This window comes from Nonomuraea turcica (assembly GCF_030718205.1).
Classification (GTDB): domain Bacteria; phylum Actinomycetota; class Actinomycetes; order Streptosporangiales; family Streptosporangiaceae; genus Nonomuraea.
In genome coordinates this window covers 168,785-224,047 of the sequence record NZ_JAUZQF010000020.1, presented here as the reverse complement: position 1 = coordinate 224,047, position 55,263 = coordinate 168,785, and the positions used below count along the sequence as shown (strand labels likewise).

The following is a 55,263-nucleotide window of genomic DNA, read 5'->3' as shown; positions in this document are numbered from 1 at the left end:
GGCCGCCACCCGCTCGGCGTTCACCGCCATCCCCGGCTCCTGCGGATCGAGCCCGAATCCGGCGCAGAACCGCTGCCACAGGCTCTCGCTCCCCACTGCGATCTGCACCGCGCCGTCCCGGCAGCGGAACAGCCCGTACGGCGCGATCGACGGATGATGGTTGCCCTGCGCGCGACCGACCTCGCCGGCGACGGTCCACCGGGTGCCCTGGAAGGCGTGCACGCCGACGACGCTCGCGAGCAAGGACGTTCGCACGACTTTGCCCCGTCCTGTCCGTTCCCGCTCCAGCAGCGCGGACACGACGCCGAACGCGCCATACATACCGGCCAGCAGGTCGCCGATCGGCACCCCCACCCGCTGCGGATCATCAGGCCCGGACCCGGTCAGCGACATCAGGCCCGCTTCGCCCTGCGCGATCTGGTCGTAACCGGCCCTGTCCGCCTCCGGCCCGTCGTGCCCGAACCCAGTGATCGAGAGCATCACCAGCCGCGGGTTCAGCTCGAGCAGCCGGGCGGTGGTCAACCCGAGCCGGTCGAGGACGCCGGTGCGGAAGTTCTCCAGCAGCACGTCCGCCTTGCGGACCAGCGCCTCCAGAGTCGCCCGGCCGTCCTCGCCCTTCAGGTCCAGCGCGATCGACTGCTTGTTGCGATTGCAGGACAGGAAGTACGTCGATTCGCCCGCCACGAACGGCGGTCCCCAGCCGCGCGTGTCGTCGCCGGTGCCGGGCGACTCCACCTTGATCACCCGAGCCCCGAGATCGCCCAGCATCATCCCCGCATGCGGCCCGGCGAGCGCCCTGGTGAGATCGACGACGACGTATCCCGCCAGCGGCCCTGCGCTCATGCCAGCCACCCGGGCAGGACCAGAGCGGCCCAGGACAGCACGGGCGCAACCACGACGATGGTCATGCCCCAGGCCATCAGGCGTTTGAACACCTCGTCGCGGACCGTTATGTCGGAGTTGGCGACGACGAGCGCGCCGTTGGTGGAGAACGGGCTGCAGTCGACCACCGAGGACGAGATCGCCAGGGCCGCGATCAGTCCGATCGCGCTGACCTGCCCCGTCTGAAGGAACGGCACGGCGAGAGGGATAAGCGCGCCGAGGATCCCCGTCGTGGAGGCGAACGCGGACACCACCGCGCCGATCAGGCAGATCAGGAACGCGGCCAGCAGCGGCGTGCCGACGTGCGCGACGCCGTCGCCCAGCCATTTCACCGTGCCCTGATCCTCCAGCAGCGAGACGTAGGTGACGATGCCGCCGATGAGAAGCACGGTGCCCCAACTGATCTTGTCGACCGCGCCCCGAGCGGCGGAGGGGAAGATCAGGGTGAGCGTGACCGCCACGGCCAGCGCGAGGAAGCCGACGTCCAGCCCGAAAGCCAGGGCTCCCACCCCGAGGGCGAGCAGGCCGGCCAGCGTGAGCGCACGGGGCGCGTCGAGCCTGGAAAGGTCGTCATCGCCCGTTCCCCCGTGACCAGAGCCGCGGCGCGGCTCACGCCCCGCGCCGGCCGACCCCGCGCCGGCCTCCGCGAGCACCATGGCCTCGGTCTCGGCCGCTTCGCGCCCGCGCCGGAGCAGCTCCCGGCCGCCGAGGAAAGCGAAGGCGATCAGGCTGATCAGCGCGCACGCGCCCATCGCGCTGAGGAACAGGATGGCCGGGCTGCTCGCAAGCCCGCTCTTGCTGACCACGCCTGTGGTGATCGCGCCGAAGATGCCGATCGGTGAGAAGCTTCCGCCTGTAGCGCCCTGGACCACCAGCACGCCCATCAGCACGGGATTGATCCGGTACCGGGTCGCGAAACCCATCGCCACCGGTGCCACGAGGGCCACGGCCGCCGGGCTGGCTGCGCCGATCGCGGTGATCGCTGCGCACACCAAGAACATCACCCACGGCACCAGGGCGACGCGGCCGCGGACCGCGACGATCGACTTGTGCACGATCCAGTCGACGGTGCCGTTGTTCTTGGCGAGCGCGAACAGGTACGTGACCCCGACCAGGATGACGAACAGGTTCGCCGGGAAGCCGCCGAGCACGTCGGCCACTTCCACGCCGAACACGGTGGTGCCCACGACGAACGCGGCCACCAGGGCCAGCGCACCCATGTTGATGGATCTGACACCGGCTACCACGAACACCAGCACCAGCACGACCAGTGCGACGACTTCGGATGACACCGGGACCTCCTCTGTTGGGTGACTGCCCGGTTACGATCCCATTTCCGGATTGGCCTAGCCTCTGCTCCACCAGGCCTCATTGTCAATACACTGTTTCCGTGACCAAGAAGCGTCAGCAGACCACCGCCACACCTGGTCGCCTTCAGCGTCCGCGGTTGTACGAGCAACTCGCCGACCACATCGCGAGCTTCATCGAAGCCCAGGGGCTCTCCCCAGGGGACCGGCTGCCTCCAGAACGCCTGCTGGCCGCCGAGCTCGGCGTCAGCCGTGCGACCCTGAGCCGTGCCCTGGTGGCGCTCGAGGTCCAGGGCCGGGTGGAGGTGCAGCACGGCAACGGCGCCGTGGTGCTCCCACCCACTTCACAGGATGCGGATCCGGAGCTGCCGCCAGTGCTGGAGGGCCGCGACGCGGTCGAGATCGCCCAGGCGCGCGCGGCCGTGATGGCGGGGCTCGCCCGCGGCGCGGCCGCCCACCCCGACCGAAGCCTGCGCCTGGCCCTGCTGGGTCCGGACGGCCGGCCCGTCGAGTTCGCCGACGTCTGGCAGCACGTACGCCGGCTCGCCGGTCCTGGCCTGCTGGCCGACCTCGACGATCTCCTGTCGAGCGCCATGCCGCGTGAAGACGGAACCGTCGTCTCGACCAGCCGGCTGCATTCGCTCGCCCACGCCGTGGTCGCCGGCGACGGCGATGCCGCCGCAACCGCCTGCGCACACCTTTTCGAAGCCGACGATGACCACCAGCAGGCCGGCCGGCCGCCGACACCCGTGGCGCCCGGCTAGGGCACCTTTGGCGCCCTAGCCGCACGCCACCGCGTGGGTGCATTTCCCCGACGACGGCTGCGTCGTGCCAGGGCACATCTATCGACGCGGATGTTCAGCCGTAGGCGCGGTCCGGGGCGACCTCGGCGAACGACGGCCACGGCACGGACCTTCCGGCGCCGGGCGCGCCGGCAGGGTCCGGATCGATGGCTGACATAGGTCTCTCCTCCACGACGTCGACTGCCCGCCGCACCGACGGACAGCGCCGCGAGTATCCGACGTCACACCCGCCCGGACAACGCTGATGTCCGTTCAACGGGCATCGACGTGCGAGTGAGCCTCGCGCCTATTCCCCGGAGGAGCGCGTCCTGATGGGCGGAGGTCCGTTCGGCGGCGTCGAGATCGACGCATGAGCCACCTCCGGAGTGACCGCGAAGGAGCGCCGTGAAGGCATCTGCATGTGGTTCAAGTCCCTCAGTGGTCCAATGGCTCGGGCAACGAGCCGTCGGCGACGTGGGCGAGGGTGATCTCGGTGAGCAGGGCTTGCTCGTGGTCGCGTAAGGCGCTCCACACGTCCGCCAGCGGCCTGGCCACGCCCGGGTATCCGCCGTGGTCGCTCCCCTCGGGTACGCCTTCGACCACGGTGATGATGTCAGCCAGCGTGATCTCGGCGGCGGGACGGGCCAGCCAGTAACCACCCTCGGGGCCGCGCTGGCTGTGCAGGAGACCGGCGCGGCGGAGCTGGAGCAGGATGTTGTCGAGGAACTTGCGGGGAATCCCCTGAGCTGCTGCGATCTTGTCGGCCGGCACAGGCCCTGGCGGCGCCGCGGCGAGTTCGGCGGCGGCGCGCAGGGCGTATTGAGTTCGGGCGGAGATCCGCATGCCGCTCAGTTGGTGACCTGGTGCAGGCCCCAGCGGCGCCGCAACGCGCCGTCGGCTGCGCCGAAGAGGCGGTCGATGAGGATGCCGATGGCCAGGATGACGATCATGGTGGCGAGCAGGCCGGCCGAGTCGGCCAGTTCGCGGGCGAAGTGCAACTGTTCCCCCAGGGAGGGCCGGTTGGCGATGATGACGAGCAGTTCGCCGGCCATCAGGGAGCGCCAGGCGAACGCCCAGCCCTGCTTGAGCCCCGCTAGGAACGACGGCAGCGAGGCGGGCAGGATGACGTGCCGGTACAGGGCGAGGCGGCGGAAGCCCAGCATGTGCCCGGCCCGCAGCAGGATCGGCGGGGTGTAGTCGACGCCGGCGATCAGGCCGTTGGCGACGGAAGGAGCGGCGCCGAGCACGACGACGAACAGGATCGCACTCTCGCTCAGCCCGAACAACAAGATGGCGAGCGGGAACCAGGCGATGGACGGCATGGTCTGCAACCCGGTGATCAGCGACCCGACGGCCCGGCGCAGCGGCCGGATACGCGAGACGAGGGCGCCGACGACAAGTCCGACGGCGATGGCCGCCGCGAAGCCGGTCACAGCACGGCGCATGGTGACCGCGACGGCCTGGTAGAACTCGGCCTCCCCGAGGCGGTGGCCCAGCTCGGTCAGGGTGGTCACCGGGCCGGCGAAGACGTACTCCGGCCACCAACCGGCCAGGACCACCGCCTGCCAGGCGAGGATGGTGATGGCGATCGCCGAGGCCACCGGCCACAGCCCCGACCAGGCGCGCGTGGCCAGGCCTGCGCGTCGGCGGCCGGCGAGTTCGAGGGCGTCGAGCCCGGCGATCTGCCGGGCGTGGGTGTCAACGGCCATGACGCAGGACCTCCTGGCGCAACCGGTCGGTGATCTCAGCGGCCTGCTCCGCCACCTCGGCCGAGTCGGTGCGGCGGGGCCGGGACAGCGTCACCGGGAAGTCCTCGACCACCCGCCCCGGTCGGCTGGACAGCAGCACGACCCGGTCGCCGAGCCGGACGGCCTCGCGGACGTTGTGGGTGACGAACAGGACGGCGAGGGCGCGTTCGCGCCAGATGCGCTCCAGCTCGTCGTGGAGCAGGTCGCGCGTCATCGCATCCAGCGCGCCGAAGGGCTCGTCCATCAGCAGCACGTCGGCGTCCTGGGCGAGCGCGCGGGCCAGGGCGACGCGCTGGCGCATGCCGCCGGACAGCTCGTGCGGGCGCTTGCCGCCGAACCCGCCCAGGTGCACGATCTCCAGGAACTCGGCCGCGCGGGCCCGGCGCTCCTTGCGGGCCACGCTCTTGGCGCGCAGGGCCATCTCGACATTCGCCGAGACGGTCAGCCACGGGAACAGCGCCGGCTCCTGGAACATCAGCGCGACCCGGTCGCGGTCGACGTCGACGCGGCCGGCGGTAGGCGCGTCGAGCCCGGCGACCAGCGACAGCAGCGTGCTCTTGCCGCAGCCTGAGGCGCCCAGCAGGCAGACGAACTCGCCCGGCGCCACGTCGAGGGCGACGTCATCGAGGGCCAGCAGGCCGGTCTTGCCCTGGCCGTACATCTTGGAGACGGCCTCCAGCCGCACAGCGGGCTGGTGCCCGCCGTTGCGGCTGCCGGCCTGCTCCGTTAGTGGAGCGGTCATGGGATCTCCCGGGTGGCTTACTTGTCCGCGATGGGGGACTCGCCCTTGGTGGCGAGGACCTCGTTGAGGATCTTCAGGTCGTAGATGCCGTTCAGGTCGACCGGGTCGAGCAGGCCGACCTTGGTGGCGTGCTCGGCGCTGGCGACGAGGGAGGAGGCGATCGGGTCGTTGGTGAAGGTGATGTTCTTGAACGCGCTGTCGAGCACCTCGGGCTTGAGCGGCTTGCCGGTCAGCTTCTGCAGCGCGGCGTTGGCGGTCTGCGCGGCGCCGGCAGGGTCGGAGTTGATGAAGGCGTTGGCCTCGACGTGCGCCTCGATGAGCTTCCGGACCGCCTCCGGGTGCTCCTTGGCGAACTCCTGGCGGACGATCAGATGGGTGATCACGAACTGCTTGTTCGGCCACAGATCGCGCTCGTCGACCAGCACCTTGCCGCCGCTCTCCTTGATGAGGCGGCTGGCGAACGGCTCGGGCACCCAGGCGCCGTCGATGTCGCCGGTGGCGAAGGTCTGAACGGTCTGGGAGTTCTCCTGCGGCACGATGGAGACCTCGCCACCGCCCTTGGTGTCGGTCTTGATGCCCTTCTCGGTCAGCCAGTAGCGCAGCGCCACGTCCTGGGTGTTGCCGAGCTGCGGGGTGGCGATCTTCTTGCCCTTGAGGTCCTCCGGCGTATTGATGCCCGGCTTGACCACCAGGAAGACGCCGCCGGATGCCGCCCCTGCGACGATCTTGATGGCCTGCCCCTTGGACTTGGACCAGGCGTTGATGGCGGGGTTCGGGCCGATGTACGTGGCGTCGATCGCACCGGAGAAGACCGCCTCGATCGCCGCCGGGCCGGCGTTGAACGTGCTGGTCTTCAGCGTCGTGCCGCTTCCCAGATGCTTGGCGTACAGGCCCTTCTCGACGCCGACGAGAGCGGTGGCGTGGGTGATGTTCGGGAAGAACCCGAGCCGCACCTCCGCAGGCCCGCCGCCGGCGGCGTCGCCGCCGCTTGCGTTACCCCCGCTTGCGCCGCCACCGCAGGCCGCCGCCACGATCGTGAGCGCCAGGACGGCCAGTGCGGCCACCACCCCGCGAGCCCTGCGTGCGTACATCGATTCTCCCTATTTCCCACTTATTTAGTAGCTTTAGGGGACTTTATAGCTCTACCCGCACGGTCACGTCAAGCCACACCTCGGTGAGACGTAAGCCAGCAGGCGAGGTCGGGAACCTGGACTTGATCGAGGTCCAGCGCGGAGACCGGCTTGCCGCAGACAAGCATGTCGGGGCTGCGCCCTCGGCCCCGGCGATCAGCGCCCTCTGCCGCAGCGCTCCAAAGAGCTGGTGCGGATCACATTCCACGGTTTCCCCTGGGCCGCCACCATCCTCGGCCTGGCCTTGCTCGCTCTCGTCCTCACCGGCGTCATTCCGCCAGGGCTGGTGCCGTGATGACCGCCGAGATTTCGGCCGCGTCCCGCACGTGGCAGTGGAGCGCGCTCGGGGTTCTCAGCGGCCTGACGGCGGCGTCGCCCCAGGTTGCATGGACCAGGTGGGATCATCTACCGTATTTCCCACTAAACCAGTCTCTTATTATGGAATATGAGAGGTGTCAGTGATCCGTCGTGTCGGGCTCCGGGTGGCGGGCGTGGTCCTGCTGGCCGCGATCTGGTGGGCGGTCTCGGCCGCCCACCTGTGGCCCGAGGTGTTCGTCCCCTCGCCCGGCTCGGTGTGGGAGCAACTCCTCCTGACCTCCTCCGTGCACGACGGGCAGCGCGGCTACAGCGGATATCTGCTGTCGGAGCACCTGCTGGCCAGCCTGCGCCGCATCGCCCTGGGCAGCCTGTACGGCATCGCCGGCGGGATCGCGATCGGCCTCGTCGTCGGGCTCGTGCCCACCGCGCGGGCCTTGCTCAACCCCGTGATCACGTTCGTGCGGACGCTGCCGCCGCTGGCCTACTTCAGCCTCCTCATCATCTGGCTGGGCATCGACGAGCCGCCCAAGGTCTTGCTGCTGTTCGTGGCCGCGCTGCCGCCCGTCGCGGTGGCAACGGCGGACGCGGTACGCGGCGTGCACGAGGACTACTTGCACGCGGCCCGGTCGCTGGGGGCGAGCCGGTGGCAGTTGCCGTACCGGATCGTGCTCCCCTCCGCGCTGCCTGAAGTGATCACTGGCATCCGGGTCGCGGTCGGGGTGGCGTACACCACGGTCGTGGCCGCCGAGACGGTCAACGGGGTGCCGGGGATCGGCGGGATGATCCGCGACGCGCAGCGCTACAACCAGACCGACGTGGTCGTGCTCGGGCTGCTCGTCATCGGCGCCTCCGGCCTGCTCATCGACGCCCTCCTGCAACTCACCGAGCGCCTGCTCGTGCCCTGGCGCGGCAAGGCATGACAAGAAGGCATCAGCCATGAAACACCGCCTCATTCCCGCGCTCGCGCTCGCCCTGTGCCTGGCCGCGTGCTCCAGCGGCACCGGCGCCACCCCGAGCACTGCGCCCAACGCCGACGGCAGCCCCAAGGAAGTGCGCATCGGCTACCAGCTCATCCCGAACGGCGACCTGATCGTCAAGGACCAGCGGTGGCTGGAGACCGCGCTGCCGAACACGAAGATCAGCTGGATCAAGTTCGACTCGGGCGGCGACGTGAACACCGCGATGGTCGCCGGAAGCATCGACATCGGCCTGGCCGGCAGCAGCCCGGTCACCCGCGGCCTGTCCGCGCCGCTGAACATCCCCTACCAGGTGCCGTGGATCTTCGACGTCATCGCCGAGAACGAAGCGCTCGTGGCCCGCCAAGCCGGCTCGGTCGGCGAGCTCAAGGGCAAGAAGATCGCGACCCCATTCGCCTCGACCTCGCACTACAGCCTGCTGGCCGCACTCCAGGAGGCCGGGCTGGCCGAGTCCGAGGTGACCGTCGTCGACCTGGAGCCGCCGGACATCCAGGCCGCCTGGGCACGCGGCGACATCGACGCCGCCTACGTCTGGACGCCAGTCCTCGGCGAGCTGCGCAAGACCGGAAAGGTACTGGTCACCAGCAAGGAGCTGGCCGCCACGGGCAAGCTCACCGCCGACCTGGCCGTGGTCCGCACCCAGTTCGCCACGACGTACCCACAGACACTGCGCACCTGGCTGCAGCAGCAGGACCGGGCGGTCAAGCTGGTACGCGCGGACAAGTCGGCCGCCGCCGCGGCCGTCGGCCGCCAGCTCAACCTCGACCCCGCAGAGGCTTCCAAGCAGATCGACGAGCTCATCCTGCTCGACGGCAAGGAGCAGGCCGGCCCCGACTACCTGGGCACGCCCGAGAAGCCCGGCGCGCTCGCCGAGAACCTGCACAGCGCCGCCGAGTTCCTCAAGTCGCAGAACAAGCTCCCCGCCGTGCCCGACCTGGCCGTGTTCCAGAAGGGGCTGGCCACCAAGGATCTACGCGATGCGTTCGCAGGATAAGGCGCTCACCGCGATGCGCACCGCCGCCGCGGTGCGACTGAGTGAGGTCTCGCTGACATATGGCCTCCCCTCCCGCTGGTCCAGGGCCGAGCCCGTCGAGGCGCTGCGCGGCATCAGCGCCGACATCGGCGCGGGCGAGTTCGTGACCATCGTCGGGCCGTCGGGGCTGCGGCAAGAGCACGCTGCTGCGGCTGGTCGCCGGGTTCGCGTTCCCGACCGGCGGGCAGATCGCCGTGGCGGGCGAACCGGTGACGGCGCCAGGGCCGGACCGAGGCGTGGTGTTCCAGCAACCGCGCCTGTTCCCTTGGCTGAACGTGCGCCGCAACGTGGAGTTCGGGCTGCGGATGGCCGGGGTTCCCTCGCCGGTCAGGCGGTCCCGGGCCGCCGAGCTGCTCGACCTTGTGGGGCTGGGCGACGTGGCCGGGCGGCGGCCGTACGAGCTGTCGGGCGGCATGCAGCAGCGCGCTGCCATCGCCCGCGCACTCGCCCCTGACCCCGCGATCCTGCTCATGGACGAGCCGTTCGCTGCGCTGGACGCACTCACCCGGGAGCGCCTGCAGGAGGAGATCCGGCGCATCTGGCAGGCCACGGGCAAGACCGTGCTGTTCGTCACGCACAGCGTGGACGAGGCGGTCTACCTGGGCACCCGCCTGCTGGTGATGAGCCGCAGGCCCGGCCGCATCGTGCTCGACCAGGCCTCCGACCTCCCGCACGCGCCCGACCCACACACCCACCCGGAGTTCCCCGCCGTACGCGAGATCGTGGCGGCAGCCGTACGGCGGGCCGCCTCCTCCGATACCGAGGTGACCTGATGCGTTTTCACTGGTTCCTACCGACGACCGGCGACGGCCACGAGGTCCGCTCGGCCATCACCACGACCGACGCGTTCCATCCCGTGGCCCGGCCCGCCACCGTGGCCTACCTGACGCAGGTGGCCAGGGCCGCCGAGCAGGCCGGGTTCGAGGCCGCGCTCACCCCGGTCGGCGCGGGCTGCCCGGACCCGTGGATCGTGTGCGCGGCGCTGGCCCAGCACACCGAGCGGCTGAAGATGCTGGTCGCCTTCCGCACCGGCTACGCGCTGCCCACCCTGCTCGCCCAGCAGGCCCAGGCCTTCCAAGAGGTCTCCGGCGGGCGGCTGCTGCTCAACGTCGTCACCGGCGGCGACCCCGTCGAGCAGCGCGCCTACGGCGACTTCCTCGACCACGACGCCCGCTACGCCAGGACCGCCGAGTTCCTGCACGTGCTGCGCCGCTCCTGGGAGGGCGTGCCTTTCGACCACCACGGCGAGCACTACCGCGTCGAGGGCGGCGGGCTGGCCGAGCCCCTCGACCCGGCGCCCGAGCTGTACTTCGGCGGCGCGTCTCCGGCGGCCGAGCAGGTCGCGGTCCGGCATGCCGACGTGGTGCTCATGTGGGGCGAGCCACCACACGCGATCGCCGAGCGCATCGCCCGGCTGCGCGCGCTGGCCGGGCCGCTCGGCCGCAAGCTCCGGTACGGCCTGCGGGTGCACGTCATCGCCCGCGACACCGGCGCCGCCGCCTGGGCCGAGGCTGACCGGCTGCTGGCGGGCATGGATCCGGCCCGCATCGCCGCCGCCCAGCGGCACTTCGCCCGCTACGACTCCGTTGGCCAGCGCCGCATGGTCGATCTGCACACCGGCGACACCCGCGACCTGGAGATCCACCCAGGGCTGTGGGCCGGGGTCGGGCTGGTCCGTGAAGGGGCGGGCACCGCGCTGGTCGGCTCGTACGACGAGGTCGCGGTCCTGCTCCGGGAGTACGCGGCCGCCGGCGTGAACGAGTTCGTCCTGTCCGGGTGGCCGCACCTGGAGGAGGCATACCGGGTCGGCGAGCGCGTACTCCCCCGCCTGGTGCGCGAGGCGGCCGTGCGCACGTAGCGACGACGGGTGGGTACGCCGAGGGCCACGCGTTGTACGCTCAGGCCGCCGCGTGCAGCCACGATCCGGCGACCTGGGCCAGCACCGTCCGGGCCAGCGCGTCGGCATCCCGCAGCAGGGGCGCGATTCCGCCCGGGCCGTCGAACCCGGCGATGCCGCCGGCGGTCCAGGGGCCTAAGGCGAATCGATGATCGTGCACGGCGCCCGTTCGCGTGACCAGCCGCCGGTCGGGGAGGCGCACGTCCAGCAGGCCCGACACCTCCCGGCACTCGCCCCAGGCGAACAGGCCGGCGATCAGCGGATCGGTGCTCCGCCGCACGCTCGGTGCGGGTTGCCGCGCCTCGATGAGCGCCCGCGCCGTCGTCAAGCCGGGGACGGTAGGGCTGGTCGCCCGCCACGCGCCGGCCGCCTCGTCCTGCTCGATGCGCGGCTCGGCGCCGAGAAAGGTGACGACGCCTGCCCGGGCGAGGGCACGCAACTCGGCCTGGCGGGCAAGGGACGGACCACCGGCGAGGAGGCCGGACAGCCTCTGGAGCCAGAGATCGGTCGCTACGCCGGCGGCCAGGGCGGCTCGCGCGGAGAGCAGCCCGTGGATCATCGCCAGGTCGGCGCTGAAGGACGGATCGGCGCGCCGCTCGAGGTCGGCTGCGAGGTAGCCGTGCATCCACCGCTGCAGACCGGCCAGGTCACCGAAGCGCATGCCGTGCAGCGGATGCTCCAGCCGGTCCAGGTGCAGCCGGTCGGCGAAGCCCGGCACGGACTTGGTGACCAGGGCGCGCATCGCCTTGTCACCCCACTCGGCTCGGGTGAAGGCCGCCTCGAACGTCTCCCAAGTCGTCCTGGTTCGCGCCGGATGCCGAGAGAACAGCTCGTGGTAGTACGCGTACGCGAGTTCCTTGGCCACGGCCTGCCGCAACTCCCCTGCCGACGTGGCGGCGGTCACGAACCGCGGCAGATCGGGCAGCGGGCCCGCCAGGCGGTAGCCGGGCCTGGCGTGGTGGGGCACTCCGCGGCGGGAGCCGACATACAGCAGCGGCTCGTCGCCGCTCGGCAGGTAGACCGGCTCGCCCTGCCGTCCCTCGGTGAACCGCCCGCCACGCCCGACGGTCAGCAGCGTCACCAGATCGACGAACGCCCGTCCCGCGCCGCGGATCAGCACCGGCTCACCTGCGGGGACCACCTCCAGATCCAGGTCCGCGGGACGACCGCTGGGCAGATAAGTCAACCCGTGCCGCTCGGCGAAGGCGGCCTCCACCGTCTCCGCCGCCGAGGGCGGCACGTCGAGGTGCCCCTGCGCCAGCACCACGGCATCGGCCTCCAGCTGTCCGCCAGTGGACAACTCCACGCGCTGCGCTCCCGCCGACTCAACGAGCCCGACCGCCCTGGCCCGGTGCACGCGCACCCGGACGTTCGCCGGCGTACCGCGCACCACGCGCTCGAACGCATAGGCCAGATATCCGCCCACCTCGGACCGTGAGGCGGAGTATTCAGGCTCGCTGCCCAGCCACTCCGCCAGCGACGGCCCCGGCCGGACGGGGCGCGTCGCGGCATCTGTGAAGACCGTGAGGCTACCCGCCGCGGAGTCGGCCCGCAGCACCCCGGGCTGGCCGATCCGCCACGAGCGGCCCGCGCCCGGCGGATAGGGGTCTACCACGTGCAGATCAAGCACGCGCCCTCGGCCCGACTGCGGCGCGTTGGCGCAGATCCGCTCCACCAGGCACGTCCCGATCGGGCCCGCGCCGATCACCACCACCGCGCTCATGGGCGGTCCCCGGTCGAAACGACTCCGCTTCTGCTCGCCTTCCGCGCCTCGAACTCGCGTGTCACGTCTTCCTCCTGTAAGACTCCTGCTCGTTTGCCCGCTGTCAGTCCGTTCAGCGGGTGCGTTGCGAGAGGCGATCAGCGACACTGCGCGCTGGCGACGCGGCCGAAGTCCACGTGCGCACGCATGGTCAGGAGAATGTCGTGGCTCATGAACAGGAAGCTACACACCACCGAGCAAGTTAGCAACTTTACCTACTGGATATACATAGATTTACGGTGTGGCGGTCCGCGATCGAGCGGTGACGATCAGCCCGGTGGCAGCCACGATCATCCAGGCGGCGAGATAAGCGAACGCGGCAGCCGGGGAAAGGAAAGTCCACAGCAGCCCGGCGATGGCGCTGGCGGCGAAGTTGCCCAGCGACTGGACGGCGGCCAGCAGACCGAACGCCGAACCGCGCAGGCCGGCGGGCGCCAGCGCGGCAACGGCGGAGTGCTCCGCGGTCTCCACCGCGCCGATGCCGACCCCGGCCAAGACGAACGGCACCGCCAGCAGCCAGATGCTCGCGCCGGTGACGGCGAACAGGCCGTAGGCCAGAGCGAAGGCGATCACGCCGGCGGCCAGGACGAGGGCCGGACCGCGTGCGCCGATCCGGTCGGCGACATGGCCGGCGGGCACGGACGCCACCGTGGCGGCGAGGTTGTAGGCCGTGTAGAGGGCCAGCGCGATCATGGTCGCGCCGGCGGCGCCGTGAGCGGGGGTGAGCAGTTCGGTGGCGCGCAGGATGAGCATGGTCGCCGCGACGTTGCCGACCTCGAACGCACTGATCGCGCCGAGGATCTTGCCGAGGTCGCCGCGCAGGATGGGGCGGATGCGGATGCGCAGGGGCACCTTGTCGCGTTGCCGGGGGCGGGCGGTGTGCCGGATGGCGTAGATGATCGCCGCGGCGGCGAGCAAGCCGGGGACGACGGAGATGATGATGGCGGTCTTGACGCTGAAGAGGGCGACCAGAGCAATGGCCAGCAGCGGGCCCAGGACCGCGCCGAGGTTGTCCATCATGCGCTCGAAACCGTAGGCCCGGCCGTAGGCGGTGGGCGCGACGATGTCGGCCAGCAGTGCATTGCGTGCCGGCACCCGTAGGCCGCGGGCGGTCCAGGCGCCGGCGCGCAGCAGGGCGACCTGCCAGACGGCGGTGGCGGCGCCGATGCCGGCCGACAGCACGGCGGTGGTGGCATAGCCGCCGACGGCGATCGCTCGGCGGCGTTTGGGGTCGTCGGCCAGGGCGCCGCCGCCGAACCGGGCGGCTCCCGCCAGCGCGTCGGAGACGCCCTCGATCAGCCCGAGCGCGCCGGCAGGCGCGCCCAGGGTGGAGGTGAGCAGGCTGGGCAGCAGCGCGGAGGGCACCTCGTGCCCGACGTCGGCGAGCAAGCTCGCCCCGCCTATGCCGGCTACCCCCGGACTGAACCAGCCACTCCCCGGCACGTCGCCGGGCCGAGCGGGGTTGCCGGCGGACTCGTCGGGGGCGGAGGCAGCGTCGGTCACGGCGGCAAGTATGCCGTAGGACCAATCCGGACCATAGGCGATATTTCCTACCTAATATGCATGTTATGCTCGCCGACATGCGCACGACCTCCACACCGGCTGTCCTGGTTGCGGCAGCGCTCGCCCTCACGGCGTGCGGCGGGGCCGACAGGCCGCTCGCTTCCTCCCCCGGCAAGTCCGTCATCCTCATCACGCCGAACCCCGTCGGGACCAACAGCTTCCTGCAGCTCAGCGTGAAGGGCGCGGAAGCCGCAGCCAAGGAGATCGGCGCCTCGTTCAAGCTGTACGAGAGCAAGGACCCCACGAGCATCGCGCAGAATCTCGACGCCGCCGTCAGGGCGAAGCCGACCCTGATCGTCGGGGTCAGCTTCTCGTTCGACGACCTGTTCGCCACCGTGCCGAAGCAGCATCCCGGCCAGCAGTTCCTCCAGGTGGACTCGTGCGCCAAGGACCAGGCGGCCAACCTCACCTGCGTGTCGTTCAAGGAGCACGAGGCGGCCTACCTGGCCGGGGTGGAGGCGGGCCTGCTGTCCAAGAGCGGCAAGATCGGCGTGGTGGCCGCGCTCGACTCGCCGTTCGTGCACCGTTGGATCGACCCGTTCTTCGCCGGCGCCAAGTCCGTCAACGCCTCCGTCACCGGCACGCCCCTGTACGTCGGCGGCAACAACCCCTTCAGCGATCCGGCGAGAGCCAAGTCGCAGGCCCAGACCCTGACCGGCCAGGGCGCCGACATCGTGGCCGCCGCAGCGTCCGGAGGCAACCAGGGCGTGTTCGAAGCGGCGGCCGCCGCCGGGGCCAAGTCGTTCGGCGTGGACGTCAACCAGTGCGCACAGAGCCCAGGCACGATCATCGACAACGTGCTCAAGCACGTCGACGTGGCCGAGAGCGCCGCCATCAAGGACATCGCGGCGGGCCGGGCGGGCGGCCTCAAGGTGTACGGGCTCAAAGAGGGCGGCGTCGGCGTGAACGCCCTCGGCCCGGACCTGTCCGCCTCCGGCTGCGCGGTCGCCTCGAGCCCCGACGTGGTCACCAAGGTCAAGCAGGTACGCGACGACATCGTGGCCGGCCGGGTCACGGTCGCCGACCCGCTGGCGGGATGAGCGCGCTCGAGCACGCTCGCCGACCCGCTGATGGGGTGCCTGCGCCGGCGGTCGAGCTGGCCGGGATCACCAAGCGCTTCGGCGACGTGCTGGCCAACGACGGAATCGACCTGGCAGTGCGGCCGGGCGAGGTGCACGCCGTCGTCGGCGAGAACGGCGCGGGCAAGTCCACGCTGATGTCCGTGCTCTACGGGCTGCACCGCCCCGACGCCGGCCAGGTACTGCGTGCGGGGGTTCCCGTCCGGCTGCGCTCCCCCGCCGATGCCATCGCCCATGGGCTGGGCATGGTGCACCAGCGCTTGCGGCTCTTTCCCGGCCTGAGCGTGGCCGAGAACGTGGTGATCGGGGCCGAGCCGGTGCGGCACGGCGTGCTCGACCGGGCGGCCGGCCGCCGAGCGGTGACCGAGCTGGCCAGGCGGTACGGACTGGACGTGGATCCCGCGGCGCGCGTAGGTGAACTGCCGGTAGGAGTGCGGCAGCGCGTGGAGATCCTCAAGGCGCTCTACCGGCGGGCCGAGGTGCTCATCCTGGACGAGCCCACCGCCGTGCTCACCCCTGGCGAAGCCGAGGGGCTGTTCCGCATGGTCAGGGAGTTGACCACTGAGGGTGTGTCGGTGCTGCTCGTCACGCACAAGCTGGAGGAGGTGCTGGCGGCGAGCGACCGGGTCACGGTGCTGCGCGGCGGGCGGGTGACCGGCCGGTTCGACACGGCGGCCACCTCGGCGGACGAGCTGGTCCGCGCCATGATCGGCCGCTCGGTCGCCACGGCGCCCGCTAGACCTGGGCGGCCCGCGCCGCTCCCCTTTTCGGAACGGCCTTATCTGCTCGACGTGCGAGACCTGCGGGTGCGGGATCGTGACGGCGTCATGGCGGTGGACGGAGTCTCGTTCGGAGTGCGCGCCGGTGAGATCGTCGGCCTCGCGGGCGTGGCGGGGAACGGGCAGCGTGAACTTTTGGACGCCGTGACAGGGCTCCGGTCCGCCGACTCGGGTTCGGTGCTGCTCGACGGGCGGCCTGTCGGCGGTGGCCGGGAGCGGCGCATCGCCTCCGTGCCCGCGGACCGTGCGGGCCGGGCGACGGCTCCCGGCATGTCGCTGGCCGACAACCTGCTGATGGGCGAGCAGCGCGGCGTCGGCCTGAATCCCGCCCGGGTTCGGCGGCGGGCCGCGGCTTTGGTGGAGCGGTTCTCCATCCGCGCCGCGTCGGTGACGGCGCCGATCGAGCGCCTGTCCGGCGGCAACGCGCAGAAGGCGGTGCTGGCCAGGGAGCTGTCCAAGGACACGCCGGTGCTGGTGGTGGAGGAGCCGACGCAGGGATTGGACGTGGGCGCTCAGGAGCGGATCCACGCGTTGCTGGGCGAGGCGCGCGACGCCGGTCGGGCGGTGCTGGTGCAGTCCAGCGAGCTGTCGGAGCTGCGCGCCCTGGCCGATCGGGTGCTGGTCATGTTCGAGGGCCGCGTGGTGGCCGAGCTGCCGGTGGCGGAGGCCACGGACGAGCGTCTCGGCGCCGCCATGACGGGCGCCGCCGTCTCGAGGCCGCCCGCAGGCTCGGAGACCGCCGGATGACCCGCGTCGGCAACCCTCCGTTGACGCCGCCGTGTCGGCAGGCTGAACAGGTGCGCGTGCTCGCGCGGCGGCTGGCGCTGTCGCCCGCCGTGCTGTCCGTGGCGGGCGCGCTGGCGGTCACCACCCTCGTCATGATCGCTGCCGGGGTCGACCCGTCGCTCGCCTACCCCGCGCTGGCGCGGGGCGCGCTCATGGACGGCAACCTCGAGTACACGATCGCCACCTACGTTCCCACGCTCGGCATGGCGCTGGCATTCGCGATCCCGCTGCGCGCGGGCGAGTTCAACCTGGGCGGCGACGGCCAGTTGTCGCTCGGCGGCATCGCGGCGGCGGCGCTGGCACTGCATGCCGGCGGCTCGTTCGTGGTGCCGCTGCTAGGGGCAGCGTTGGCGGGGGCGCTGCTGGCGGGCCTGTCCGCGCCGCTGCGCACCCGGCTCGGCGTCCCGGCGATCGTCAGCTCGCTGCTGCTCGGCGCCCCGGCGGTGGCGCTGGCCTCCTATCTGGCCAGGTTCCCGCTGGCCGAGCCGGGAACGGGGCTCGCGCAGACGCCGCTGCTGCCGGACGCGGCCCGCCTGGCCGCGCTCGGCTCCAGCGCGTACGTCACCATCGGGCTGCCCGTGGTCGCCGTCCTGACCGCGGTCTGGCTGTATGCCGACGCGCGCACCGTCCCGGGCTACGAGATCCGTGCGATCGGCGCGAACCGCGAGTTCGCCCGGTACGGCGGCGTCCGCGTGGACCGGCTGGCCGCCGTCACGCTGGCCGCGGGCGGCGCGTTGGCGGGGCTGGCCGGAGGCCTGATCGTGCTCGGCCCGCCCTACCGGTTCGTGGACGGCGCGCTGACCGCGCCGGGCTACACCTTCACGGCGATCGCGGCCGTGCTGCTGGCCGCGGGACGCCCGCCGGCGATCCCCGCGACGGTGGCGCTCATGACGATCCTGCAGGCCGGTGGGCAGGGGATGGAACGGGACGCAGGCGTTCCGAGCCAGCTCACCCAGATCGTGCAAGGCCTGATCATCGTGATCGTCGCGGTGGCCGCCGTCGTCCGCACCCGGCTTGCGGGGATGCGCGGATGACCGCGTTCCTGACGGCGGTGCTCACCGCGACCACGCCTGTCGTGCTGGCGGCTCTCGGGGGACTGCTGTGCTCGGCGTCCGGCGTCTTCAACATGGCCCTGGAAGGACAGCTGCTGTGGGGCGCGTTCACGGCCGTGCTGATCAGCCATCTGACCGGCAGCGCCTGGCTCGGCGTGACCGGGGCCGTGCTCGCCACCGCCCTGTACGCCCTGCTGCTGTCGGTACCCGCCGTCACCTTCCGCGCCGACGCCGTCGTCGTGGCGGTCGGGGTGAACTTGCTCGCGCTCGGCTTGACGGCGTTCCTCATGCGGCTGGTGTTCGGAAGCGGCGGCACCTTCAGCTCCCCGGACCTGGCCGGACTGCCCACGCTCGCCGAACTCGGACTGGACCTGCCGGTGCTCGGGCCACAGTCACCGCTGGTGCCGCTCGCGTTCCTGCTGGTGGCGTGGGCCGCGTGGTGGCTCGGCCGGACCAGGTCGGGGCTGCGGCTGCGCGGCATCGGGCAGCACGCGGAGGCCGCCGAGTCGATCGGCCTGCGCGTGCCGCTCTACCGGCACGGCGCGGTGCTGGGGGCGGGCGCGCTGTGCGGGCTCGGCGGGGCGCAGCTCGCGCTCGGGAACGTGACGCTGTTCAGCGAGGGGATGAGCGCGGGGCGGGGCTGGGTCGCCGTGGTGGCCGTGATGCTCGCCGGTGCCCGGCCGTGGCTCGGGCTGGGGGCGTGCCTGCTGTTCGGCGCGGCCGAAGCGCTGGGGTTCCGGTTGCAGGGGGCGGGGCTGCCGCAGCAGGCGGCCGATGCCGCCCCGTATCTGATCACGCTGCTGGCCCTGGTCGTGGTGGCGGCGACACGTCGGAAGGAGACGGTGTGAACGGCCCGGTACTCGCTGATTCCGTGCGCTTCGCGGGGGACGCGGTGGAGATCCTCGATCGCCGCGTGTACCCGTTCGAGGTGCGCTGGGTCCGCTGTGCCACCAGCGAGGACGTGGCGGTGGCGATCGAGCGGATGGTGACGCAGAGCTCGGGGCCGCTGTTCGCGGCCACGGCCGGCCTGGTGCTCGGCGCCCGGGAGGCTCGACGGGACCCTCCTGAGGAGGCGGCAGCGCGGCTGCGGGCCGTGGGAGCGCGGCTGGTGGCGACTCGGCCCACCAACAACCACATCCGGGACGCCGTGGAGGCCGTGTTGTCGGCGACGGTGGGCGAGGACTCGGCGCGACTGGCCGGGGACGAGCTGGCGGCGGCCGTCGAGGCGGCGGCGCGGGCGCACGAGGACGGCTACCGGGCGCGCAGCGCCGCGGTCGGGGAGCACGCCGCCTCGCTGCTCGGCGACGGCACGAAGGTGCTCACCCACTGCTGGGCCGACGCGTTCCTGATCGCGACCGTCCGGGCGGCGCAGGCGGCGGGCAAGCGGCTGGAGTTCGTCTGCACCGAGACCCGCCCCTACTTGCAAGGGGCGCGGCTGACCGCGGCGACGCTGGTCGAGATGGGTTACCGGCCGACGCTCATCACCGACGGCATGGTCGCCGCCGCCCTGGCCGACGGGCTGGCCGACGTGGCGCTGACCGCCGCCGACCGGGTGACGCTGGACGGCCACGTGATCAACAAGGTCGGCACGCTCGGCGTCGCGCTGGCCGCCAAGGCCTCCGGCATCCCGTTCTACGCGCTGATCGACGCCCCCGACCCGCAGGCGCCCACCGCACGAGACGTCGTGATCGAGCGACGCGACGGTGACGAGGTGCTGCACGTGCTTGGCCAGCGCACCGCCGCCGACGGCGTGACCGGTTACTACCCGGCCTTCGACGTGACCCCGCCCTACCTGGTGACCCGCATCGTGACCGAGCACGGCGTCCACCATCCTGAGGAGCTCTCATGAGACGAATCGTGGTCGACACCGACACCGGCATCGACGACGCCCACACCCTGCTGTACCTGGCAGGCCGCCCCGACGCCGAGATCGTTGCGATCACCTCGGTGTACGGCAACTGCACGGAGGAGGACGCCGCCCGCAACATCGGCTACGTCGCCCGCCTGCTCGGCCTGGACGTATCCGTCGCCAGGGGCGCCGCCGAGCCGCTGCGCGGCCCTGCCCACATCGCCGGGTACGTCCACGGCAAGGACGGCCTGGGCGACCTCGGCCACGACCGGCCGCTACCGGAGGTGACCACCGAGTCAGGACCGGAGCTGCTGGTACGGCTGGCGAACGAGCAGCCCGGCGAGCTTGACCTGCTCGCGCTCGGCCCGCTCACCAACCTGGCGCTGGCCCTGCGCCTGGACCCCGAGCTGTTCACCAAATACCGCTCGGTGGTGCTCATGGGCGGCTCGGGACCCTACGCCCCACCCGGCACCCTGCTGATGATCGACGCCAACGTCAACAACGACCCTGAGGCGGCGCGCGCGGTCTTCGCGGCGCCGCGCCGCGAGCTGGTCATGGTGGGCGTGAACGTGACGGCGGGCACGATCCTGGACGAATCCGCCATCGTCACCCTGCGGGCGTCCGGCACGCCCACGGCACGCTTCGCGACCGAGATCCTGGACGCGTACCTGGACTTCTACCAGAACGAGTGGGGCCGCAGGATCATCCCGCTGCACGACCCCCTCGCCGCGGGCATCCTGCTGGACCGCACCTTCGCCACCGCCTGGACGGACGGCCCGGTCAACGTGCGCGGCGACGGCTTCCTGCACCGGGCCAGGCTGATGCGTACGCACGACGGCCTGCCCCCGGCTTTCCCCTACGAGCCCGCACCGGACACACGGGTGATCACCGCCGTGGACGCCCGCAGGTTCGTGACCGACTTCGTGGAGGTGCTGACCCGGTGACCACGATCGTGCTCGATATCGAGGGAACGACCAGCTCGACGGAGTCCGTGCACGTCGGCCTGTACGCCTACGCGCGGCCCCGGCTCAGCCCGTACCTCGACGCCCACCGCGACGACCCGGACGTGCGCGCGGCGCTCGCCGAGATCGGCGCGGCAACCGCGGCGGAGGCGGTGAAGGTGCTGCACGGCTGGATGGACGGCGACGTCAAGGCCACCCCACTCAAGACGCTGCAGGGGCGAATCTGGGCCGAGGGCTTCGCGGCGGGCGAGCTGACCGCCCACTTCTTCCCCGACGTGCCGCCGGCGCTGCGCGCCTGGCATGCGGCCGGGCACCGGCTGGCGGTGTTCTCCTCCGGCTCGGTGGCCAGTCAGCGGCCGTGGTTCGCGGGCACCGCGTACGGCGACCTGTCGGTGCTGGTCGGCCACTGGTTCGACACCGTCAACGCGGGCCCCAAGCGGGAGCCCGCCTCATACGCGCGAATCGCGGAGACCCTGGGCGACCCCGCCAGGCTGCTCTTCCTGTCCGACGTCCCGGCCGAGCTGGACGCCGCGGCGGCGGCCGGCTGGCGCACCACCGGAGTGCGCAGACCGGGCGAGCCGAACGCGGCCACACCGTTCGGCGCCCATCCCGTCATCACGACCTTCGAGGAGATAGACCTATGAGCAGCGTGGACACGAAGCTGGCCGCCGAGCGGGTGCACGCGGCCGGCGCGAGGCTGGCGGTGGAGGCGGCGCGCTTCACCGGGATCGGGTGGATGCGCGGCACCTCCGGCAACATCTCGGAGGTGGTGTCACGGGAGCCGCTGCGGCTGGCCGTCACCGCGAGCGGGCTGGACAAGGGCGAGTTGCTGCCGACGGACGTGGCGGTGGTCGGCGTGCGCGGCGAGCCCGTTGCCGTGGACGGCGTGGAGCCGCTCAAGCCGTCCGCCGAGGCCGGGCTGCACGCCCGGGTAGCCGCACTGACAGGAGCCGATGCGGTCGTGCACGTTCACGCGCTCAACGCGGTCGTGGCCGGGCACCGCTGGCCGGGCGGGGTGTCGCTGCGGGACGTGGAGACGCTCAAGGGCATCGGCCGCCTGGCTCACGATGACGAGGTCACGATCCCGGTCATCGGCAACAGCCAGGACATGGAAGAGCTGGGCGACCGGTTCGAGGCGGCCTACGACCCGCGTACGCCGGCCGTCATCGTGGCCGATCACGGTCTGTACGCCTGGGGCGGGGACCTGAAGCACGCCAGGCACATCACAGAGTGCGTGGAGTGGCTGCTCTCCTACGCGCTAGCCATCGCCTGACGTGTCGTCGTCCCGCCGAGGGGCGTCGCGCTCCGCCTTGAGCTCCTCGGCGAGCTGCCTGGTCCAGGCCAGGCGCTCCTCCTCCGGCAGGTCGAAATAGCCCTCCGGCAGCGCGAAGTGGACCTTCTTACGTCTCCAGAAAGCCACCGTCGCCTCCCGTCTGAATGTAGTCGCGGGTCCTCACATCGTAGATGGCGATCTGGTCGGTCTCCCTGGCCAGCTTGATCGCCCCTCTCTTCCTGGGGAGGTTCATGGACGGTTCGAGCCACATCTTCCCGTCCTCGATCCAGCACCCCAGATAGATGTTCTTGCGGCTCTCGAAGATGTCGCGGTTGTCGCGCAGATACTTGTCAATGGCCCGCGCCGCAACGTCCGGATCGTCGAGGATGCTCTCGGGGAACTGGGCGGTACGCCCGGTCGTGGCCACCATGTAACCCCTGGCGGGCGGCCGACCGGTGACCGGTGACCAGGAAAAGCCGCCACTGCGCCGGGCGTCCCTGATCAGCCCGCCGAGCGGCACCGGCTTGGCGCCGCGGAAGAACCTGGCGGCCCGGCGGGCGATGAAACCGGCCGCGCCCGGGGGGACCCTACGCAACCAGCACCCGCGACGCCTGGTGCACGGCAAGGTTCAGCAGCAGGCCGGTGAGCCGCTTGGCGGCCGGGATCGTCAGCAGCGAGCCGCCGGAGGTCGCCGCCGCCGTGACGGCCGCCAGGCGGATCCTGACCAGCAGCGCGACGAGCTGTACGAAGAAGGCGATCTTGAGAGCGAGCACGAGCGCGGCACAGACCACCAGGCAGACGCCGACGACCCGGGCGCCGGTCACGCCTTCGGCGACCACCGTGCGCGGGGCGTCCTCGCGCCTCCACGTGGTCAGGAACGCATCGATCGCCTCACCTGCGTTGCCGCGCAGGACGGCCTCGGCGACGGCGTCCGCCTGCCCGGTGGCGACATCGAGCCGGGCGCCGAAGCCGATCCAGGCGGTGGCCAACCGGTGCAGCGACTCCTCGTCCACCTCGGGCCACAGATAGCCGAGCTCGTTAAGTAGGGCCGCGAGTTCGGCCGGCAGCCTCACGCCCACGTCCCGCTCCTGATCGCCAGGATCGAGTCCTGCTCGGCGGCCTCGTAGGCGGCGGCCATCGAGACCAGCCCTTCGCCGTGCTCGCCCAGCGCGGTGACCGCCGACTCGACGGACTCGGCCGCGATCTCGTGGATGGCGGCACAGGCTGCGGAGATCATGGCGCTGATGTCATCGTTCCGTGGAAGGGAACCCACAGCGGAGACGGCGGCGAGCAGCTCATCGAAAGCGGCGCGCACCTCGATGGCGACCTCGCCCACGTCCGTTCCCGCGCCCTCCAGAACGGTCTTGCGGATTTCCATGTGCTTATCCCTCGATTCTCCTGTCGAGCTGCCGGAGAACATCGCCGATGGCGTCGGCGAAAACGCCGAACCGGTCGGCCGAGAACTGCTGAAGCTCGTGTAACTCCGCCGACAGCGCCGCCAGATCCGGGACGGCCTGGCCACCGGCTGCTGCGGACACGCCGTCCAGCGCCTCGTTCACCGTCCGCAAGACCACTTCGGCCAGGTCGCCGGAGTCCAGCCGCCGGGCTCGTGGATTCAGCCGCAGCGACTGCAGGCGAGGGCCCTCGGCCGTCAGGACCGCCGTCGCGCGGACCGTCCCTTCGGGCGCCGCTGCCTCGTGCCGGACGTCGGGCAGGGCCGGCGGTTCCGTCCGGGCGGCCTCCACGGCTCGTCTGGCGGCCTCGATGAGCCGGTCGAAGTCGTCGGCACCGAGGTCGCCGATCATCTGCCTGCCTCCGCCATGACCTGTCCCACCCGGTCGAACAGCGGTTTCGGCTCGCCCTGCCGCGTCTCCCCGGTGAGCAGCAACCTGGCCGCCGCCAGGACGGCCCGGATGGCGCGCTCGCGCCGCTGCTCCGGCAGGGTCTCGATGTCGCTGACCGGGGAGAAGCCGATCACCCGCCGGGCCGCCTTGGCCGCGGCGAACGGCACGGCGTCCGCGTAGACCTTGGCCAGGTAGCTCTCCAGGTCGATGACGCGGGGGTCGGCCCGGCCCGGCCACAGGGCGGCGAGCTCGTCGGCGAACCCCTGCCAGGTCTCGGCCGCCTGCGCCAGCACCCACGCTGCGTGCGCGTCCTCGCCCAGGACGAGCGCGCGGGCGGCGGCCAGCACATAGTTGCCCCACAGCGCGCCGACGTCGAAGCCGACTGGGCCGTAGAAGGCGAACTCGACGTCGAAGGCCCTGGTCGAGTGGGGTTCGTCGCGGACCAGGACGGAGCCGGTGTGAAGGTCGCCGTGGATCAGCGCCTCGGCGTGCGTCATGAACGCGAGCTTGGCCGCCCCGATGGCCACGCGCACGCCGGGGTCGCCCGCGTAGGCGGCCACGTCCGCCTCGTTGGCGGGCAGGATCCGGTTGTGCTCGTGGGAGATGTACGGCTCGGTGAACACGAGATCCTCGGTGATCTCGCACAGCTCCGGGTTGGCGGCGGTGGCCAGCGCCGATTTGTGTCCCTTGGCGCCGAGCCCGAACACGGAGGTGCCGAACGCCACCTTCGCGACATACCGCCCGAGGTCCTCGGCCACGCCCTCGTGCCGCAGCCCCTCGTTGAGCGCGCCCCGCCACACCCGGTGGCCGGATAGGTCTTCGATGGCGATGACGTGCCACTCGTCGTCGGTGTCGTAGATCTCCGGCACGAGGCCGGGCGCGACCTGGTTGTGCACGCGCAGCGCGCGTCCCTCGATGCCGTTGCGTTCTGGGGTGATGGGCCAGGTGGGGTCCACCCGCACGTACGGCAGCGCCTGCTTGAGCACCAGCCCGCCGCCGTCGGCCTCGGCCACGAACACCAGGTTGAGGTTGCCATCGCCCACCTCCCGCACCCGCGAGACCGCACCGAAGCGGGCGAGAGCGTTCCGCGTGGCGACGTAGCCGGGCACTGTGTCAACGGTGAGGAGCTCGTAGCTCACCTGATCCTCCTGAGCGTGTAACTGGTCACCAGCGCGCCGACGAGCAGCGCGCCCTGGACGAACGTCTGCGCGTAGTAGGGGGCGTTCAGCATGGTCAGGCCGTTGATCATGACGCCGATGAACAGCGCGCCCACCACCGTGCCCAGCGCATTGGGGCGGTTGGCCCCGAGCACGGCGAAGCCGATGAGCGCCGCGGCCACCGACTGCAGCAGGTACGGGTCCCCGGCGCCCACATCGCCCCTGCCGAGCCGGGCGGACAGCAGGATCCCGGCGATCGCCGCGCACACCCCCGACACCGCGTACGCCAGGGCGCGGTAGCGGGCCACGCGGATGCCCGCCAAGCGGGCCGCTTCGGCGTTGCCGCCGATCGCGTACAGCGCGCGGCCCCAGCGGGTGTGGTTGAGCAGCACGTACACTGCAGCGGCGATCAGGGCGAACACCACCACCGGGACCGGCACGGAGGCGATCGTGCCACCGCCCAGCCAGGCGAAGCCCTCGGTATAGCGGCCGGGGGCGGGCGCGCCGTCCACCGTCATGCCCGGCGCGATCGACTGGCCGCCCGTGACGATCAGCGCCAGGCCCTGGAACAGGAACAGCGTGCCCAGCGTCGCGACCAGGTCGGGCACCTTGGCCACGACGGTCAGCAGCACGTTCACGCCGGCCACGAGCAGCCCGGTGAGCAGCCCGGCCACGATCGCGGTGCCGCCGGTCAGGTTGAACCTGACCATGGTCAACGCGGTCACCATGACCACCGCGCCGACGCAGGCGCCGGCCGACAGGTCGAACCCGCCGGTCGTCATGGAGACGGTGACGCCGAGCGCGACGATCCCGACCACGGCCACGGACTGCAGCACGACCAAGGCGTTGGGGTAGGTCGCGAACGCGGGCCGCAGCAGGGAGAACAGGACGACCATGAGGGCCAGCACGCTTAGCAACCCGTAACGGTAGGCCACGGCGGCGGCTCGGGACGCGACGCGGTGGGACGATATGCTGCGGCTCGCGCCTCGCGCGGTGGCGATCATTCTCGGCCTCCCGGCTCGATCAGGGAAGCGGGCGCAGCGCTCACTCCAGTGCCCGACATGAGAGCGGCCAGGCGGTCCGGCGTCACGCCGGCGATCGGCAGCTCGCCCACCAGGTCGCCCTCGTGCAGCACGAGCACCCTGTCCACCAGGTCGTACAGCTCCTGCGGATCGGAGGAGGCCACGACGACGGCCGACTCCCGTGCGCGTTCCCTGATCACCCGGCCGATGTCCGCCCGCGCGGCCAGGTCCACACCTCGGAACGGCTCGTCGAGCACCAGCAGCCGCGGCTCCCCCACCAGCCAGCGGCCGACCACCACCTTCTGCTGGTTGCCGCCGGACAGCGCCTCGATGGGCGCCTCCTGCCCAGGACCTCGCACCCCGAACAGGTCGATGACGTGCCGGGCGGCGGCCGACTCCGAGCGGCGCGCCAGCAGTCCCGACCGGGTGTGCCGGCGCAGCCACGGCAGCGTGACGTGCGCGCGCACCGACCATCCGGGCACCATGGCCTGCGCCGCCCGTTCCTCGGGCGCGAACGCCACCCCCGCCGCGATCGCGTCGCGGGGGTCCTTCGGCTTGTACGGCACACCGTCGAGGGACAGCTCCCCCGACACCAGCGGCCGGGCACCGCCGAGCTGCTCGAGCAGCTCAGTTTTCCCGGCCCCGACCAGCCCGGTCACGCCCAGCAGCTCCCCGGCGCGAACCCGGAAGCCGAACGCGTGCCCGCCCGGCAGCGCCCGCACCCCGCCGGCGACGAGCACGTCCCGCACCGCACCCGCACCGGCCTCCCGCGCAACGGCCGCCCGGCGAGCGTGCGCATCGGCCGCCGAGCCCAGCATGGCGCCCACGATCGCCGCCCGATCGAGCGGCGCGGCGAACGTGGCGACCAGTTCACCGTCCCTGAGGACCACCACCCGATCGCACAGCGCCTCGATCTCCGACAGCCGGTGCGACACATACAGCACCGACACGCCCGCGGCCGCCGCCTCCCGCACCCGGGCGGTGAGCGCGCCCGCCTCGACCTCCGACAGCGTGGACGTGGGCTCGTCGAGGATCAGCAGCCGGGCGTGGCGAGCCAGTGCGCGGGCGATGACGATCTGCTGCCGGGCGCTCGCCGGCAGACTCTCCACCGGCGCGTCCATGGACAAGCCGAGCCCGGGAGCGGCGGCGGACGCGGCGGCTCGGATCCGGGCACGGGTCTGGAACCACCCCCGCCGCCCCCGTGCCGCCAGCGCGTCGAGCGTGAGGTTCTCCGCCACGGTGGCGCCGAAGACCACGCCGTCGTCGATGTTCTGGTGCACGGTCTGCACCCCGGCCGCCTGCGCGTCCAGCGGGCCGCCGAACGACAGGGGTCTCCCCTCGTATGACAGCGTCCCGGAGCTGGGCGCGGTCGCCCCGGAGAGGATTTTGATGAGCGTGGACTTGCCGGCCCCGTTGGTGCCGATGAGCCCCACGATCTCGCCCCGCCGAAGGTCGAGAGTGACCGAGGACAGGGCCGTGGTGGCGCCGTACACCTTGGAGACGGACGTGACCGCGAAGGTCACGGCGCCGCCCACGGCACGCGCGCCACGTCGGGCGTGGTCAGGCCGGGGAAGGCTCGAGTCAGCTGCTCGACGCTGGTGATGCCGGCGTCCCGCAGCCCCTTCTGCGTAATCAGCGACGGCGGCACGGTGAGCGCCCGGTCCACTTGCCCGCCCGCGACCAGCAGGACGGCCGCCCGTACCGCGACCCGGCCCACGTTGGCGGGGTCGGTGGCCGAGGTGGCGACCCACGGGCTGTTCGGCTCGGTCATGACGCCGATGTCGGCGGTGGACACATCCGCACCATAGATTTTGACCTTGCCCGCCAAGCCAAGCTCCTTGACCGCCAGCGCGGCGCCCTTGGCGAACTCGTCGTACGGCGCGAAGATCGCCTTGACAGCCGGATGGGCCTGGAGCGCCGCCTTGGCCTGGTCGGCCACAGCCGAGGCGGTCGAGCTGTTGACCACGCCGATCTGCGCCACCTGCTTGATTCCCGGGTTGTCCTTCTGGAACTGCTCCCAGGTCTCGTTGCGCCGGTCCAGCGGCGCGAAGCCCGCCACGTAGACGTAGACGACCTCGCCGGAGCCGCCCGTGTCCGCCTTCAGCGCGCCCAGCGCCTGCTCAGCGATCTGGTGATCGTCCTGGCTTAGGGTGACGGCCTCTGCGGTGCCGGGATCGACGTCGAACGCGACGAGCGGGATCTTGGCGGCCACCGCCTTCTTGATGGCCGGCTGCACCGTCTGGGCGAACCCGTGATCGACGATGATCGCGTCGGCCTTGGCGGTGACGGCCTGCTCCAGGTTGAGCGCCTGTTTGTCGTTGTTGCCGTCGCCGCTGGAGATCTCCAGCTTCACGTTGAGCGCCTTGGCCTCTGCCTGGGCACCGGCGAGCCACTGCTCGAAATAGTCACCGGAGGACAGCTGGCGGACCAGGGAGATCCTGACGTCGCCCGCAGCGAACTTGGCGGGTGCGGGGGCCGTCGGGCTCGCCGCGGCAGGTGACGGCGAGGGCAGTGGAGCGGATGGGGCGGCGGCGGGTGTGCCCTGAGAGCAACCGGCCAGGGCGAGGAGCGCCGCGACGCCCACGAGTCTTGCGAGGTTCACACAGCGGACTATATCCAACTATTCATGCATGTATTGTAGGCTTTATGGTCATGACGTACTTGACCGTTTACACCGACGGCGAGCAGCCGGAGACGCTGCTGGCGACCGAGGACGCCGCGGAGATCGCGGCGACGCTGAAGGAGATCGACGTCGTCCTGCGGCACTGGGCGGTCGTCGAAGACCTGCCGGGGGACGCCGGCCAGGAGGAGATCCTGGCGGCCTACCGGCCGGAGGTGGACCGCGTCATCGCCGAGGAGGGCTACACGTTCGTCGACGTCGCCCGACTCCACCCCGACGACAGCCCCGACTGGCCGGAGCGGGCCGCGGCGGCCAGGCAGAAGTTCCTGAACGAGCACACGCACGACGACGACGAGGTGCGCTACTTCGTCGCCGGCTCCGGCATCTTCTACCTGCACGTGAACGGCAAGGTGCACGCGGTGCTGTGCGAGGCCGGCGACCTGCTGAGCGTGCCCAAGAACACCACGCACTGGTTCGACATGGGCACGCGGCCCGACTTCACCGCCATCCGTTTCTTCCACGACGACGACGGCTGGATCGGCGACTTCACCGGCGACCCCATCGCCGAGCGCATCCCGGACTTCGACACGATCACGTCCACCCGTGCCGCCAGCACGGCTGGAGCGTGACCGCTCAGGAAAGCAGGACCGGGCCCATGCCCAGGGCTGCGCACAGGAGCAGGTCTCGGCGGCCGGGGCTTCGGAGTGCCCCGCCCGCCACACACCCGGAGGAAGCCACATGACGTTCCATGGACGTGTCGGGCGGACCGTCGCCGAGTCGGCCCCCTGGTGGCCGGAACAGGTGCGCGCGCCCGAGGGCGCCCCCAACATCGTCCTGGTGCTGCTCGACGACATGGGCTTCGCCGACATCGGGCCGTACGGCTCCGAGATCGACACCCCCACGCTCGACCGGCTCGCCGCCCGCGGCCTGCGCTTCACCAACTACCACACCACCCCGCTCTGCTCCCCCTCCCGCGCCAGCCTGCTGACCGGGCTCAACCACCACCGGGCGGGGTACGCCTTCGTGGCCAACGCCGATCCCGGCTTCCCCGGCTACGCCTTCGAGATCGCCGACGACGTGCCGACGTTGCCTGAAATCCTGCGCGGAGCCGGGTACGCCACCTTCGCGGTCGGCAAGTGGCACCTGACCAAGGACGCCACGATGCACGACGGCGCTCCCCGCTCCTCCTGGCCGACGCAGAAGGGCTTCGACCGCTTCTACGGCATCCTGGAGGGGCTGACGTCGCTGCACCATCCGCACCGCCTGGTGCGCGACAACTCCCCGATCGAGACCGACGCCTACCCCGAGGGCTACTACCTGACCGACGACCTCACCGACGAGGCCATCGGGATGATCAAGTCGTTGCGGGCGCACGACGCGCGCAAACCGTACTTCCTCTATCTGGCGCATCCAGCGGTGCACGGCCCGCTCATGGCCAAGCCCGCCGACATCGCGAAATACCGGAACAAGTATGGGATGGGCTGGGACGCGCTGCGTGAGGAGCGGTTCGCCAGGCAACTCTCCGACGGGCTCTTCCCCGAAGGTACCGCGCTGCCTCCGCGCAACAGCGAGCCCTTCCACGACGTCCCCGTCTGGGATTCGCTCCCCGCGGAGGAGCGGGAGCTGTTCGCCCGGTACCAGGAGGTCTATGCCGCGATGGTCGACAACGTCGATCAGAACCTGGGCCGCCTGCTGACCGTGATCGAGCAGTACGGAGAGCTCGACAACACCATCGTGATCTTCACCTCGGACAACGGCGGCACCGGCGAGGGCGGGGCGCGCGGCACCCGCTCCTACTTCAAAGCGTTCGGCAACCGGGCCGCGCTCAGCGTGGACTGGGGCCCCGATGTGCCGCGTGATCCCGAGCTGATCGGGGGGCCGCAGGCGATGGTCCAGTACCCGCGAGGCTGGGGCATGGCCTCCAACACGCCCTTCCGCCTGTACAAGGGCACCACCCACGAGGGCGGCGTACGCGCGCCGTTCCTCCTGTCCTGGCCCGCCAGGCTGCGCGAGGCGGGACTGCGCGACCGCTACCAGTACGTCACCGACGTGCTCCCCTCACTGCTGGAGCTCGCCGGCGTGACCCGTCCCGAACCCGCGGCGAAGCTGGACGGGACATCCTTCGCCGACGCCCTGACCGACCCGGCGGCGCCCAGCACCCACCGCGAGCAGTACGCCGAGATGACGGGCAACCGCGCCTTCCACCGCGACGGCTGGAAACTCGTCGCCCTGCACCGTCCCGGACGCCCCCACGACGACGACCCCTGGGAGCTGTACGACCTGCGCGCCGACCCCACCGAGGCCCGCGACCTGGCCGCCGACCACCCTGAGCTGGTGGCCGAGCTGGCCGCGGCGTGGGAAAGCGCCGCCTGGCAGAACCAGGTGTTCCCGCTCGACGACGGCACCGGCTACCTCTGGACCGCCCGCCCGCCCGCGGAGGCCGCCTTCCACGAGCCCGTCACCCTTCTGCCTGGCACGCCCACGCTGGAGCGCTACCGCGCCGCCCAGCTGATCGCGTTCCGTGACTTCCGCATCGACGTGCGGCTCACCCACGGCCCCTCCGACCAGGGCGTGCTCGTGGCCCATGGCGATCAGGGCGGCGGCTACGGCCTCTACGTCGAGGACGGCCGCGTCCATCTGGCCTACAACGAGTACGGCGAGCTGAAGGTGGTCACCGCTGATCACCTAAGGCCGGGCTCGCACGTGGTCTCGCTGACCGCCGCCGCGCTGCCCGGTTTCCGCTGGGACCTGCGGCTGGAGCTGGACGGTCACCGCGCCGCCGAGCTGGAGGGGGTGCGCATGCTGATCGGGCTGGCTCCGATGGAGGGCATCGATGTCGGCATCGACCGCCGCTCCCCCGTCTCCTGGCCTGTCTACGAACGCCACGGCCCCTTCCCCTACAGCGGCGATCTGATCTCCGTCACCTACCGGCCCGGAGCGCCTGCCGCCTACGACCCGAAGGAGGTCCTGGCCACCCTACGCACCGCCGCCGACTCCTTCGACTGAGCCGCGCGACCGGCCTCATCGATGCCGGACGGACTCAGTGGGAGGTCCGCGAAGACGGGACCGCCGCGCAGAGGAGGACTGCGTGTCAGTAGGCCGGATGTCCCGTTGCCAGCGGCCTTGGCACTGGAGTCGTCGCCGCAGGTGAGGGCGAACCCGGTCCCGGCGATGAGGAGGACGACGCTCACCACGCGGAATGCGGCCCCAATGCCTGATGACTACGTCCGGCCACGCTGCCGGTGCGGGCACTCACATGCGGACTGGTGCGACAGCCGATCAGCGCTGACACAGCGCACCGGCGAAGAACGCGAAGTCAATCTCGCGCCTGGGGTATCGAAGAAACCCGATGCGCAATCTACGATTTACCTACATGAAGAGTAGGTTTATCAGTGATATGGGCCATAGGGCCCCAAAGCAGGAAGACGGACTGATGAATCCGCAGTTCCTCTGGTACATCCCGAACCAAGCGGAGCCCGGGCACCGCGGCGACGACGTCGTCACGAACCACAACAGCCTGGGAACCCTGACCAGCCACGCCAAGGCCCTCGAAGATCACGGGTGGGGCGGGGCGCTCATCGGCACCGGCTGGGGACGGCCCGACACCTTCACGGTCGCCACCGCACTGGCCGCGCAGACGACGACGTTCCAGCCGCTGATCGCCGTCCGGCCCGGCTACTGGCATCCGGCCAAGTTCGCCTCCGCCGCCGCGACCCTGGACCATCTCACCGGCGGGCGGGTGCTGGTCAACATCGTGTCGGGCAAGGACAACCTGGCGGCATACGGTGACAGCGAAGGCGAGCAGGCTCACCGCTACGGCCGCACCAAAGAGTTCATCCAGATCGTGCGCAAGCTGTGGACCGAGGAGAACGTCACCTATCACGGCGAGCACTTCAGCGTCACCGGCTCCACCGTGGTGCCACGCACGGTCGTCCGGGGCGAACGCACGCACCCGCGGCTCTACTTCGGCGGCGCCTCCGAAGCCGCCGAGAAGGTGGCGGCCACCGAGGCAGACGTCCAGCTCTTCTGGGGCGAGCCGCTCGACGGCGTCGCCGAGCGGATCGACAGGCTCAAGCACCTCAGCGAGAAGCTCGGACGCGAGCACCCTCCGCTGGAGTTCGGGCTGCGCATCACCACGCTGGTGCGCGACACCGCCGAACAGGCCTGGGCCGACGCCGAGGCCAAGGTCGAGGAGATGGCGAACGGCGGCATCTCGCGCGACCCGAACCGGTTCACCGCCGTCGGTCAGCAGCGGCTGCTCGACCTGGCCGCACGCGGAGAGGTGCTCGACGACAACCTCTACACCACCCCGGGCAAGTTCGGCGGCGGCGGCGCGGGCACCACCTGGCTGGTCGGCTCGGCCGAGGACGTGGCGAAGTCCTTGCGCAAATACCGGGCCCTCGGCATCACCCACTTCGTGCTCTCCGACACCCCCTACCTGCCGGAGATCAAGCGTCAGGGCGAGCGGCTTCTACCGCTGTTGCGCGGATAAGCGCCGACCGGCACCTGGTGCGGTGAACCGCCCGGCTCAACCGCGTCACGCGACTTCCCTGGCCGTCGCCGGTGTACCGGTGGACGAGTCCCGCGCCGGAACCCGTACAGTGCGGAAGCCCGTGGTGCGGCGCAGGCGGAAACCGAGCCGCTCATACAGGCGGATCGCGCCGACGTTGGCGGCAGACGCGTGCAGGAACGGCGTCTCGCCCCGGCTCCGGATGCCCGCGGCGACGGCGAGCACCAGCCTGGTCGCCAGTCCCCGGCCTCGATGGGCGGGGTCTGTGCACACGGCGCTGATCTCTGTCCAGCCCGGCGGGTGCAGGCGTTCGCCGGCCATGGCCACCAGCACGCCGCCGTGCCGGATGCCGAGGTAGACGCCGAGTTCGACGGTACGCGGCAGGAAAGGTCCCGGCTTCGTCCGCTCGACGAGATCCAGCATCTCCGGCCTGTCCTCCGGCCGGAGCCGGACCATGCCGGGGTCGTCCGCGCCGGCAATGCGCTCATCGGTGAGCTGGACACCCGGAATGTTCGCCACCTCCTCCCAGCCGGCCGGTGGCGCGGATACCACGCCGGGCAGGGACACATGCCCGCCCGGTCCCACCAGCGCGGCGACATCGTCCCAGTCGGCCGGGCCGGGCTCGGGCGGCATGGACAGGAACGGGGAGACGTCGAGGGTATAACGCAACACGCGGCCGGTCCCATTCGGCGGCCCCTCGCGGACCAGCGGGATCACGTGCCGCCCGAAGTCGATGGCGTCGTCCAGGATGTCGTAACCACGGGCCGAGCGCGCCCAGCCACCCCGCTCCGCCGCCCCCCGCCAACGCCGCCCCAGCCCCGCCTCCCGAACCTCGGCCGCGACGCAAGACCGGAACCAAAAGTAGCGGCGGACGTCCACCCGCTGGGCTTCATGGTCCGCCCGCCCCACTCATCTCCGACGCCGAAACGTCCACCAGGCGTCGATGTCGCCTTGATCCGCACCTGGCTTCGTGACCCCGTCACACGATCACGGGACACGTCCTGACGGTGGAACGCTCATAACCGACGGCGGCCTGCGCTGACCTCGCGCTTCCCCGGCAGCGATATCACGTCCTCATCGCGCCGGACCGGCCGGCGGGAAGGGCGGCCGCGCGACGGCGGGGCAGCAGGGTGACGAGGAGCGCGACGAGGTAGACGGCCGCGGCGCACCAGGGCAGCGCGGTCACACCCAGCGTGGCCAGCAGCGCGCCCCCGAGTCCGCCGCCGGCCGACATTCCCAGGTACAGCGCGGAGCTGTTGAGGCTGAGCAAGAGCGTCCCCGCCTCCGGCGCCGCCGCCATGAGCCGCATCTGCTGGGCGGGCACCATCCCCGCCGAGGCGACTCCCATGGCGAAGATCAGCACCCCGGTCAGGACCGGGTTGTGCGCGAACAGCACCAGCGGCGTCCCTACCGCAGCCGCGCCTACGGCGACCGCGAAGACACGGCGGCCGCCGTAGGCGTCGATGGCTCGCCCGGCAACAGCCGTGCCGATCATGCCCGCAACACCGCTGACCAGCATCACCAGCGTCAGGCCGCGCCCGGCGATCCCCGCCGTCTCCCGCAGCAGCGGCGCGACGTACGCCATGACCATGTACGCTCCGAGCAGCGTCACCGCCGTCACCACCAGCAGGCCCGCGATATTCGGCCGGGCGGCCATGGCCAGCCGCTCGCGCAGCGAGAGCGCGCCGGGCAGGTGGACGGAGGGCAGGAAGACGGCCACACCCGCCGACGCCAGCAGGCCGAGCAGCACGATCATCCAGAACACGCCCCGTGGTCCCACCGCCTGCGCGACCACCGTGCCGAACGGCACGCCGATCAGTCCCGCCGCGCTGAGCCCGCCCATGACGAGCGCCAGCGCCCGGCCCGACCGCTCCGGCGGGCTGAGTACGACCGCCGCGCCCGAGGCGTTCGGCAGGTAGAGCGCCGCACCTAAGGCGGCGATCACCCGGGAGGCCATCATCACCGGGTACGACGGCGCCACCGCCGACAGCGCGTTGCCCGCGGTGAACACCAGCAGCGTGAGCACCAGCAGGCGTTTCCTGTCGGCCTTGCCGGTCAGCGAGGTCAGGACGGGGGCGGCGATCGCGTAAACGAGGGTGAAGACCGTGATCAGCTGGCCTGCGGCGGCCACGGAGACGCCGAGTTCCCGGGAGAGCTCGGGCAGGATCGGCGCGACCACGAACCCGTCCACCCCGATGGCGAACGCGGCCACGGCCAGGATGAGAAGCCTGGGAGGCATGAGACCCCTTCTTAGATACTTCCAGTAGATTCGAAATAGGAGCCAAGCACGCCTGTGACCTTATTTCAATACTTCTCAAAGAATGCGATAAGGTGGCGGCCATGCGGGAGTTGCGCCAGCCGGCCGTCGAGGACATCGACCTGAGCGACGTGCTCTTCGCACTGGCCGACCCGGTCCGGCGCGTGCTCGTCGCCCGCCTGGACAAGGGCGGAGAGTGCGGCACGGCACAGTGCGCCGGCGACGAGATGGCCGCCTCGACGGCCTCGCACCACTTCAAGGTGCTGCGCGAGGCGGGCGTGACGAGCACCCGCCGCGACGGCACCCGCCGCCTGGTCTCGCTGCGCCGCGCCGACCTCGACGCCCGCTTCCCCGGCCTCCTGGACACCATCCTCCGCGCCGACCCCACGCCGTCACCTGGCCACACACCGTCCCCGGACCCGCCCACCCACTGACCCGCGCCCCGTCGGTCCGCCGGCATGCCCCACTGCTCGTCCGGCCGAGTTCGCGCGCCGGTTGTCCCGGCCCGGTCACCGTGGCTTTGGCAAGGAAACGGAATCGTGCGCCTTTACTGCACGGCCGGGGCCGTCCCCCTGATTCACGGCGGCCTCCGACCTTGCCGCCACTCGCTCGTGTGCCCTGCCCATGAGCGTTCGAAGCCTGCTGATGGCGTGATCGCCGAGGAGTTGACCAGGCGCCGGGACGGCACCGGCTTCAAGCCCGCCCGCCGCATTCACCCCCTAAGCCGACCCTCCAGGGACGTACCGGAGGACGCGAGGGGTTACGCCCTGGCCTTCCCTGAAGGTGCCGGGGTCGGCGCGGACGCTGCGGGCGTGTGGTTGGTGTGACGGCGCGCGGTGCCCAGGTGGCAGAGCAGGGCCAAGGCGGTGATGCCTGCGGCCGGCAGTCCCAGGTCGGCGGAAGCGATGGCGAACGACTCCTGCGCCAGCCCGCCTAGACCGCCGCCAAGGGCGACTCCGATGTAGATGGCCGAGGAGTTGAGGCCGAGCAGAACGGGCGCGGCGGCGGGGCTGAGGGCGATGAGCCGGTGTTGCTGTGGAACCACGATGACGCCTATGGCCACGCCCCAGATCGCGGCCCATGCCAGGGCGGGTACGAGGGCGTTGGTCGCCACCGGAGTGAGGGCCAGGACGAGGGCGGCGATGATGAGGGCTGCGGTGAGGACGCGTGCGGGGTTGTGCCGGTCGACGAGCCGTCCGGCAGCGGTGTTACCGGCCAGGGTGCCGACTCCCCAGGCCAGCAGGATGATGGTGAGCAGCGACTGGGAGTCGCCGGTCGCGTCCTGCAGGGCCGGGCCGATGTAGGTGTAGAGGGTGTAGGCGCCCAGGAAGACCAGGGCGGTGACGGTCAGGAGGGCCAGGACACGGCCTTGCTTGAGCGGACGCAGCCGGTCGGCCAGCGAGGCGGCGGGGAGCGTCACCTTGGGCAGGGCGACGGCAATCCCAGCAGCCGCGAAGAGGCCGATCCCGGCGACGGCCCACAGGGTGATGTGCCAGTCGGCCTGGCCGATCAGCGTGCCGAGGGGAAGGCCCAAAGCGGTCGCCAGGGTTAGGCCGCCCAGGACGAAGGCCAGCGCTGTGCCACGGCGTTCGGCGGGCGCGATGGCCGCTGCGGTGCTGGAGGCGGCGGAGGTGATGATGCCTGCGCCGATCGCGGTGATGACGCGGGCGATCATCACCACCTCGTAGCCGGTGCCCAAGGCGGTGATGGCGTTGCCCACCACGAACACGCTCAATGCGATCAGCAGCGCGGAACGCCGGTCCAGTCCGCTAGTGATCGTCCCCATGACGGGTGCCGACACCGCGAGCACCAAGGCGAACACCGTCACCAGCTGACCGGCGGCGGGCGTGGAGACATCGAGGTCGGTAGCGATGGAAGGGAGCAGGCCGGCGATCACGTAACCGTCGGTGCCGACGGCGAAGGTTGCCAGGGCAAGGGGAAGAAGCCGTTTCAACACGGCAATGCCGCCTTTCCGCGGGAGCAATCGGTGGTAGATCGAGCGGCAGCCTAAGCAATATATGGATATTTGTCCATACATCAATGAGTGGGTAAGGTGTGAGCATGCGGAGCACGGGGAGTGGCGATGCGTGAGGTGACACAACCGGCGACCGAGGCGATCCGGCTGGCGGAGGTGCTGCGGGCGCTGGCGGATCCGGTGCGGTTGGAGATCGTCCAGCGGCTCGATCGGACCGGGCAGGAGAACTGCACCGCGCTCGGGGGCGAGATCGATGTTCATCAGACGACGCTGTCGCACCACTACCGGGTGCTGCGCGAGGCGGGCGTTACCTGGACCACCGTGCAGGGCCGCTCCAGGCTGGTGCGCTTGCGTCGCAACGATCTCGACGCACTCTTCCCCGGCCTGCTCGACTCCGTGCTGGCCGGGCGCATGCGCGAGATCGCAACCACCAGCGCCATCGAAACGCCGTAGGCACGGGGCACCTTCGATGGTGGCCCAAGAGCCGCTGAAATGGCACTGGGCACGCGGGCCGGCGCGCTCCGCGAGCGCCATCAGCTCATGGAGTCCGGCGTGATGAGCTCGTCTCAGTGCGACGATTTCCCGCTATCTTGGGTCGAAATACAGGACTAAGGGGGACATACATGCCGCTGGCCTCGCAACCGCTGCGCAAGCTGGGCTTCTTGACCATCGGGCTGTTCGACGAGGCCGATCCGCGCCGGGGCCACGAGTCGACGCTCGAGATCATCGAACTGGGCGAGCAACTGGGTTTTGACAGTGCGTGGGTGCGGCACCGCCATCTGCAGTACGGCATTTCCTCCCCGGTCGCCGTCCTGGCGGCGGCCTCCCAGCGCACCAGCCGCATCGAGCTGGGCACGGCGGTCATCCCCGTGGGCTGGGAGAACCCGCTGCGGCTGGCCGAAGACCTGGCGACAGTGGACATCCTGTCCGGGGGCCGCCTCAATCCGGGCATGAGCATCGGCCCGCCCATGCACTACGACCGGGTCAAGGACGCGCTCTACCCCGACACCGGCGACGTCGAGGACTTCAGCTACGAACGCGTGCGACGGCTGCTGGGCTTCGTGCGTGGCGAGCCGGCCACCGACTTCCGCGGGGTCGAGGGCTTCGAGGTCTTCTCCGACCGGGTCCAGCCCCACTCCCCCGGCCTCGGCAGCCGCATGTGGTATGGCGGCGGCAGCCTGCGCTCGGCACAGTGGGCGGGCGAGCACGCCATGAACTTCCTGACCAGCAGCGTCGTGAAAGCGGAGAAGTCCGAGGATTTCGCCGAGATCCAGCTCTCCCACGTACGGGAGTTCCGCGCGCACCACCCTGACGGCGACCGCGCCCGCGTCTCCCAGGGCCTGGTGGTCATCCCCACCGACACAGCTTCGTCCGAGCAGCAGGCCAAGTACAAGGAGTACGCCGACAAGCGCACGCCCCGAACCGCCGCCCCCCAGGGCCCGGCACGGATGATGTTCGCGCCCGATCTCGTCGGCAGCTCCACCGAGATCGCCGAGCGGCTCTACGACCATGCCGCCTTCCGGGAGATCGACGAGGTCGCGTTCGCGCTGCCGTTCACGTTCGATCACGAGGACTATGTGCAGATACTCACCGACATCGCCACCGAGCTCGGCCCCAAGCTCGGCTGGCGGCCCCGCCATTAGTACGGCTCGGGCACCGGGTCGGGGCACGGCCGGCCCGCCGCACGCGGCGAGGGCCGGGAGGAGGCGGGGATGAGGCGCAGTACGCGCAGCCGCTTGGCCACCTGATCGGGCGTGCCGACGAACTGGGTGTCGACGCGCCGGTCCTTGTCGGGGTCAGCCAGCGGATGGCAGGAGGCCCACAGGTGCCACACACCGTCACGCCTTGGCGGCATCCGTGAGCGCCGCCCTCACCTGCGGCGCCACCGCGGTGTGCCACTGCTCCAGCACCTCCGGCAGGCGCGGGAGATCGGCCTCGACCAGCGCGAGGCCGGGCGTGGGGACGACGGCGCCCAATTCCACCAGCAGCGGGCGCAGGTGCACCTCGACCGCCAGCGCGTGCCGTGCGTCACCCATCACCAGCAGAGGCAGCGCCACCGTGCCGGCCAGGGCTTGGGAGGGCAGCCGGTCCAGGAACGCCTTCAGCAGCCCCGTGTAGGTGCCCTTGTAGGTGGGGCTGGCCACGACGATCACGTCCGCTTCCTTGACGAGTTCCAGCGCCACCTCCACATCCGGGGACGGCGAGGGTGAGAGCAGGTGCGGGCCGAAGGCCGACAGGTCCACGAGCTCTACGACCACCGCCGCCACAAGGACCGTCGTGGTGCGGAGGGCTGCTCCTCCTGTTCGGGCTGAGCCTCATCATCCGGGAGGTCGTACCAGTGCGTATCCCCCGGGAGGTCCGTGCGGACGACCACGTCCCGGTCCTCGTTCATCCCGGTAATGTACGATCTCACGTCGCAGATAGTCAACTTTTCCTACTCACTTTACAGGAATTCCCCCGACCCCGAGCGCCCGCAGTAGCTCGGATCGGATCTCGGTGGTGCCCCGGCCGGCATCCAGCCGCTGCTCGGCGGCGATCCTGCCGAGGTCGAGCACGAGCACGCGGTCGGCCAGGGCGATCGCCTCGTCCACGTCGTGGGTGACCAGCAGCACGGCGGGCCGGTGTTCCTCGTAAAGGCGGCGCAGCAGGCCGTGCATCTTGAGCCTGGTCAGGGCGTCGAGCGCGCCGAATGGCTCGTCGGCGAGCAGCAGCCGGGGTTCGCGGACGAGGGATCGTGCCAGCGCCACGCGCTGCTGTTCGCCGCCGGACAGTTCATTTGGCCAGGCACGTTCCCGCCCGGCCAGCCCCACCTCCGCCAGGCTCTCCCGGCCTCGCTCCACGGCCCCCTCAAGACCGAGGATCACATTGTCGAGCACCCGCTGCCAGGGCAGCAGCCTGGCGTCCTGGAACACCACCGACACCTGCGCGGGCACCTCGACCAGTCCGTCCCCGGCGACGTCTCCGTCCAGCCCCGCCAGGGCCCGCAGCAGCGTGCTCTTGCCCGACCCGCTCTGCCCGAGCAGGGCCACAAACTCTCCCGGCGCGATCTCCAGGTCCAGGCCGTCCAAGACCACGCGATCGCCGTACACACGGGTCAGGCCCTTGACCCGGATCAGCTCGCCAACGTCCGTCGCCACGACAGCGCCCTCCTCTCCACAAGCCGCACCCCGGCGTCGGAGAAGAGGCCGAGCAGGCCGTACAGGACGATGCCGACGAGGATCACGTCGGTCTGCCCGTACGTACGCGCCAGGTCCATCATGTAGCCGATGCCGGTGGTGGAGTTGATGAGCTCGGCCACGACCAGGAACAGCCAGGCCGTGGTGACGGCGAACCGCATGCCGAGCAGGAATCCGGGCAGCGCGCCCGGGAGGACCACCTTCCTGACGAACGCGCCACGCTTGAGATCGACGGTCTCGGCCAGCTCGACGTAGCGGCTGTCGATGCTGCGCAGCCCGTTGTGGGTGTGGATGTAGATCGGCACGAGCACGCCAAGGGCGATCATGGTGATCTTCATACCCTCGCCGATGCCCAGCCACAGGATCAGCAGTGGCATCAGTGCGAGTGCCGGGATGGCCCGCTTGATCTGGATGGGCCCGTCGATGACGGCCTCGCCCCAGCGGCTCAGCCCGGAGATCAGTGCGAGCAGGGTGCCGAGCGGGACGCCGAAGGCCAATCCCAGCGCCACGCGCTGGACGGACGCGAGCAGGTTGGACTGCAGGCGGCCGGACTCGATCAAGTCGGCCGCGGTGGTCACCACCGTCCACGGCGCGGACAGGAATCGCGGATCCAGCAGGCCGATCGCCGAGGCGGCCGCCCAGACCACGACCAGCAGGAGCGGGCCCACGAGGAAACCGAACCTGATCCGTGGGCCGGGCCGCAGGCGGCGACGCTTGCGCGCGGGGACGTCCACGGCCGGGCGTGAGGTGACGAGCGTCATGACGCACCGCCCTTGATCGCGTCCGCGCCGACCGTCTGATAGCGCAGGTCGTACAGGTCCTGTGCCTTCAGCACGGGGTTGCCGGTCTCCTTGGCCAGGATGTCGATGGTCTCCTGGTGCCTGGCGATGGCGTCCGACCAGTCGGCGGGGATGTCCGGCTCGCCCGCCAGCTCGGCCAGGTAGCGGCCGTCGGCGGCGCTGAGACCCTGGTCCTTGACGTAGTAGCCGCCGATCCACTCCTCGGGGTGCTCGTAGACCCAGCGCGCGGCGCGGGCCCAGGCGGCGACGTACTCGCGGATCGCGGCGGCCTTGGCCGGGTCCTGGAGCGTGACCGCGCGCACGTACAGGTGGCCCGGGTCGTCGCGGAGCCCGTGGCGGATGGTCGTGCCGCCGTCCTCGCCGAACTTGGCGGTGTACCGCCGGATGTTGACGCCGCCGATCGGGGCCACGTCCACCTGCCTGGAGGCCAGCGCGTTGGGATAGACGTCGCCGGTGCTCGGCAGCTCCACCAGGGTGACGTCGTCCTTCGTCAGCCCTGCCTGCGCGAGCACCTTGAGCACGAGCGCGCCCTGCGCCTGGCCAGGGCTGTAGGCGATCTTCTTGCCGCGCAGGTCGGCCAGGGTCTTCACGGACACGCCCGGCGCGATGCCGAGCTCGTAGGTCGGATGGTTGAGCGGGTCCTTGCGGAACTTGGAGGCGACGATCTTCACGGGCAGGCCGGTCCAGGTCGCGTGGATGGCAGGGATCTCGGCGACCGCGCCGACGTCCAGCGCGTCTGCCCGGAACGCCTCGCTGGTCTGCGGGCCGCCGCTGATGTTGGCCCACTCGACGTCGAACGAGAACTTGTCGATCTCACCGGAGAGCTGCAGCGCCACCTTGGTAGGCGGGTCTCCGATGATCAGCTTGGTTCCCTTGGGGACGGAGGTCGGCAGCGGCGCGTCCGCCGCCAGCGCCGCCGCGGCTTTCTGCTGCCCGCCGCCTCCGGCACATCCGGTCAGGGCGGCCAGCAGAAGCAGGGCAAGTGTGGGTCGAAGGAGGGCGGAGGCAGGCATACGATATGGCCTTTCACGTGCGAAGTTGTAGATTCTTGACGAAGGCGAGCGGGCCCGTGGCCGGGCGGTCGGCCACGTCGAACTGCGGTTCGTACCCACTGGCCAGATAGAGGCGCACGGCCTCGGGCTGGCGCGGCCCCGTGGTCAGGAAGACCCGGAGGTACCCGCGGCGCACCGCCTCCCGCTCCAGCTCGCGCACGACCAGGCGGCCGAGCCCTCCGCGGCGGTGACGCGGGTGCGTCCAGACACGCTTGAGCTCGGCGGTCGCCGGGTCGTAGCGGCGGAACGCGCCTCCGGCCACCGTCTCTCCGCCGGACACCACGATCAGGAACGCGCCGTGCGGCGGCGCGAACTCCGCCTCCGGATACCTCACCAGCTCGTCGTTGGGCCCGTACCGCGAGGTGTACTCCTGGTGCAGCCCGGCCAGCAGCGGCGCGGCGGCCGGGTCCGCCATGCCGACGAGCCGCACGTGCGCGGTGAGCTCGCTCACGACTCCTGCCTCGGCAGGCCGGGCGGGTTGATCTGCGACTCGGGGATCGCTTCGTTGGCCAGACCCCAGCGTTCGAGTACCTCCTTGTACGTGCCGTTCTTGATCACCGTGTTGAGCGCCTCGTTGAGCGGCTTGACCAGGCCGTTGTCCTTCTTGGTCATGACCGCGATGAGCCCCTGCAGGTCAGGCCCGGCACCGGAGAACGTGCCGACGATCCTGGAGCCGCCGCTGACGGCGATGTTGTAGGCGATGGCCGGGTTCGGGCCGAAGTACGCCTGGATGCGGCCGGACTTGAGCCCCAGCAGCACGTCGCCGTACTTCTCGTAGTAGAGGATCTCCACAGGTTTCAGCCCGGCGTCCTTGTTCTGCTTGTCCCAGTCGAGCAGGATCTTCTCCTGGTTGGTGCCGGAGCCGACCGAGACGCGCAGCCCGGCGATGTCGGCGGGCTTGGCGATCTGCTTGATCGGGCTGTTCTCGGGGACCTGCCAGCCGAGCTGGTCGATCCGGTACGTCGCGAAGTCGTAGGTGTCCTTGCGCTCCTCGGTGACCGTGACGTTGTTGAAAACGACCTCGTACTTGCCGGACTTGCTGGCCAGGAAGAGGTTCTCCCACGAGCTGGTCTGCGGGGAGATCTCCAGGCCGAGCACGTCGGCCACAAGCTGGGCAATGTCGGTCTCGACGCCGATCAGGGTGGTGTCGTCGGTGGCGGGGAACACCAGCGGCGGCGAGCTGGTCCCGCTGTAGCCGACGGTGAGCTTGCCGTCGGCCGCGATCTCCATCGGCACCTGGGCCGCGATGGCGTCCACCTTCTCGGCCCGCACCCGACGCTGGTCCGGGCCGAGGTTGATCTTCTTGCCCGCCACCACAGGGGCCGTGGTGGCTGACGGGCCGGTGACGGTGGGCTCGGCGCCGCAGGCGGCGGTCAGGAGGAGGAGCGCGGGCACAGCGAAGGCCCGCGCGAGCGAAGCGCGCATGTCTTGGTGTCCTTAGGAGTCAGAGAACCTTGCCGAGGAAGGCACGGGTGCGTTCGTGGGCGGGGGCGTCCAGGATCTGGGCGGGCGGTCCAAGCTCGACGATGCGGCCGGCGTCCATGAAGACCACGGTGTCGGCCACCTCGCGGGCGAATCCGATCTCGTGGGTGACCACGATCATCGTGGTCCCACCGCGGGCGAGGTCTTTGATGACGTCCAGCACCTCGCCCACCAGCTCGGGGTCCAGCGCGGAGGTCGGCTCGTCGAACAGCAGCACCTTGGGCTCCAGCGCGAGCGCCCTGGCGATGGCGACGCGCTGCTGCTGGCCACCGGAGAGCGTGCGGGGATAGTCGTCGGCCTTGTCCGCCAGGCCCACCCGCTCCAGCAGTCGCTCGGCCAGCGGCTCGACCTCGGCGCGCGGCCGGCGCTGGGCCGACAGCGGCGCCTCCGCGAGGTTCTGCCTGACCGTGAGGTGCGGAAACAGGTTGAACGCCTGGAAGACGAACCCGATCTCGGTGCGCTGCCGCAGCACTTCGCGTTCGGGCAGCTCGTGCAGACGGTCGCCGACCTGCCGGTAGCCGAGCAGCCTGCCGTCGACGCGGACCGAGCCGCGGTCCACCTTCTCCAGGTGGTTGATGGTGCGCAGCAACGTGGACTTCCCTGACCCCGACGGGCCCAGGATCACCACGACCTGCCCCTTGCGCACGTCCAGGCCCACACCACGCAGCACGTGCAGGGGGCCGAAGCTCTTGTGCACGCCGCGCAGCTCGACCATGGGGCTGCTCATGCGCGCCCCTTGCCGTAGTGGCGTTCCACGTAGTGCTGGACGATCGACAGGGCGGTGGTCAGGATGAGGTACCAGATGGCCGCGACCAGCAGCAACGCCATGACCCTGCCGTTGCGGTTGTAGATCACCTGCACCTGGTAGAACAGCTCGGGCAGCGCCATGATGTACACCACCGAGGTGCCCTTGACCAGGCCGATGATCTCGTTGCCGGCGGTGGGCACGATGGTCCGCATGGCCTGCGGCAGGATGATCCGGAACAACCGCCGTGCCGGTGGCAGCCCCAAAGCGGCCGCCGCCTCCCGCTGCCCGTGGTCGACCGACAGCAGGCCGCCGCGGACGATCTCGGCGGCGTACGCGGCTTGGTGCAGCGCCAGCCCGAGCACCGCCGCGGTCAGTGGCCCGATCAGGTCCATGGTGCCGAAGTCGAAGAACTCGGGCCCGAACGGCACACCCACCGACAGCCGCGGGTAGAGCAGCGCCAGGTTGTACCAGAACAGCAGTTGCAGGATGAGCGGCACCGACCGGAACAGCCACACATATCCCCAGGCCACCGACGACAGCAGCCGGTTCGGCGAGAGCCGCATCAGCGCCAGTACCGTGCCCAGGGCGAACCCGAGCGCGATGCCCATCGCGGTCAGCTCCAGCGTTAACAGGACCGAGCGCACCACTGACGGCGCGAACAGGTACTGCCCGACGACGTCCCATTCCCAGGCCGGGTTGGTCACCAGGGCGCTGGCGACCATCGCCAGCACGACGAGCACGCAGGCGGCGGCCAGCCACCGCAGCGGACGACGGGCCGTCACCACCTCTAACGGCCGCTCCACGTCCTGATAGGAGGGCGCCTGCACTTCGGGCAGCGTCATGAGCCGCCTCCAATTTTGATCACGGAATCACTCCTCGGCGGGAGGAAGGGGGTTGATGATGAGATTTCGTGATCAGTGACATTGCGCGCTGGCGACGTAGCCGTGGTCCACGTGCGGGCGCCGGGTCAGGTTCGCAGCCTGGCTCATGACCACGAAGCTACGAGCACATCAAGACATAGTCAACATTTCCTACTGGATATACATGTATTCTGGTGAGCGAATCCATCCGAGACGCACCGGCAACCAGAAGGGCTTCGCGGCATGCTCATGATCACGCAGTCGGAGATCGAGCGGCTGCTCGCCCCCTCCGACTACATCGACCTGATTGAGGATGCCTTCGCCGCACACGCCCGCGGCGAGACCTCACCCAGCCGCCTGTCCCACCTCGACAGCCCGCCTGGCGAGTTCCACATCAAGGCCGCCGGGATCGGCGGCGTGGTCGCCGTCAAGATCGGAGCCTGCTTCTACGACCGGCCCGCCACGCTCGGTCTGCCGAGCATCGTCGGCGTCATCGCCCTGTTCGACGCCGCCAACGGCCAGCCCTTGCTGTTTCTGGAATCGGCGACGGTCACTCGGCTGCGCACGGCCGCCGCCACCGCCGTGGCCGTACGCCACCTGGCGGTGCCGGACGCCACCACGCTGGCCGTCCTCGGCACCGGCGCCCAGGCCGCTGCCCACATCGCGGCCGTCCGCGAGGTCCGCCCGATCGAGCGAATCCTCGTGTGGGGCCGCGACGCGGCCAAGACCGCGCGCTTCGCCGCCCAACACAGCGCCGAGGCCACCGGCACTCCCGCCGAGGCCGCCCGGCAGGCCTCCGTCGTCGTCACCCTGACCCCCTCCACCGACCCCTACTTGGGTTTGCGCGATGTGCGGCCGGGCACGCTGGTGGCGGCGGTGGGCTCAGATGCGCCCGCCAAACGCGAACTTCACGACGACCTGCTCGCCGCCGCCACCCTGATCACCGACGTCACCCACCAGTGCGTGGAGGTCGGCGAACTGCACCACCGCCCCCAGACGCCGGTCAAGGCCGAGCTCGGCGAGATCGTCCTGGGCACGAAGACCGGCCGCGAGCACGCCGACGACCTCGTGGTCTTCGACTCCACCGGCACCGCCGTCCAGGACGTCGCCGCCGCGCAGGCGCTCTACGCCGCCGCCATGAAGAACGGCGCCGGCCGCCCACTCCCCCTATGGGAATGAGCTCCGCGGCGGCAGGAAGCCAGGGCGCCGTATCGCCTGCCGACGGCGATGTCTCGTACGGTCACGGCGACCACCACCAGGACCGGACTGCGCGTCCACGCAGAACTCGACACCGGCACCGATCAGGCCAGCTGAAGGAACCTACTCGTCTTTGCGCCAGCGGGCGCGCAGGTGGAAGGCGGCGGTCTTGGGACGGCGGTCGCGCGTGAAAACACCCTTCTTGTTGCCGTCGACGCGGAAGACGCCCGCGGTGGTGGCGAAGTCGGCGAAGTTCCAGACCTGTTCGCCCACCACCGCGTCGACCCGGTCGAAGACCCGGTGGTACACGTCGAGCAGGTCGGCCTGGTACTCCTCGGTCCACGGGGTGGGCACGATGCTGCGTAGGCCGGGGTAGGTGTCGGCGCCGTACTCGGTGATGACGATGGGCTTGTCGTGCGTATCCGCCCACTGCCGCAGTTCGGCCTCCAGTGCGGTCTCGGCCGCTTCCAGGTCGCCGGGGCCGAAGTACCAGCCGTAGTAACGGTTGAGCAGGACGACGTCGAACAGGTCGGTGACCACGCATTGGTCCGGCGACGCGAGCAGCGCGTTGGCGTAGGCCACGGGCCGGGTGGGGTCAAGGCGGCGGGTCTCTGCGGCAAGCGGGGCGAAGTAGTCGCGCGCTTCGGGCTGGACGTTGTCGGGTTCGTTGGCCACGGACCACAGCACGACGCTGGGATGGTTCTTGTCGCGGGCCACCAGTTCCCGGATCGCCTGCAGGTGGGCGCGCTGGGTGCCTTCGCTGACCGTGTCCGGGGAGTATGTGGACACGCGTTTGCCGGAGTTGAAGACACCTCCGCCGATGTTGAGGTTGAGCCCGACGGCCGCGGTCTCGCTGATGACGACCACGCCGTGCCGGTCGGCGTAGTCGAGGACCTCCTCCGCGTAGGGGTAGTGCGAGGTGCGGAAGGAGTTCGCACCGATCCACTCCAGCAGGGCGAAGTCATGCACCATCAGCGCGTCGTCGTGGCCCTTGCCGCGCACCGCCGCGTCCTCGTGCTTGCCGAACCCCCTGAAGTAGAAGGGAGTTCCGTTGATCAGGAACTGCCTCCCGCGTACCTCCACCGTGCGCACGCCCACCGGCTGGCGGTAGCCGTCGATGACCTCCCCGGATGCGCTGAGCAGTGAGACCTCGAGTTCGTAGAGGTAGCCGTCGCCGGGCGCCCAAGGATGTACGTCAGGCACGCGCAGCGTGGCGACCGCGCCGGCGGCAGCGGCTACCTCGGCGCCGGAGGCGTCGCGCAGCGCCACACGAAGTGAGTCCGCCTCCCCGGTGCTGTCCACCTGGTAGCCGATCACGCCGGTGGTGTCGTCGAAGGCCGTGGTCACGGTGATGTCGCTGATGTGGGCCGGAGGCGTGGTGTAGAGCCAGACCGGCCGGTGCAGGCCCGCGTAGTTGAAGAAGTCGTGAAGGTAGCGCTGCACCCGGCGGCCGTCGGGACGTTCCTCGATGGTGCCCGGCGGGATCGACGCCCAGCTCAGTTCGTTGTTGACCACGACGGTGACGCGGTTCTCGGCTCCCGGTCGCAGGTGTGCGGTGACATCCGCTTCGAACGGGGTGTAGCCGCCTTCGTGTTCGGCGACCTCGGTGTCATTGACCCAGACGGTCGCGCGGTGGGTCGCGGCGTCGAACCGCAGGACGATGCGCTGCCCTGCCCACCGGGCCGGTACCCACACGCTCGTCTGGTACCAGGCGTCGCCCACGTGGTCCCGGACTGTCGCCTCGGGGTAGATGTCGTTGTAGCTGGCCGGTACCGGGATGTCCACGGCCCCGGCGAGGGGCGAGCGCCACCAGCCTTCGGTGCGGCCGGCTCCCTCCGCGTCCAGCCGGAACCTCCACAAGCCGGCCAGAGAGCGGCGTTCGCGGGTGGGACCGTCCTGCGGGCGAAGCATGGTCGGTTCTCCTTTTCTCCGTGCGGTGGTCAGGCGGTGGTCGAGTCGTCGGTGGGTGTCGAGCAGCGGTGGGAGATCGGTCGAGCAAATGGACGTTTGGCCGCTCGCTGTGACGGGTGTTCCGTCCTATTTGAGGCCGGTGTTGGCGATGCCCTGGATGAACTGTTTCTGGAGGAACAGAAAGAGCAGCACGATCGGGGTGACGACGGTGACCGCGCCGGCGAGCAGCAGACCGTAGTTGGTGCCGTTGGCGCCCACCGAGAACAGGGCGAGCGCGACCGGCAGCGTGTAGTGATCCTCGGTCTGCGCGATCACCAGCGGCCACAGGAAGTTGTTCCACTGCCCGAGGAAGGTCAGGATCGCCAGCGTCGCCAGAGGAGGCCGGCAGAGTGGGACGATGACCCTGAGAAAGATGCGTGTTTCGCGGGCGCCGTCAAGGCGGGCCGCTTCGACGAGAGAATCCGGAATGTCCTGGATGAACTGGCGCATGAGAAACACGCCGAGCGGTGTCACGAGGAAGGGCAGAATCAACCCGAGATAGGAGTTGCTCAGTCCCATGTTGCTGACCAGGACGAAGAGCGGCACGAAAGTGGTGACGCCGGGGACGATCAGCATCGTGAGGACCAGGCCGAACAGGAGGCGCTTCCCGGCGAAGTCCATTTTCGCGAAGGCGTACCCCGCCATGGAACAGAAGAGCAGATTTCCCGCGACACATGTCACGGCGACCAACGTGCTGTTGAAGAAGTACACCGCGAAGTTCTGCTTCGACAGCAACTGCTCGAAGTTGCCGAGCGTCGGAGAACGGGGCAGCCAGACGCTGGGATGCGCGACGATTTCCCCTGTCGGTTTGACCGACCCCAGGAACATCCACGCGAACGGTGCCAGCGTCGCGAGGAGGCCCAACGTGAGGGCGCCGTAAAGCATGATGCGGGCGGGCCGGATGGGCCGGCGTGCGCTGAGGCCGGACGCGGCCGCAGCGGTGCTCGCGGTCGTGGTGGTCATGTCATGCCTTCGCTCGGAAGATACGGAACTGAAGGAGGCTGAGCAGCGCGATCGCAGCCACGAGCACGTACGAGGCGGCGGAAGCCATACCGTAATTACCGAAGCCGAATTGCTCGTAGGCGTAGTAACTGATCGATGTGGTGCTGTCCAGCGGGCCACCACTCGTCATCACGAACGGCTCCTCGAAGAACTGCAGGTAACCGATGCTCAGCAGCACGGCGACCACCAGCGTGGTCGGCCTGAGCAGCGGCAGGGTGATACTGCGGAAGGCGCGCCGGCGGGTGGCGCCGTCAACGCGAGCCGCCTCGAGCAGGTCCTCGGGGATGGACTGCAGTCCGGCCAGGAAGATCACCATAGGGATGCCGAAGTGGCGCCAGACCGCCATCAGGATGAGCGCGGGCATGGACCAGTTCGGGTCGTTCAACCAGTCCGGCCCGTGGATTCCCACGACGGCAAGGACGGAGTTGATCATTCCATCCGGCTCGTAGAGGTACCTCCACACCACCGCTATCGCCACGATGCTGGTCACCACGGGCGCGAAGTAGGCGACCCGGAAGAATCCCTTCGCGCGCTGGATCCCGGAATTGAGCGCGACGGCGAGGGCCAGGGCGATGATCATCGTCAGCGGGATTCCCACGGCGACGAAGTAGAACGTGTTGAGAGCCGCCCGCAGGAAGGTCGGATCCCCGAAGAGCTCGGTGTAGTGCGCAAGGCCCACGAAGTCGACGCTGAAGGGGGTCCGTATGTCCCGGGCCGTGATGTCCGTGACGCTCATCGACAGCGAGGAGAGGACCGGCCATACACCGAAGGTGGCGAACAGCGCGACGAAGGGTGCGCAGAAGGCCCAGGCGATCAATGTGCGCCGGGCACGTTCTGACACGGCCCCCGGTGGCCCCGTCCGCCGTGGGCCGGCAGCCGGGCTCGGTGCGGATTTCACGGAGACGAGAGAGGTCATCCCTACGCTCCGGTTCCGATCGCCGACGCCTTTTTCTGGATCTCCCGCAGAGCCGCTTGCGGTGAGGAGACGCCCTTGGCGACCTTTTCGAACTCGGCATCCAGGACCGCGGTGACCTGCCGCCATGTCGTGGTGTTCGGTCCAGGCTGTGCCGTCGTCAGCTGGGTACGGAACACGGCCAGAGTCGCGTCGGTCGCGAGCTTCCCCTCGTTCCAGGCCGACTCGATGGCGGGCAGGTCTCCGGACAGGTCGTACCAGGTCCTCTGGACGTCAGGACTGGCCATCCACCGGATGAACTTCCACGCGCCCTCGCGGTTCTTGGCGTCCTTGAACACCGCCCACTGTCCGCCGCCGATGTAGGCGGCGTTGGACTTCGGTCCCGACGGGAGCGGCGCGATGCCCACCTTGTCGTCGACGAAGGATGCCCCGCCGGCGGACTTCAGCAGGTTCACCTCCCAGGGGCCGGAGATGAGCGCGGCAGTGGACCCGGCGACGAACTGCGGCTCGATCTCTCCCAGGCTCACCGGGCCGTTCGGGCTGGAGATCTTCGACGCGATGAACGACCGGTAGAACTCCAGTCCCTTGAGCGCCTCCGGCGTGTCGAAGGTGAACGTGGTCCCGTCCTCGTTCATGACCTGGGCTCCCGCCTGCCACATGAACGGCACAACGCCCTGCCAGGTCCCCGTGGCGCCGGTGGGCAGGGACAGCCCCCACTTGGCCCCTTGCTTCTGCAGGGCCTTGAGGAACGGGCCGTACTCGTCCCAGGTCTTGGGTGCGGAGACTCCGGCGGCTTGGGCCATGTCCTTGCGGTAGAACAGGGAGCGGGTTTCCACGTACCAGGGGACGCCGTACTCGGCTCCCTCGAAGGTGGTGCTCTGGACGGCGCCGCGATAGAAGACGTTGAAGTCAACGAGGTCGGACGGAACCTTGTCCAGCCCGCCCGTGGACGCGAACGCCGCGAGGTCCACCGCACCCACCATGGTGGCGTCCGGAGTGTCTCCTGAGGCGATCGCCGTCTGCACCTTCTTGGCATAGTCCTGCCAGGGAACCGCTGTCACCTGCACCTTCACGCCGGGGTTCGCCTGGCTGAACTGGGCGGCCAGCTTGGGCAGAAGCTCGCCCTCCGTTCCCATCGCCCACACGGTGATGGTGCCGCCGGCGGGTTTGGTGTCAATGGGGGCGCCCGCCGCGGCCTGCGTCGGCCGGGCTTCTGACCGGCCGCAGCCGGTCAGAAGCAGTGCGACGGCCAGTCCGCCGACGAGTGTCTTCGCAACAGTTGGGGTGAACATCGATGTCCCGTTCCTCTCCACCCGAGGGAAGCGTCACCGCTTCTTCCGTACGTCGTGGTGTGGGTGAGCGAGACGCTACCTCAAAAACCGAACAGTTGCTACATTTTCTTTGCCGTGAATTCACCGGCGTAACCGCAAGGACCCATAGGGTTGGTGCCATGACCGATGAGACGGCGAGTCGACCAGGCGCTCGGCGGGGCCCCTACGCCAAGAGCGCGCGCCGCCAAGCCGAGATCGTCGCCTCCGCGACATCTGTCTTCTCGGCACGCGGTTACCGAGGCGGGTCGCTGCGGGAGATCGCGAAGCAGCTCGACCTCAGCCTGACCAGCGTCGTCCATCACTTCCCCAGCAAGAGCGCGCTGCTCGTGGCCGTCCTCGAGAACGCCGACTCCGCGCACGCCGACTCCTTCGAAGCGGACAGCCAGAAGAAGGGTGTGGCGTATGCCGTGCTGCAGTACGTCCGCCGGAACCTCGAACGGCCCGAGATGCTGAGGCTGCTTGCCCTCATGGCCGCAGAGTCGTCGGCTCCGGACCATCCGGCGCATGAGTGGTTCCGCAACAGATACGAGAGGACGATCGGCCTACTCGCGATCGCCGTTCGCCGGGACCAGGACGAGGGCCGTATCTCCAACGCCAGGGACCCCAGGGGCATCGCCGAGTCTCTCGTGGCCCTATGGGACGGGCTCCAGCTCCAGTGGCTCATCGACCCGCATCGCGACCTCGTCGCGGCGATGACGGCCGCGTTGAAGGACCTGCTGGTGCCACACGCCCCCCTCGGCACGTAGACACCTGGTCCGTCCCGACGTGGAACCAAGCCGTGGCACAGCTGGGCTGTGGCGGGCGTTGCTGGTGCACCGAGAGGGCCGACAGCTCACCGGCCTGGTGCACGCCGCCGCGTACCGGATCCGGCGGTGGCGGCGATCCACCCCGGCGAACTCCTGCGCCACAACCCGTGACGCTACGCGTATTTTAGATCACTTGCAGTCAGTACGCGTAACTTGAGATCCGCTCACGAGAAAGGGTGCGGGCCGCTCATCGCTTAGTAGTCGACTGCGTAAGTCTCTCGGGGTTATGCGGCAGACTCGAGACGGCAGGCTGATGGTCGCAGTCATCGTGCTGCTGGAGGTTGTGCTCCTTCTGTTCGTACCGCTCGATCCGGGCCAGTAGGTCCTCGAGGTCGGCAGGGGTGAACTTCCATCGGAAGGGCCGGGCGGTCTCGTTGTAACGTCGCTCGAAGGCGATAAGCCGCTCTTGATGTCGGCGCCTTAGTAGTGCCCGGGTAAGATGCGCAGGTCGAGGGTCGAGTTTCCACGCCCATCTTGACCTGCGGTCAAGGAGAGGTACCGCACCGCATCCCGTTACAGATGCAAGAAGATTTGGTCCCCAAAACCAATGAGGCCGTGCCCGATCTTCTCGGACACGGCCTGTGACCTGCGATTTCGCAAGTCGGGACGACAGGATTTGAACCTGCGACCCCTTGACCCCCAGTCAAGTGCGCTACCAAGCTGCGCTACGTCCCGGTTGTGTCGGTTGCTCCCTGTGGAGCGCGACGTCATAACCTTAGCGCACATCGGAGGTGTACGCGCACACGTGAAGCGGGAGCGGAGGTGGCCGGTGGGGCGTAAGCCGAGCATCGATCGGAGGGAGCTGGCCGAGCTGGTCGCCCAGGGTATGAGCGTGCAGGAGCTGGCCGCCCACTTCGGGGTCAGCGAGTCCGGGGTGTTGCAGGCGAAGCGGGCTGCCGGGCTGGCCAAGCCGATGATGGACCACAGTGACGCGGTGCCGTGGAAGCTCGCCCGGGCGCATGCCCAGTCGGGGCCCGCGACCAATCTGCGTAACCTGTCGGCGGCCGCGCAGGGGAAGCCGCCGGCGGCCGAGCGGTTGAACACCGCGCTGCGGTGGGCGCAGCGGCTCGTCGATGCCGGGCTGGATGTCTGGTACGACGCCGATGAGGGGTTCTGCGAGGTCTCCGCTCCCCCATCAGGCTCACATGTCGCAGCCGTGCTCGCGGCGGCGAGAAAAGGGCTCGAAGGCCGCTGAGCACGCCCTGGCCGGTATGGCCGGGTGAGTTTCACATGCCTGTTCGAGGGCAGTCGCGGTCTCAACATAGAGACCGGAGGCGAACATCATGACCACCTATGTCTGGGTGGCCGTCGTCGTGGTCGCGGTGGTGGCGGTCGCCGCAGTCGTGTACGTGATGCTTCAGCGGCAGCAGCGCCGTAACCATCTCCGCGAACGTTTCGGCCCGGAGTACGAACGCACGGTCGCCGAGCGTGAGAACCGGCGGGAAGCCGAGCAGGAGCTGCTCGCCCGCGAGCAGCGTCACGCCGAGCTCGACATCCGGCCACTCCCCGCGGAGGCCCGCGACACCTATGCCAACCGGTGGACCGAGGTGCAGGAGCGCTTCGTGGACGCGCCGGGGTTCGCGGTGACCGAGGCGGATCAGCTGGTCACGGCGGTCATGGCGGAACGGGGCTACCCGACGGAGGACTTCGAGCAGCGGCTGTCCGACCTGTCGGTGGGGCACGCGGCGACTCTCGATCACTACAGGACGGCTCACGAGATCAGCGGGCGGGCGGCCAGAAAGGAGGCCTCCACGGAGGAGCTCCGGCAGGCCATGGTGCACTACCGCGCGCTGTTCGAGGAGCTGCTGGAGGGAACCACCCGAGGAGGACGGTGACACGATATGAGCAGCGACGAGCTGAAAGTGCCGTCGCAACGCGCCGAGGAGCACGCTGATCAGAACGCCGATGAGCGACCTGATGAGCGTGCTGATGTGACGGAAGCGCGTTCCCAGAGCGATCAGCCCGGCGGCGATCGCGCCGATGAGGAGGAGCTCGCTCCGAGCGAGCAAGCCACCACACCCGTTCCCGGGCAGGTGGACGATGAGAACGACGACGAGCAGAGGGCCCAGAGCCCCCGGACCGACGACAAATATGCGGCGGCCGTCCCCGGCGCCGTCGCGACTCCCGTTCCCGGAGACGAAGACGTCCCCTATCGAGATCCGTACGCCAGGACCGGCGGTGACATGCTGTCCGAGCCGGAGCCGGAGCCGGAGCCGGTGACCGGGCCCGATGCGGCCCATGCCCCGGAGCACGCCGCTCCCGAGGACGTCGTCCTGTTCGATCAGGATCCCGCCGAGGTGCAGGCCCGCTGGCGCGACCTGCAGGCGTCCTTCGTGGACGATCCCGGGGATGCCGTGCAACGCGCCGACGGCCTGGTGGGCGAGGTGGTGGAGTCGCTCACCAGCAGCCTCACCAACCGTACGAACGCCTTGCGCGACCGCTGGAAGGACACTGCGTCCTCCGACACCGAGCAGCTGCGCCTGGCGCTGCGCGACTACAGGAACGTCCTGGAACGCCTGCTGGCCTTGTCCGGAACGCAGGGCACGCAGCCGGACCAGGCGTCAGGCCCCCAGAGCGAGGGATCGAGGTGACATGACATGCTCGCGATAGTTGCAGCGATCATCTTCGGGCTGGGCTTCC

58 protein-coding genes and 1 tRNA gene (2 of these 59 only partly in view) are annotated in these 55,263 nt (G+C 70.3%); 25 read left to right on the top strand and 34 right to left on the bottom strand.

The window, feature by feature from the left end:
- Positions 1-843, bottom strand: partial view of a CaiB/BaiF CoA transferase family protein gene (locus Q9G87_RS42135; protein ID WP_305922208.1) — the 5' portion only. 330 nt of this gene lie to the left of the window's left edge; the window shows 843 of its 1,173 coding nt (coding positions 1-843); it begins with the start codon at positions 841-843; the stop codon falls past the left edge of the window.
- Positions 840-2,174: an SLC13 family permease gene (locus tag Q9G87_RS42130; protein ID WP_305922207.1), complete on the bottom strand. Its 1,335-nt coding sequence runs from the start codon at positions 2,172-2,174 to the stop codon at positions 840-842. Before Q9G87_RS42130 ends, Q9G87_RS42135 begins: the two co-directional genes overlap by 4 nt.
- A 98-nt stretch (positions 2,175-2,272) precedes the next feature.
- On the opposite strand from Q9G87_RS42130, the gene Q9G87_RS42125 reads away from it, so the two are divergent.
- The gene (locus tag Q9G87_RS42125; RefSeq protein ID WP_305922206.1) at positions 2,273-2,953 is read left to right on the top strand and encodes a FadR/GntR family transcriptional regulator; all 681 of its coding nucleotides are present in this window, start codon (positions 2,273-2,275) and stop codon (positions 2,951-2,953) included.
- A 453-nt stretch (positions 2,954-3,406) separates the two neighbouring features.
- Here the strand turns inward: Q9G87_RS42125 and Q9G87_RS42120 are convergent, their stop codons facing one another.
- The 4 genes from Q9G87_RS42120 to Q9G87_RS42105 are packed head-to-tail and all read right to left on the bottom strand — an operon-like array spanning position 3,407 to position 6,552.
- Entirely contained in the window at positions 3,407-3,814 is a 408-nt protein-coding gene (locus Q9G87_RS42120; protein ID WP_305922205.1) for an RrF2 family transcriptional regulator, read from the bottom strand.
- 5 nt (positions 3,815-3,819) lie between these two features.
- Positions 3,820-4,680 carry an ABC transporter permease gene (locus Q9G87_RS42115; protein ID WP_305922204.1) on the bottom strand — a complete coding sequence of 287 codons (861 nt, stop codon included), beginning with the start codon at positions 4,678-4,680 and terminating at the stop codon, positions 3,820-3,822.
- Positions 4,670-5,461, bottom strand: coding sequence for an ABC transporter ATP-binding protein (locus Q9G87_RS42110; protein WP_305922203.1), 792 nt, complete (start codon positions 5,459-5,461; stop codon positions 4,670-4,672). Before Q9G87_RS42110 ends, Q9G87_RS42115 begins: the two co-directional genes overlap by 11 nt.
- 17 nt (positions 5,462-5,478) lie before the next feature.
- Positions 5,479-6,552 (bottom strand): ABC transporter substrate-binding protein, encoded by a 1,074-nt coding sequence (locus tag Q9G87_RS42105; protein WP_305922202.1) that lies wholly within the window; start codon positions 6,550-6,552, stop codon positions 5,479-5,481.
- A 497-nt stretch (positions 6,553-7,049) separates the two neighbouring features.
- Between Q9G87_RS42105 and Q9G87_RS42100 the strand changes: the two genes are divergently transcribed.
- From Q9G87_RS42100 to Q9G87_RS42085, 4 genes are all read left to right on the top strand, one after another.
- Positions 7,050-7,829 carry an ABC transporter permease gene (locus Q9G87_RS42100; protein ID WP_305922201.1) on the top strand — a complete coding sequence of 260 codons (780 nt, stop codon included), beginning with the start codon at positions 7,050-7,052 and terminating at the stop codon, positions 7,827-7,829.
- Between the two features lie 16 nt (positions 7,830-7,845).
- Positions 7,846-8,880 carry a taurine ABC transporter substrate-binding protein gene (locus Q9G87_RS42095; protein ID WP_305922200.1) on the top strand — a complete coding sequence of 345 codons (1,035 nt, stop codon included), beginning with the start codon at positions 7,846-7,848 and terminating at the stop codon, positions 8,878-8,880.
- Between the two features lie 182 nt (positions 8,881-9,062).
- Positions 9,063-9,692: an ABC transporter ATP-binding protein gene (locus tag Q9G87_RS42090; RefSeq protein ID WP_371825909.1), complete on the top strand. Its 630-nt coding sequence runs from the start codon at positions 9,063-9,065 to the stop codon at positions 9,690-9,692.
- Positions 9,692-10,777, top strand: coding sequence for an LLM class flavin-dependent oxidoreductase (locus Q9G87_RS42085; protein WP_305922199.1), 1,086 nt, complete (start codon positions 9,692-9,694; stop codon positions 10,775-10,777). The genes Q9G87_RS42090 and Q9G87_RS42085 overlap by 1 nt, the downstream gene beginning before the upstream one ends.
- A 40-nt stretch (positions 10,778-10,817) precedes the next feature.
- On the opposite strand, the gene Q9G87_RS42080 is transcribed toward Q9G87_RS42085, so the two are convergent.
- Positions 10,818-12,539 carry an FAD/NAD(P)-binding protein gene (locus Q9G87_RS42080; RefSeq protein WP_305922198.1) on the bottom strand — a complete coding sequence of 574 codons (1,722 nt, stop codon included), beginning with the start codon at positions 12,537-12,539 and terminating at the stop codon, positions 10,818-10,820.
- A gap of 273 nt (positions 12,540-12,812) precedes the next feature.
- Positions 12,813-14,081, bottom strand: a complete 1,269-nt coding sequence (locus Q9G87_RS42075; RefSeq protein WP_305922197.1) for an MFS transporter — start codon at positions 14,079-14,081, stop codon at positions 12,813-12,815.
- A gap of 77 nt (positions 14,082-14,158) precedes the next feature.
- Here Q9G87_RS42075 and Q9G87_RS42070 point away from each other — a divergent pair, with 77 nt between their 5' ends.
- The 8 genes from Q9G87_RS42070 to mtnB are packed head-to-tail and all read left to right on the top strand — an operon-like array spanning position 14,159 to position 21,921.
- A complete protein-coding gene (locus Q9G87_RS42070) occupies positions 14,159-15,181 on the top strand; it encodes a BMP family ABC transporter substrate-binding protein (protein WP_305922196.1) in 1,023 nt (340 codons plus the stop codon).
- Positions 15,178-16,746 (top strand): ABC transporter ATP-binding protein, encoded by a 1,569-nt coding sequence (locus Q9G87_RS42065; protein ID WP_305922195.1) that lies wholly within the window; start codon positions 15,178-15,180, stop codon positions 16,744-16,746. Before Q9G87_RS42070 ends, Q9G87_RS42065 begins: the two co-directional genes overlap by 4 nt.
- A gap of 50 nt (positions 16,747-16,796) precedes the next feature.
- Positions 16,797-17,819 (top strand): ABC transporter permease, encoded by a 1,023-nt coding sequence (locus tag Q9G87_RS42060; RefSeq protein WP_305922194.1) that lies wholly within the window; start codon positions 16,797-16,799, stop codon positions 17,817-17,819.
- Positions 17,816-18,685 carry an ABC transporter permease gene (locus Q9G87_RS42055; protein WP_305922193.1) on the top strand — a complete coding sequence of 290 codons (870 nt, stop codon included), beginning with the start codon at positions 17,816-17,818 and terminating at the stop codon, positions 18,683-18,685. Before Q9G87_RS42060 ends, Q9G87_RS42055 begins: the two co-directional genes overlap by 4 nt.
- Complete coding sequence (locus tag Q9G87_RS42050) at positions 18,682-19,686, top strand: s-methyl-5-thioribose-1-phosphate isomerase (protein ID WP_305922192.1); 1,005 nt, start codon at positions 18,682-18,684, stop codon at positions 19,684-19,686. The genes Q9G87_RS42055 and Q9G87_RS42050 overlap by 4 nt, the downstream gene beginning before the upstream one ends.
- A complete protein-coding gene (locus Q9G87_RS42045) occupies positions 19,683-20,630 on the top strand; it encodes a nucleoside hydrolase (protein ID WP_305922191.1) in 948 nt (315 codons plus the stop codon). Before Q9G87_RS42050 ends, Q9G87_RS42045 begins: the two co-directional genes overlap by 4 nt.
- On the top strand, positions 20,627-21,292 hold the full coding sequence (mtnC, locus tag Q9G87_RS42040) for an acireductone synthase (RefSeq protein ID WP_305922190.1): 666 nt from the start codon (positions 20,627-20,629) through the stop codon (positions 21,290-21,292). The genes Q9G87_RS42045 and mtnC overlap by 4 nt, the downstream gene beginning before the upstream one ends.
- Positions 21,289-21,921 carry a methylthioribulose 1-phosphate dehydratase gene (gene mtnB / locus Q9G87_RS42035; RefSeq protein WP_305922189.1) on the top strand — a complete coding sequence of 211 codons (633 nt, stop codon included), beginning with the start codon at positions 21,289-21,291 and terminating at the stop codon, positions 21,919-21,921. Before mtnC ends, mtnB begins: the two co-directional genes overlap by 4 nt.
- On the opposite strand, the gene Q9G87_RS42030 is transcribed toward mtnB, so the two are convergent.
- The 9 genes from Q9G87_RS42030 to Q9G87_RS41990 are packed head-to-tail and all read right to left on the bottom strand — an operon-like array spanning position 21,907 to position 28,546.
- On the bottom strand, positions 21,907-22,068 hold the full coding sequence (locus Q9G87_RS42030; RefSeq protein WP_305922188.1) for a hypothetical protein: 162 nt from the start codon (positions 22,066-22,068) through the stop codon (positions 21,907-21,909). The two genes, mtnB and Q9G87_RS42030, sit on opposite strands and share 15 nt — an antisense overlap.
- Positions 22,049-22,516 carry a hypothetical protein gene (locus Q9G87_RS42025; RefSeq protein WP_305922187.1) on the bottom strand — a complete coding sequence of 156 codons (468 nt, stop codon included), beginning with the start codon at positions 22,514-22,516 and terminating at the stop codon, positions 22,049-22,051. The genes Q9G87_RS42030 and Q9G87_RS42025 overlap by 20 nt, the downstream gene beginning before the upstream one ends.
- A complete protein-coding gene (locus Q9G87_RS42020) occupies positions 22,509-23,000 on the bottom strand; it encodes a WXG100-like domain-containing protein (RefSeq protein WP_305922186.1) in 492 nt (163 codons plus the stop codon). Before Q9G87_RS42020 ends, Q9G87_RS42025 begins: the two co-directional genes overlap by 8 nt.
- Positions 22,991-23,299: a hypothetical protein gene (locus Q9G87_RS42015; protein ID WP_305922185.1), complete on the bottom strand. Its 309-nt coding sequence runs from the start codon at positions 23,297-23,299 to the stop codon at positions 22,991-22,993. The genes Q9G87_RS42020 and Q9G87_RS42015 overlap by 10 nt, the downstream gene beginning before the upstream one ends.
- A 4-nt stretch (positions 23,300-23,303) precedes the next feature.
- Positions 23,304-23,726, bottom strand: coding sequence for a hypothetical protein (locus tag Q9G87_RS42010; RefSeq protein ID WP_305922184.1), 423 nt, complete (start codon positions 23,724-23,726; stop codon positions 23,304-23,306).
- Entirely contained in the window at positions 23,723-24,904 is a 1,182-nt protein-coding gene (gene mtnK, locus Q9G87_RS42005; protein WP_305922183.1) for an S-methyl-5-thioribose kinase, read from the bottom strand. Before mtnK ends, Q9G87_RS42010 begins: the two co-directional genes overlap by 4 nt.
- Positions 24,901-25,926 (bottom strand): ABC transporter permease, encoded by a 1,026-nt coding sequence (locus Q9G87_RS42000; protein ID WP_305922182.1) that lies wholly within the window; start codon positions 25,924-25,926, stop codon positions 24,901-24,903. The genes mtnK and Q9G87_RS42000 overlap by 4 nt, the downstream gene beginning before the upstream one ends.
- Positions 25,923-27,467: a sugar ABC transporter ATP-binding protein gene (locus tag Q9G87_RS41995; protein WP_305922181.1), complete on the bottom strand. Its 1,545-nt coding sequence runs from the start codon at positions 27,465-27,467 to the stop codon at positions 25,923-25,925. Before Q9G87_RS41995 ends, Q9G87_RS42000 begins: the two co-directional genes overlap by 4 nt.
- Entirely contained in the window at positions 27,464-28,546 is a 1,083-nt protein-coding gene (locus Q9G87_RS41990; RefSeq protein ID WP_305922180.1) for a substrate-binding domain-containing protein, read from the bottom strand. Before Q9G87_RS41990 ends, Q9G87_RS41995 begins: the two co-directional genes overlap by 4 nt.
- Before the next feature lie 50 nt (positions 28,547-28,596).
- On the opposite strand from Q9G87_RS41990, the gene Q9G87_RS41985 reads away from it, so the two are divergent.
- The 3 genes from Q9G87_RS41985 to Q9G87_RS41975 all read left to right on the top strand — a co-directional run bounded on the left by Q9G87_RS41985 (position 28,597) and on the right by Q9G87_RS41975 (position 33,056).
- A complete protein-coding gene (locus Q9G87_RS41985) occupies positions 28,597-29,193 on the top strand; it encodes a 1,2-dihydroxy-3-keto-5-methylthiopentene dioxygenase (RefSeq protein WP_305922179.1) in 597 nt (198 codons plus the stop codon).
- A gap of 109 nt (positions 29,194-29,302) precedes the next feature.
- Positions 29,303-31,570, top strand: a complete 2,268-nt coding sequence (locus Q9G87_RS41980) for an arylsulfatase (protein WP_305922178.1) — start codon at positions 29,303-29,305, stop codon at positions 31,568-31,570.
- 427 nt (positions 31,571-31,997) lie between these two features.
- Positions 31,998-33,056 (top strand): LLM class flavin-dependent oxidoreductase, encoded by a 1,059-nt coding sequence (locus tag Q9G87_RS41975; RefSeq protein ID WP_305922177.1) that lies wholly within the window; start codon positions 31,998-32,000, stop codon positions 33,054-33,056.
- A 45-nt stretch (positions 33,057-33,101) separates the two neighbouring features.
- Here Q9G87_RS41975 and Q9G87_RS41970 read toward each other — a convergent pair whose 3' ends face one another.
- Both Q9G87_RS41970 and Q9G87_RS41965 read right to left on the bottom strand, forming a co-directional pair.
- Entirely contained in the window at positions 33,102-33,983 is an 882-nt protein-coding gene (locus Q9G87_RS41970; RefSeq protein WP_305922176.1) for a GNAT family N-acetyltransferase, read from the bottom strand.
- Between the two features lie 157 nt (positions 33,984-34,140).
- Positions 34,141-35,313 carry an MFS transporter gene (locus Q9G87_RS41965; RefSeq protein WP_305922175.1) on the bottom strand — a complete coding sequence of 391 codons (1,173 nt, stop codon included), beginning with the start codon at positions 35,311-35,313 and terminating at the stop codon, positions 34,141-34,143.
- A 101-nt stretch (positions 35,314-35,414) separates the two neighbouring features.
- Between Q9G87_RS41965 and Q9G87_RS41960 the strand changes: the two genes are divergently transcribed.
- Positions 35,415-35,765, top strand: a complete 351-nt coding sequence (locus tag Q9G87_RS41960) for an ArsR/SmtB family transcription factor (protein ID WP_305922174.1) — start codon at positions 35,415-35,417, stop codon at positions 35,763-35,765.
- Positions 35,766-36,091: 326 nt separating this feature from the next.
- On the opposite strand, the gene Q9G87_RS41955 is transcribed toward Q9G87_RS41960, so the two are convergent.
- Positions 36,092-37,288 carry an MFS transporter gene (locus tag Q9G87_RS41955; RefSeq protein WP_305922173.1) on the bottom strand — a complete coding sequence of 399 codons (1,197 nt, stop codon included), beginning with the start codon at positions 37,286-37,288 and terminating at the stop codon, positions 36,092-36,094.
- A gap of 126 nt (positions 37,289-37,414) precedes the next feature.
- Here Q9G87_RS41955 and Q9G87_RS41950 point away from each other — a divergent pair, with 126 nt between their 5' ends.
- Positions 37,415-37,759: an ArsR/SmtB family transcription factor gene (locus Q9G87_RS41950; RefSeq protein ID WP_305922172.1), complete on the top strand. Its 345-nt coding sequence runs from the start codon at positions 37,415-37,417 to the stop codon at positions 37,757-37,759.
- Between the two features lie 170 nt (positions 37,760-37,929).
- Complete coding sequence (locus tag Q9G87_RS41945) at positions 37,930-38,949, top strand: LLM class flavin-dependent oxidoreductase (protein ID WP_305922171.1); 1,020 nt, start codon at positions 37,930-37,932, stop codon at positions 38,947-38,949.
- Here Q9G87_RS41945 and Q9G87_RS41940 read toward each other — a convergent pair.
- The 9 genes from Q9G87_RS41940 to Q9G87_RS41900 form a co-directional block, all read right to left on the bottom strand.
- Positions 38,946-39,140, bottom strand: coding sequence for a hypothetical protein (locus Q9G87_RS41940; RefSeq protein WP_305922170.1), 195 nt, complete (start codon positions 39,138-39,140; stop codon positions 38,946-38,948). The two genes, Q9G87_RS41945 and Q9G87_RS41940, sit on opposite strands and share 4 nt — an antisense overlap.
- Before the next feature lie 4 nt (positions 39,141-39,144).
- Complete coding sequence (locus tag Q9G87_RS41935; RefSeq protein WP_305922169.1) at positions 39,145-39,564, bottom strand: NADPH-dependent FMN reductase; 420 nt, start codon at positions 39,562-39,564, stop codon at positions 39,145-39,147.
- A 180-nt stretch (positions 39,565-39,744) separates the two neighbouring features.
- Positions 39,745-40,443, bottom strand: coding sequence for an ABC transporter ATP-binding protein (locus Q9G87_RS41930; RefSeq protein WP_305922168.1), 699 nt, complete (start codon positions 40,441-40,443; stop codon positions 39,745-39,747).
- Positions 40,419-41,243: an ABC transporter permease gene (locus Q9G87_RS41925; RefSeq protein WP_305922167.1), complete on the bottom strand. Its 825-nt coding sequence runs from the start codon at positions 41,241-41,243 to the stop codon at positions 40,419-40,421. The genes Q9G87_RS41930 and Q9G87_RS41925 overlap by 25 nt, the downstream gene beginning before the upstream one ends.
- On the bottom strand, positions 41,240-42,295 hold the full coding sequence (locus Q9G87_RS41920) for an ABC transporter substrate-binding protein (protein ID WP_305922166.1): 1,056 nt from the start codon (positions 42,293-42,295) through the stop codon (positions 41,240-41,242). Before Q9G87_RS41920 ends, Q9G87_RS41925 begins: the two co-directional genes overlap by 4 nt.
- A gap of 13 nt (positions 42,296-42,308) precedes the next feature.
- On the bottom strand, positions 42,309-42,785 hold the full coding sequence (locus tag Q9G87_RS41915) for a GNAT family N-acetyltransferase (protein WP_305922165.1): 477 nt from the start codon (positions 42,783-42,785) through the stop codon (positions 42,309-42,311).
- Positions 42,782-43,759, bottom strand: a complete 978-nt coding sequence (locus Q9G87_RS41910) for an ABC transporter substrate-binding protein (protein ID WP_305922164.1) — start codon at positions 43,757-43,759, stop codon at positions 42,782-42,784. The genes Q9G87_RS41915 and Q9G87_RS41910 overlap by 4 nt, the downstream gene beginning before the upstream one ends.
- Before the next feature lie 19 nt (positions 43,760-43,778).
- Positions 43,779-44,543 carry an amino acid ABC transporter ATP-binding protein gene (locus tag Q9G87_RS41905; protein WP_305922163.1) on the bottom strand — a complete coding sequence of 255 codons (765 nt, stop codon included), beginning with the start codon at positions 44,541-44,543 and terminating at the stop codon, positions 43,779-43,781.
- Positions 44,540-45,406 (bottom strand): amino acid ABC transporter permease, encoded by an 867-nt coding sequence (locus tag Q9G87_RS41900; protein WP_305922162.1) that lies wholly within the window; start codon positions 45,404-45,406, stop codon positions 44,540-44,542. Before Q9G87_RS41900 ends, Q9G87_RS41905 begins: the two co-directional genes overlap by 4 nt.
- 261 nt (positions 45,407-45,667) lie before the next feature.
- Here Q9G87_RS41900 and Q9G87_RS41895 point away from each other — a divergent pair, with 261 nt between their 5' ends.
- Complete coding sequence (locus Q9G87_RS41895; protein WP_305922161.1) at positions 45,668-46,603, top strand: ornithine cyclodeaminase family protein; 936 nt, start codon at positions 45,668-45,670, stop codon at positions 46,601-46,603.
- A 141-nt stretch (positions 46,604-46,744) separates the two neighbouring features.
- On the opposite strand, the gene uidA is transcribed toward Q9G87_RS41895, so the two are convergent.
- The 4 genes from uidA to Q9G87_RS41875 form a co-directional block, all read right to left on the bottom strand.
- Positions 46,745-48,532, bottom strand: a complete 1,788-nt coding sequence (gene uidA, locus Q9G87_RS41890; RefSeq protein WP_305922160.1) for a beta-glucuronidase — start codon at positions 48,530-48,532, stop codon at positions 46,745-46,747.
- Positions 48,533-48,658: 126 nt separating this feature from the next.
- Positions 48,659-49,534 (bottom strand): carbohydrate ABC transporter permease, encoded by an 876-nt coding sequence (locus tag Q9G87_RS41885; protein ID WP_305922159.1) that lies wholly within the window; start codon positions 49,532-49,534, stop codon positions 48,659-48,661.
- Between the two features lies 1 nt (position 49,535).
- The gene (locus Q9G87_RS41880) at positions 49,536-50,414 is read right to left on the bottom strand and encodes a carbohydrate ABC transporter permease (RefSeq protein ID WP_305922158.1); all 879 of its coding nucleotides are present in this window, start codon (positions 50,412-50,414) and stop codon (positions 49,536-49,538) included.
- A 77-nt stretch (positions 50,415-50,491) separates the two neighbouring features.
- Positions 50,492-51,778 carry a sugar ABC transporter substrate-binding protein gene (locus Q9G87_RS41875; protein WP_305922157.1) on the bottom strand — a complete coding sequence of 429 codons (1,287 nt, stop codon included), beginning with the start codon at positions 51,776-51,778 and terminating at the stop codon, positions 50,492-50,494.
- 158 nt (positions 51,779-51,936) lie between these two features.
- Here Q9G87_RS41875 and Q9G87_RS41870 point away from each other — a divergent pair, with 158 nt between their 5' ends.
- Positions 51,937-52,563, top strand: a complete 627-nt coding sequence (locus Q9G87_RS41870; protein WP_305922156.1) for a TetR/AcrR family transcriptional regulator — start codon at positions 51,937-51,939, stop codon at positions 52,561-52,563.
- 661 nt (positions 52,564-53,224) lie between these two features.
- Here the strand turns inward: Q9G87_RS41870 and Q9G87_RS41865 are convergent.
- A tRNA-Pro gene (locus Q9G87_RS41865) sits at positions 53,225-53,298 on the bottom strand.
- A 70-nt stretch (positions 53,299-53,368) separates the two neighbouring features.
- On the opposite strand from Q9G87_RS41865, the gene Q9G87_RS41860 reads away from it, so the two are divergent.
- The 4 genes from Q9G87_RS41860 to Q9G87_RS41845 form a co-directional block, all read left to right on the top strand.
- The gene (locus Q9G87_RS41860) at positions 53,369-53,818 is read left to right on the top strand and encodes a helix-turn-helix domain-containing protein (RefSeq protein ID WP_305922155.1); all 450 of its coding nucleotides are present in this window, start codon (positions 53,369-53,371) and stop codon (positions 53,816-53,818) included.
- Positions 53,819-53,906: 88 nt separating this feature from the next.
- A complete protein-coding gene (locus tag Q9G87_RS41855; RefSeq protein WP_305922154.1) occupies positions 53,907-54,458 on the top strand; it encodes a hypothetical protein in 552 nt (183 codons plus the stop codon).
- A gap of 6 nt (positions 54,459-54,464) precedes the next feature.
- Positions 54,465-55,214 (top strand): hypothetical protein, encoded by a 750-nt coding sequence (locus Q9G87_RS41850; RefSeq protein ID WP_305922153.1) that lies wholly within the window; start codon positions 54,465-54,467, stop codon positions 55,212-55,214.
- A 6-nt stretch (positions 55,215-55,220) separates the two neighbouring features.
- A protein-coding gene (locus tag Q9G87_RS41845) for a hypothetical protein (RefSeq protein ID WP_305922152.1) crosses the window boundary here: on the top strand, positions 55,221-55,263 show its beginning. 155 nt of this gene lie beyond the right edge of the window; the window shows 43 of its 198 coding nt (coding positions 1-43); it begins with the start codon at positions 55,221-55,223; its stop codon lies off the right edge, out of view.

Excerpts from the sequence above, each read along its gene's own strand:
- Q9G87_RS42120 (WP_305922205.1), bottom strand. The coding sequence starts at position 3,814 with ATGCGGATCTCCGCCCGAACTCAATACGCCCTGCGCGCCGCCGCCGAA.
- Q9G87_RS42115 (WP_305922204.1), bottom strand. The coding sequence starts at position 4,680 with ATGGCCGTTGACACCCACGCCCGGCAGATCGCCGGGCTCGACGCCCTC.
- Q9G87_RS42110 (WP_305922203.1), bottom strand. The coding sequence starts at position 5,461 with ATGACCGCTCCACTAACGGAGCAGGCCGGCAGCCGCAACGGCGGGCAC.
- Q9G87_RS42105 (WP_305922202.1), bottom strand. The coding sequence starts at position 6,552 with ATGTACGCACGCAGGGCTCGCGGGGTGGTGGCCGCACTGGCCGTCCTG.
- Q9G87_RS42095 (WP_305922200.1), top strand. The coding sequence starts at position 7,846 with ATGAAACACCGCCTCATTCCCGCGCTCGCGCTCGCCCTGTGCCTGGCC.
- Q9G87_RS42085 (WP_305922199.1), top strand. The coding sequence starts at position 9,692 with ATGCGTTTTCACTGGTTCCTACCGACGACCGGCGACGGCCACGAGGTC.
- Q9G87_RS42080 (WP_305922198.1), bottom strand. The coding sequence starts at position 12,539 with ATGAGCGCGGTGGTGGTGATCGGCGCGGGCCCGATCGGGACGTGCCTG.
- Q9G87_RS42070 (WP_305922196.1), top strand. The coding sequence starts at position 14,159 with ATGCGCACGACCTCCACACCGGCTGTCCTGGTTGCGGCAGCGCTCGCC.
- Q9G87_RS42065 (WP_305922195.1), top strand. The coding sequence starts at position 15,178 with ATGAGCGCGCTCGAGCACGCTCGCCGACCCGCTGATGGGGTGCCTGCG.
- Q9G87_RS42055 (WP_305922193.1), top strand. The coding sequence starts at position 17,816 with ATGACCGCGTTCCTGACGGCGGTGCTCACCGCGACCACGCCTGTCGTG.
- Q9G87_RS42045 (WP_305922191.1), top strand. The coding sequence starts at position 19,683 with ATGAGACGAATCGTGGTCGACACCGACACCGGCATCGACGACGCCCAC.
- mtnB (WP_305922189.1), top strand. The coding sequence starts at position 21,289 with ATGAGCAGCGTGGACACGAAGCTGGCCGCCGAGCGGGTGCACGCGGCC.
- Q9G87_RS42015 (WP_305922185.1), bottom strand. The coding sequence starts at position 23,299 with ATGGAAATCCGCAAGACCGTTCTGGAGGGCGCGGGAACGGACGTGGGC.
- Q9G87_RS42010 (WP_305922184.1), bottom strand. The coding sequence starts at position 23,726 with ATGATCGGCGACCTCGGTGCCGACGACTTCGACCGGCTCATCGAGGCC.
- Q9G87_RS42000 (WP_305922182.1), bottom strand. The coding sequence starts at position 25,926 with ATGATCGCCACCGCGCGAGGCGCGAGCCGCAGCATATCGTCCCACCGC.
- Q9G87_RS41985 (WP_305922179.1), top strand. The coding sequence starts at position 28,597 with ATGACGTACTTGACCGTTTACACCGACGGCGAGCAGCCGGAGACGCTG.
- Q9G87_RS41980 (WP_305922178.1), top strand. The coding sequence starts at position 29,303 with ATGACGTTCCATGGACGTGTCGGGCGGACCGTCGCCGAGTCGGCCCCC.
- Q9G87_RS41975 (WP_305922177.1), top strand. The coding sequence starts at position 31,998 with ATGAATCCGCAGTTCCTCTGGTACATCCCGAACCAAGCGGAGCCCGGG.
- Q9G87_RS41965 (WP_305922175.1), bottom strand. The coding sequence starts at position 35,313 with ATGCCTCCCAGGCTTCTCATCCTGGCCGTGGCCGCGTTCGCCATCGGG.
- Q9G87_RS41960 (WP_305922174.1), top strand. The coding sequence starts at position 35,415 with ATGCGGGAGTTGCGCCAGCCGGCCGTCGAGGACATCGACCTGAGCGAC.
- Q9G87_RS41950 (WP_305922172.1), top strand. The coding sequence starts at position 37,415 with ATGCGTGAGGTGACACAACCGGCGACCGAGGCGATCCGGCTGGCGGAG.
- Q9G87_RS41945 (WP_305922171.1), top strand. The coding sequence starts at position 37,930 with ATGCCGCTGGCCTCGCAACCGCTGCGCAAGCTGGGCTTCTTGACCATC.
- Q9G87_RS41925 (WP_305922167.1), bottom strand. The coding sequence starts at position 41,243 with ATGACGCTCGTCACCTCACGCCCGGCCGTGGACGTCCCCGCGCGCAAG.
- Q9G87_RS41920 (WP_305922166.1), bottom strand. The coding sequence starts at position 42,295 with ATGCCTGCCTCCGCCCTCCTTCGACCCACACTTGCCCTGCTTCTGCTG.
- Q9G87_RS41910 (WP_305922164.1), bottom strand. The coding sequence starts at position 43,759 with ATGCGCGCTTCGCTCGCGCGGGCCTTCGCTGTGCCCGCGCTCCTCCTC.
- Q9G87_RS41905 (WP_305922163.1), bottom strand. The coding sequence starts at position 44,543 with ATGAGCAGCCCCATGGTCGAGCTGCGCGGCGTGCACAAGAGCTTCGGC.
- Q9G87_RS41900 (WP_305922162.1), bottom strand. The coding sequence starts at position 45,406 with ATGACGCTGCCCGAAGTGCAGGCGCCCTCCTATCAGGACGTGGAGCGG.
- Q9G87_RS41895 (WP_305922161.1), top strand. The coding sequence starts at position 45,668 with ATGCTCATGATCACGCAGTCGGAGATCGAGCGGCTGCTCGCCCCCTCC.
- uidA (WP_305922160.1), bottom strand. The coding sequence starts at position 48,532 with ATGCTTCGCCCGCAGGACGGTCCCACCCGCGAACGCCGCTCTCTGGCC.
- Q9G87_RS41885 (WP_305922159.1), bottom strand. The coding sequence starts at position 49,534 with ATGACCACCACGACCGCGAGCACCGCTGCGGCCGCGTCCGGCCTCAGC.
- Q9G87_RS41875 (WP_305922157.1), bottom strand. The coding sequence starts at position 51,778 with ATGTTCACCCCAACTGTTGCGAAGACACTCGTCGGCGGACTGGCCGTC.
- Q9G87_RS41870 (WP_305922156.1), top strand. The coding sequence starts at position 51,937 with ATGACCGATGAGACGGCGAGTCGACCAGGCGCTCGGCGGGGCCCCTAC.
- Q9G87_RS41855 (WP_305922154.1), top strand. The coding sequence starts at position 53,907 with ATGACCACCTATGTCTGGGTGGCCGTCGTCGTGGTCGCGGTGGTGGCG.
- Q9G87_RS41850 (WP_305922153.1), top strand. The coding sequence starts at position 54,465 with ATGAGCAGCGACGAGCTGAAAGTGCCGTCGCAACGCGCCGAGGAGCAC.